Raw genomic sequence first — 57,671 nt, forward strand, 5'->3', positions numbered from 1 at the left:
GAACCTGTAAACCCAATGAAAAAGCCCTGGAAGAACTCAAAGGACGGGTGTTGAAACAACGCTCCGACGCCAAACTGAGCAAAGAGACGATCATGCAGGGGTTGATGCAATACGCGCAGTATGGCCCTCAAAATCCGTTCAACAACCAGTTGACCAACGACGAACTGCAAAAAGTGACGGCTGCGGACTTGGTTGCGTTCCTGCATAATCTGGTCAATTTGCCGCATCAGATCATCTACTACGGGCCGAAACCGCTGGCGGTTTTTGAAAAACAGATCGTAACCCTGCACAAACTGCCCGCGACGTTTGCCGCCGTTCCCACGAAGCGGGCTTTTAGGCAGGTTGCGCAGAATGAAAACCAGGTTTTGTTTGCGGATTACGATATGGTGCAGTCCGAAATCTCGTGGGTGCGCAACACCCGGGCCTATGATCCGGCCCAAACCCCGGTGGTCGAGTTTTTCAACAACTATTTTGGGGGCGGCATGGCCTCGGTGGTGTTCCAGACGCTCCGCGAATCGAAAGCGCTGGCCTATTCGACGTATGCGTATTATGACACACCCGCCAAGAAAGACGAGCAGTATACGCTCATCGGTTACATCGGTAGCCAGGCCGACAAACTGCCCGAAGCCGTTGCGGGGATGAATGAGTTGCTGAATGCCCTGCCCGAATCGCCGGTGGCGTTGGATGCGGCCCGGAAAGGGATGAAAAAAGGCTATGAAACCGAGCGGGTTTTGCAGGACGCCGTGATTTACAGTTATCTGGCCGCCGAAGAAAAAGGTCTGGACTATGACGAACGCCAGAAAATTTACGACGCCCTCGACCAGTTGAGCTATACTGATCTGAAGAAATTCAGTGATGAGCATTTAGCCAACAAACCGTATACCTATTGCATTGTGGCCTCGGAAAAACGGGTAAACGCCGATCAGTTGAGACAATATGGCAACGTAAAAAAGGTGTCGCTGGAGGAGATTTTCGGGTATTAAACCCCGCGTTGTTCATCTACCCCGGTTAATTGATTTAAACGAAATAAACGCCGGATTCATGTTTGGCTGATCAGCCCATAGCTTTAGCTGTGGGTATAGCGAAAATTCTGCCTGGTACCAAAACCGTTTTAACGGTTTTATCGGCCAGCAAACCGTTAAAACGGTTCCGTGACGATTCGGTTTCGTTTCAACTTCCCACAGCTAAAGCTGTGGGCTGATAAACATTCAATCCGGCGGTTATTTTGTTTAAATCAATCAACCAGGGGAAGGTTAAAGAACGTTTTTTTTTGAAACCGAATTAGGGAATTCAGGGCTATTTTGACTAACTTTATCAATGTGCGTATCTTTCTGGCAAAGAGCTGATCATGAAGCACAAAGGCCCCTATCGCTACCGGTTCACGAACCACTTTGAATACGCCGGGTTGAAAAACCGGATTCAGATGATGAACCAGGCCCGTTCGGATGAAGCCTGGTGGCGGTATATGCTCCTTTGGATCGCGACGGTTCTGATGGTGATGGCGTGTCAGAGCGAGCAGACCACCAGCGAAGTGAGCGTAACCCATCGCCCCGATTTTCCGTTGATCAACCCGACCCGCATTCTGGTGACCAAACTGGAAGACGGTCCGCTCTGGGGCCGGTCATTGACATACTACCAACGGAAAAACAAGCTCAAAACCGCAACTGTTCTCCAATTCAACGCCCCGTTTATTATCAACCTGAAAGACAGCGTTCTGACGCTGGCAGAAAACTACAAAGCCCAGGCGCTGGTATACATCAACGGCCAACCGGTATCGGCGGCCCTGCTGGCGAAGCTGAAAATTGACTACGTCGAGGAGCTTTTCGTTCTGCACCAGTTTGACGGCATCGACAATCCGGATCCCAATCCGTATCGTATATTGATTCAAATCAGCAAGCAATCCATTCCGATGGGGCCGGAGCGGCAGCAGTTGGTCGCGATGCTGAAGGCTGCGGGGATGTCGGATCATCCGCTGGGCGTTACGCACACGTATACGATGAATAAACTGCTGGAAGCCACCTTTTTTGGCTATAAAGACGTATTTGTGAAACGGACGAAAAACCAGCACCTGAAAATTCAGGAGGAGTTTATCAACGACATCGACGTCTTCATCAACGGCATTCCGGTTGATCCGAAAGAGGTGGAAACCGTGCATGTCCGCGAAGTAGACCGGCTTTATACCCACGAACGGCCCTTTACGAACTGGATGCGGACTGAAAAACGCCAAAGCCGGTATGCACTTCTTATCAAAACCGCGCCCAAACGGGCCAAACGCGACAGCAGTTATTACGTTTTCAGCCCGTTTTATTCTGGTGACTTTTAACGTTTTACGCTCCTGCGTGACGCTATTGTTTCTTTCTCTCCTTCTGGCCTGCGCCCAACCCGGTGCCGAAGACGACCTTATGACAACCAAGCCCGGCGCGTCGACTGACGCCAACTACCTCGCCCTCGGCGATTCCTACACCATTGGCGAGAGCGTTCCGGAAGCCGACCGCTGGAGCGTCTTGCTGGCCGGTTTGCTGCGAAGAGACGGTTTAACAATCACCGACCCCGACATCATCGCCCGGACGGGCTGGACTACCAGCGAATTGAGCGATGCGATCAGACAGAGCGGAAACCAGAAAACGTACCAACTGGTGTCGTTCCTGATTGGGGTCAACAACCAATACCGGGGGCAGGACGTCGAGCGATACCGCACGGAATTTCGGGCTTTGCTGCAAACCGCTACTCGCTTTGCCGGAGGAAAACCGGGGCGGGTTTTTGTGCTATCCATTCCTGATTGGGGCGTAACGCCCTATGCCGCCGGGTCGGGTCGGGACCGAATGCAGATTGCGAAAGAAATTGACGCCTTCAATGCCGTGGCGCTGGATGAATGCAAAAAAGCCGGTATCGTGTACGTCGATATTACACCAACGTCGCGCATGGCGGCCGGTGATTCGTCGCAAATTGCCGAAGACGGGTTGCATTTTTCGGGGAAACAATACCGCCAGTGGGCCGAAAAAGCCCTGTCGGTGGTGAAGAAATTGCTGTAAGTTTACTGATCGTCTTCCGCGACCTCTTTTTCTTTCGGACGTTCGTAGGTGACCTTCCCTTTGTCGTCCCACTCGCTGATGACGTACGGTTCGAATTCTTCGGTCCAGCGGTCGCGGCCGTATTGGGTGATTTTCTTGCGTTGCCGCCGGAACTGGTAGTATTCGATCCAGCGACCGACTTTCACGCCGTTGTCATACTTGCCTTCAGCCGCCAGTTGGCCCCCTTCGTAGAACGCCATATACTGCCCGTTGACTTTCCCAAACTCCTTCGGCAACACTTCCTTGACTTTCGTATGCGCGGAATCGTAATACGTAATCTCGGATTCGGCGGGAAAACCGCGATCCCATTTTTGCTTATCGAGGAGTTTATAATTGGCGTCGTATTTTTCCCAGCGGCCGTCTTTGGCACCCACGTAATAGTAGCCTTCTTCGAGCAGAATTCCGTTCTGATACCGCTTATACGGCCCGTGCATGATCATGACCTTTTCCTTGTCTTTGATCAGTGCCGACGAAATCCGCTGCGCTTTGGGGTCAAACCAGTAGGTTTCGCGGACGTAGGCATTCGGCTGGCGGTATTGCTTCAAAACCGTAAACTTCTCGATGATGGTGCGGTCGCCACTGCCAAACTTCGTGTATTGTTCAACAATCGGGATGCCTTCGTATTCCGTCCGGGCCAGCTTTTGCTTTTTCTTGCGTTCGGATTTATCCTTCTGGTCTTTCTTGAATTGCTTGACTTTTAGCCCCAGATCGGGCAGTGTTTCGCTCACCAGATTCTCTACACCCGTTGGCACCAGCGACAGGCCGGGTTTGTCGCCCTTGGCCGACTTCTCCGTAACCGGTGCCTGCGAGGTGGTGAAGGAGTTCTGAACGGGCGAAGTAGTCGTCTGGGCTGTTCCCACCAGCCCGCTACCCAGCAATAACCCAAGTATCGTAATTCGTTTCATGCAGCGTAAATCAGTCTCAGCGGCTGAGCCGGTTTAACCTTATCAATGCAACGTTTTTGATGTGGTTTTATTTTGTCAGAAACCGTGCCTAACTTTAGTACTAAAATACTGAATTGTGGAAAAAGACGCTAAAATATACGTAGCTGGTCACCGGGGCATGGTTGGATCGGCCATCGTTCGGAAATTACAGTCGGAAGGATTTGAAAATCTGCTGGTTCGCACCTCGTCGGAGCTGGATCTGCGCAATCAGGCCGCGGTCGAAGATTTCTTTCAAATCGAAAAGCCGGATTACGTGGTGCTGGCTGCGGCCAAAGTGGGCGGTATTGTCGCTAATAACACCTATCGGGCCGAATTTCTGTATGACAACCTGCTGATTGAAGCCAACATCATTCATTATTCCTACGTGGCTGGCGTCAAGAAACTGCTGTTTCTGGGTTCGTCCTGCATTTATCCAAAACTGGCTCCCCAGCCGTTGAAAGAGGAATATTTGCTGAGCGGTTTTCTGGAACCGACCAACGAGCCCTACGCCATCGCCAAAATAACCGGGATCAAGCTGTGTGAAGCCTACCGCAGTCAGTATGGTTGCAATTTCATTTCGGCCATGCCGACCAATCTCTACGGGCCAAACGACAATTACGATTTGCAGGGTTCGCACGTGTTGCCAGCTCTGATTCGCAAATTTCACGAAGCCAAGGTCAACGACCAGCCGTTTGTGGAAGTGTGGGGGACGGGCACACCGCGCCGGGAATTCCTGCACGCCGATGACCTGGCCGACGCGTGTTTTTTCCTGTTGCAGAACTACGACGAAGCGCTGTTTGTGAACGTTGGCACCGGCGAAGACGTCACGATCCGGGAGTTGGTGGAACAGGTGCAGCAGGTGGTGGGCTACGAAGGCGAAGTTCGCTGGAATACCGACAAACCCGATGGCACCCCCCGCAAACTGATGGACGTCTCACGTCTTCACGACATGGGCTGGAAACACACCACGGAATTGAAAGATGGTGTGGAACGGACGTACCAGGATTTCCTGGCGAACGTGGAGTTGTATGTGGAGTGATTTGGGTTATTACACAGAGTTGATCAGAGGAAATCAGGGTTGATCAGAGAAAAATAATTTAAACTCTGGTTAACTCTGATTTCCTCTGATCAACTCTGTGTAACAACACTCACACCCGCACTCTTCGATAGACCATCGGCGTATGCCGGTAATACCGTTTGAAGAGTTTATTCAGGTGGCAGATGTCGGTAAACCCGAACTCGTCGGCGATTTGCGAAACCGTCAGTGAACTCAACCGCAACCGTTTTTCAACCAGCTTCAGTTTATACTGGATGATGTAGTGCTGCAACGATTCGCCAACCTGCTGCTTGAACAGCGCACTCAGATGACCGGGCGAATAATGGAAAACATTCGCCAACTGCTCGATGCGCAGGGATTCGGGCTGCATGATGTGCTGACAGATGTAGGCTATAATTTTCGGGATCAGATCGGCAGAAGGCGTTGACGTCTGGATCGATTTGAGTTGTTGTTGCGAAATCTGGCGCTCAATCAGGCTCAGTATAACGCCCATCAGGGCATCGACGATCGGTGAAGAAAGCTGGCGGGGGCTTTTTTGTTCGCTCAATAGAATAGATAGCAAGGCATTCAGGTGCTGTTGATCCATCGCATTAGTAACCAGACTCCCCGTAAAACCGTGCGTGGTGTGCAGGCTGTAGGTTTTGATTCGCTTCCAGACGGTATTTTTGACGTTGACCAAACCGCTCAGGTACGCATCGGTGAACGTGAGAAAACAGAACTGGGTCTTTTCTGCCACGCTGAAGGAGTGATGGTCTGAAGGGCCGAGAAAATATACGTCGCCCGTCGTATACGGGAAGCGGTTATCATTGATAATGTGGTACCCACTGCCCTTGCCGATCAGAATGAGTTCATAGAAGTCGTGCGTATGAACCGGCAAAAGCCATTGACTGGTTTCAACTTGCTGAACGAGCAGCGGTTCTTGTTGGAGGTAGCGTTTCATGCAGAAGAACGTTTCAGGTTGTTAGGGATCGTTTTTTAAACTCTCTATACCAATGAAATGCCACCCCTTTTTTACAAATGGAAATAAACCGTATGGAATAGTTAATACTTTGATTATCAATTTTTTGCAGATTAGTTCTAGTCGGTTTGTGACTGAAACTGTCCTCCAACATATTGGAGTGCCTCCATTATAGTGGAGTTGGATTTTGGAGGTTACGCCCCTGTATTCTTGTTCGTATCTTTGAACACTCCGGACCGGAAACCGAATCCACAATCCAGAAAAAAATGCTGTCTCCGAACGAATTGGTCCCGTCGCCTACCTTGCTCATTGTCGAGGACGAATTTATGATTGCCAATGACCTTCGGCGCATCCTGGAAAAGGCGGGCTACCAGGTTATCGGGTTGGCCGGATCAGTTCCGGAAGCAATTACGGTGGTTGAAAAGCAGCGACCGGACATTGTCTTGCTGGACATTTTTCTGGACGGCGATCAGACCGGCATCGATCTGGCGCACTGGCTGCGTGAGGAAAATACGCCCTTCGTTTACCTGTCGGCCAACCTGACGAGCAGCGTGCTGGAATTGGCCAAAGAAACACACCCGTTCGGGTTTTTGAATAAGCCATTTCGCGAAAAAGATGTGCTGACGACGCTGGAAATCGCCCGGTATCGGCACGCCCACAGTGAAGAAGCCAAGCTAAGGCAGCAACAGGCGCTGCAAATGGCCGTGAACAATGCCATTGTAACCATTCAGGATCGCAGTCAACTTTGTCTGGCTATTGCCGATCAAATCGATCAAATTGTTCCGTTTTCGTTCTTTAACCTTCGCATCGGATTGTCCGACGAAGCCGCCAGTTACTGGCTGATGCTCCAGAAGATTGCTCCCGGAACCTTCGAGCGCATTCCATTTACTTCACTGGTGCAAAGTGACCGGCGCGACGTGATGATTGATGAAATGGTACGAGAATCAGTAGGCGATTCGGATAAACAGGGCGGTATTTTCACTGAAACCGCCTTTGATCAACTGTGCGAAAGGTACCCGGCCATTCGCTCTTGCCGGGACCGTTTTGGCGTTCGTTCGCTGGCGTTTTTTCCGATCCAATTGAAGCAGGAATCGTCTACTACCATCCTGTTGTCCAGCACGCTTGCCGACGGTTTTTCCCGGAAAGCGTATGATGTCATTAGTCTGATTATTCCCCAGATAGCCCTGGCTCTGAACAACCTGCTGGCGTACGAAGAAATCGAAGCCCACCGACAGACCAAAGCGACGGAACTGGCCATTGTGACGGCTTTTCGGAATGGAAAAGACCGGGCAGAGATCGTTCCGCTGGTGGCCAAAGCGCTCAATAACCTCCTGCCCATCGACGGGTTGGCAATTTTTCGGATTGACTCTACGACGGCATCATCCGCCACGACAACCGTGGTACAGAAAGCGGGCGGTTCGTTTACCTTGCTGCCCGGCCCGGACCCTCTGGTGACTCTGACAGGAATGACGCCCTGGTTTACGGAACCTGCGGGCCAACAATCGCCGGAAACGGAAAAGCAGCGGAGTTTGGCCCAGGCCGTGTATGGCAAAGGAGCCGACTGGAAATCGTTCCTCTACGTTCCGATCATGAACAACAGCGAGCCGATGGCATCACTGTTGCTGGCGAGCAAAGCCGCCTATGCATTTACCCGAAAAGACGTACTGGTTTTGCAGGAAATCAGCAGTCAGATCGCGCTGGCCTTGGAAAATCTGGTATCCTTTGAGCGAATCAGGGACCTGAGCGAGCAACTGGAGCGGGAGAAGACGTATTTGACGGAGGAAATTAAAACCGGCCATAATTTTGAGGAGATTATTGGAACCAGCTCAGCCCTGAAAACCGTGTTCGAAAGTGCGGAGCAGGTCGCTAAAACGGATTCTACCGTGCTGATTACGGGCGAAACCGGTACGGGAAAAGAGCTGATTGCCCGGGCGGTACACAACCAGTCGAACCGCAAAAACCGGTCGGTCGTGAAGGTAAACTGCGCGGCACTTCCCTCGCAACTCATTGAATCCGAACTGTTCGGCCACGAACGGGGGAGCTACACGGGAGCCATTGAAAAACGGATTGGAAAGTTTGAACTGGCCAATGGGAGCACTATTTTTCTGGACGAAATTGGGGAGCTTCCCCTGGAGTTGCAGGCCAAACTGCTCCGGGTGATTCAGGAAAAAGAGATTGAACGACTGGGCGGAAAGGGGCCGATCCGGGTGGATGTCCGAATCATTGCGGCTACAAATCGAGACCTGCAGCAGGAGGTGACGGCGGGCCGGTTTCGCTCGGATCTGTATTACCGACTGAATGTCTTTCCGATCCGTTTACCGCCCCTGCGCGAGCGATTGGAGGATTTGCTGCCGCTGACGACGCATTTCCTGCAAAAAATCGGCAAAAAACTGGGAAAACCGCTGACCGGAATTGCCAATTCGTCGTTGCAGCAGATGAGGCAGTATGCCTGGCCGGGCAACATTCGGGAACTGGAGCATGTACTGGAGCGGGCGGCCATTCTGTCGCGCACCAACACGCTGGAACTCGCCGAGCCGCTGCTGACGGGTTTGGCGGTTCCGTCGGTTGTTTCAACGTTTGAGGTGGAACCTTTGCAGGCCACGATGCGAACGGCGATTCTGGCGGCTCTGGCAAAATCCGGCAATCGCATCCGGGGCGAAGGTGGGGCCGCCGAACTCCTGAACATCAAACCGACGACGCTGGAAGCGCGCATGAAAAAGCTGAACATCACCGTTCGGCCCGTTTAATCCATCAAGTCGTCTGCAAAACCGCCCGCACCGGTTTTTTAGCCACGCTGAATAACAGGCTGATTTCCACCCCGTTTTCCTGTGTAATCTCCAATTGTCCCCTGATCTGTTTACTCAAACCGCGAATCATTGTCAGACCCAGCGAGTTGCTGCGGGCAACATCAAACCCGGCGGGCAATCCCACACCATCATCGCTGATCATCAGTCGGTAGGTCTGCTCTTCGACGCTCGTCAGGGTGACGATAACGGTGCCGGGACGGTTTTGGGGAAAAGCATATTTGAGCGAATTTGTGACGGCTTCGTTGATAATCAGGCCTAACGGCGTGGCCAGGGCTACATCGAATTGGACATCGACACTCATGACCTGGGGGTGAATGGTGTTGAACCGGTCGAAGGATTCGATGAGGTAATCCACAATTTCGTGGATGTATTCCCGCATGTTGATCTGGGCCAGATTGTCGGATTGATAGAGTTTCTGGTGAATCAGCGCCATGACCTGCACCCGGTTCTGGCTCTCGCGGATGGCCGCCAGAGCGGTCGGATCGTTGAGGAAATCAAACTGGGAGTTGAGCATGCTGGAAATGACCTGTAGGTTGTTCTTAACCCGGTGGTGAATCTCCCGCAGCATCCATTCGCGTTCTTCCAGCAGTTGTTCTTTTTCGCTCAACAACGTATTTTTTTCGATGAGCAGGTGTTGAAGCGACCGATTTTTCTGATCAATCAGCTGTTGTTTGGCTTCCAGTTGTTGGTTGGTACGCTGTTTCAGCCGGTAGCGGTTGTAGGTCAATCCCAGTAATAGCATTAATAAAACCGCTCCGCCAATCATGCTGTTCCGCTGAAGTTCCTTTTGTTCCAGGCTAACCTGTTGAGCCAGGTTCTTATTTTGAAGAAGTTGGATATTCTTTCCCTTGAGCAGGATTTCCTGGTCTTTTTTTTCCGTCTCAAAAGCTACCTGTAGATTGGCAATCTCCTTATTTTTTCGCTCATTCAATAAGGAGTCCTGCGTGGCTTTATACAACTTAAAATGATGGATTGCAGAACGCAAATCGCCCCGGGCCGAATCAACCTGAAAAGCTAACAAATGACCGTAGGCAATCTGATCTTTCTGAGTAGTTTGATTGGCCGCAATCTGATATTCGTCTATATACTGTTGAGCCCGCTTGATTTGATTGGTAAGGAGGAAAAACCGGATCGCATATTTACAGCCAACCAAAAATGATGAATTTGCCTTTGTGGGTAATTGCGAAAATTGAACGGTAAGTTGATCACAATACCGCCGGGCCTTCGGATAATTCCAGGTTTCCTGATAGTAATGGAGGTAATAACCAGTAATTCTGATTTTTTCTTCCAGCCCTTTCGCAGGATAATTCGTTGTTAAGTCCTTCAAAAGAAATAGACTTGACTTGCTGGCCCCTAGAAACTTATAGGTTTCCAACAAGTTTACACCTACATAATTAACCGAAAGTGTGTCATGATACTCTTTAGCGATACGAAGCGCGTTCTCGTACGAATTACGGGCCGATTGATAATCCTGTAATTTATAGTAAGTCATACCCAGTCGGTTATGGATGGTGCATAATTGAAGCGATGTGTCTTTACGCAGCACGGCGGTCTTCAACGCCAGCAGTCCATACTTAAGACCATTTTGAAAATCCCCCAGTTTATTACTGACGTCCCCTAGCAAGTCATACACACCCTGTAGGTCAGCATAATTAATTTGTTTGTATATCGCCAGTGCCCGCTTCAACTGTTTCAACGCTTCTACATTCTCATTCCTTATATTGTTTAAATCCCCTAAAACCTTCAGAGTGGTTGCCAGTCGTTCCCATTGCCTGGTTTTTTCAAAGAGAGGGAGGGCGGCTGCATACTGTTGAATTTTTTCGTTCAGTTCTTCCTGGGATATACCATACGTGTCGCCCATTTCCAGATACGCGGCTGCCAGGCCAGCCGCGTGATGATGTTTCATAAAGATATGAATGGCCATTTGATCGTAGGTACGGGCAAGTTGCCTTTTTCCTTTTTCCCGGTATGCCTGACCGCCGATCAGGTAAGCGGTACCTTGTCCTTTTGAATAGGCCAAAGAACGACTCAAATGGTAAGCTTGCCGCACCAGCAGCAGGGCCGTATCCAGATCGCTTGCCTGCTCGCCCGGTTTGAGGATGTAACTCCGGGCCAGTTCCAGCAGCAGATTTGCCCGATTGGTATCGGGACGGCTTTGCTTGAGAACAATCTTCAGGCTGTCGATGGAATGAGTGGGGGGCTGTGCCAATGTATCGGGTACCTGAATTAGCAGAGTGGCCCAAAAAAGAACGAAACGTAAAAAGTATCGCATGCCGAAAACCGGTTAATGAATGTCACTACAAAATTTTCAAGGGCGTCATACAATTTGCGGAGCGGTTTTGACCGGGTTTTTCACCCCGCTGAATTCCAGGCTGATCACGACGCCCTTGTGGCTGGCAATGTCGAGTTGAGCCTTGATCTGCTTGCTCAAACCCTGGATCATCGTTAACCCCAGCGATTTGCCGCGGGCAATGCCAACATCGGCGGGTAAGCCAATCCCATCGTCGCTCATGGTGAGTTGAAACACCTGATTAGCAAGGGCGATCAATTCGATTTTTATAGTCCCGGTGCGGTTTTCGGGAAACGCGTATTTCAACGAGTTAGTCACCGCTTCGTTGATAATCAGCCCCAGGGGCGTCGCCAGTGCGACATCCAATTTCACATCGGCGATGGTGAGTTGGGGATACACCGTGTTGTGCCGGTCGAAGGATTCCAGCAGATAATCGACAATAGCATGAATGTAATCCCGCATTCCGATTTGCCCCAGATTCTCCGATAGGTAGAGTTTCTGGTGGATCAGCGCCATGACCTGCACCCGATTCTGGCTTTCGCGGATGGCCGCCAGCGCCGTCGGATCGTGGAGAAAATCGAACTGGGAGTTGAGCATGCTGGAGATGACCTGCAGGTTGTTCTTGACCCGGTGGTGAATCTCTTTGAGCATCCACTCCCGTTCTTCCAGCAGTTGTTGCAGCGACTCGTTTTTCCGATCGATGAGCCGTTGTTTGGCTTCCAGTTGTCGATTGGTACGCTGTTTCAGGCGATAGCGGTTATACGTCAGCCCCAGCAAGAGCATTAGTAAAACGGCTCCACCAATGAGGCTGTTCTGCTTGTTTTGCTGCTTTTGCAAATTGGTTTGCTGAACCAGATTTTCCTTCTTTAGCAGATTGATATTGGCTTTGTTTAGTTTTAGCTCCTGCTCCTTTTTTTCCGTTTCGAACTCCACACTCAAGCGGGCCACCTCCTTATTTTTTCGTTCATTATTCAGCGAATCCTGAAGCTCTTTATAGAGGTTAAAATGTTTGATGGCGGACAGGTAATTACCCTGAGCCGAATCCAGCCGAAACTGGAGTCGTTGATTCGTAGACCGTTCCCGGATGATGCCAGACCGGTTGACATGCTCATCCAATCGCGTGAGGAGGGATTTGGCCAGACTAAACTGACGGTTGGTGATGTAAAAGTCAATTAATACCGGGTAGGTGAGTGCAACTACTTCATATTCGCGGTTTACTTTCCGTAATTGAGCCAATTGGTTCATCAACTGGTCACTATAGTGCTGAACCTGGCCCATCCCACCCTTCCTGTTCAATAATTGATAATTGTTGACGATTGACGACGTAATCATGGCTTTCAGTGCCAGGTCCATCGCTGGATACGTCTGTAATAGATTATTTTGCAATGCAATAGACCGCTTATATTGCCCTAATCGTTTATACGCATTCGCGGTATTATGACCTGTAAGGCCAATGAGTCCCATATCGTTATGGACTTTGGCGCGTTGAAAGGCGGTCTGGAAGTATCGAAGGGCCGATGGGTAATCCAAAAGATGATAGTACGTAAGACCAAGCCGGTTATAGATGGTGCATAATTGGGTCGAAGTATCCCGGCGGTTTTCAGCGGTTCTGAGCGCCAGCAGACCATATTCAAGCCCCTTTTTGAAATCTCCTGTGCTTAAACTCATGTTACCCAACAAATCATAAATCCCCTGCATATCCGGGTAGTTAATTTGCTGATAGATGGCCAGCGACTGCCTGGCCATCGTAATGGCTTTGAGATTGTTCTGTTGGATGTAGTAAAATTCAGCCAGCATCCGTAATGTTATCGCTTCGCGTTCCTGCTGACGAACTTGACGAAACAGGGGGAGTGCCCGTTCGTAGTAGTAAATCTTTTGCTTCAATTCCTCCACGCCATTGCTGTAGGAATTACCGAGTTCCATATGCGCTGCGGCCAATCCGGCGATGTCGTTGATTTTATCAAAACGATTGATGGCGGTTTGGCCGAATCGGCGGGCCAGCCGACTAGTTCCTTTCCATCGATGGGCTTGTGCTCCAATCAGATAAGCCTTTCCTTCTCCTTTAACAAAGTGAAAATGCCGACTGATGGAATACCCTTGCCGCACCAGCAACAGGGCCGTATCCAGATCCGAGGCTACATCACCTGGTTTAAATACATAACTCAGTGCCAGTTCCAGCAGCAAATTGGCGCAAGTGGTGTCGGGTCGACTTTGCCGGAGCAAAACTTTTAGGCTATCGATGGAATGCGCCTTCGGTTGAGCCTGCACGGTGGTCTGTTGAGCCAACAGGGCGATCATCAAGAGTCCGATAAATAGCGATTGTCTCATGTTGAAATCAGCAAAACAGTATCAAAAATAAATACCGCTCGTCTCACGCGGTTTTCGGTAGCAGGAAGGTATACAACACGTAAAGCAGTACCTGAAAAGGACTGCCTTACGAACATTGTGAACGGTGTGGATCTGCTTTTTTCAAAAATACGCCGACAAGTATCTTAAAATCAACTTGGTAGATTTTTTATTTCTGTTTCGTAATACCCCCGACAATGGATGTCCTTCGGCCAGATGCCAGGTACATTGAGCCGCAATCCGACTGATGTCGGGCTGTTGCAACCACGCTCTGATCACTTGGGCATTCCGGTCTTCCAGTTCCGGCAGACATCGCTCTGCCGGATGATCCGGGAGCGATACCGGACTGGAAATCAGTACCATGTTGTTCAAAACCGGGGGGACGATGTCGTCCGGCCGAAAACCGGCTACGCGATTTGTCAACTCATTGCGATTCATTTTCGTCAGGGTTTACGACCGGAATGACGGATCAAAATGGCCACCGGATGGAAAAACAAAGGTCTGGATCAGCGCAGAAACTTCTTCAATTCAGCCGCTGCGTGGGTGATGAGCGAGCGCGTACCCGGAACCTGACTCAACGGATTGAGCAACCCCCAGTCGTGGATCATACCCTGGTAGCGGATCAGCGTAACCGGCACGCCCGCTTCGTCCAGCTTGCGGGCATAGGCTTCGCCTTCGTCGCGCAGAACGTCGTTTTCGGCCACCTGCACCAGCGTTGGCGGCAATCCGTTCAATTGCTCGAGCGTGGCTTGCAGCGGGGCCGCGTAATACGAACGGCGGTCTTCCGGATTCGGGGCGTAACTGTCCCAGAACCAGATCATCATGTTGCGGGTCAGAAACCGGTCGGTCGCATATTGATGGTAAGAAACCGTGTCGAAATCGGCGTTGGTAACGGGCCACAGCAACACCTGCAACCGGATTTTGGGGCCGTTTTTGTCTTTGGCCATCAGCGCGACAGCGGCTGTCAGGTCGCCCCCGGCGCTGTTGCCGATGATGGCCAGCCGCGAACCGTCGACGTTCAGCTCCGACCCGTTTTCGGCCACCCATTGAAGGGCGGCATACGATTCGTGGAGCGCTACGGGAAACCGGGCTTCCGGCGAGCGGCTGTAATTGACAAAAACCGCTACGGCCCCCGACTCGACCACCAGATCGCGCACCAGCCGCTGGTGGGTCGGAAAGTCGCCCAGCACCCAGCCTCCGCCGTGGAAAAACAGAAAAACGGGAAGAATTCCGGCAACACCCGCCGGGCGAACGATGTCCAGATCCACGCTTAAACCGTCCTGCGAAATGGTCTGTTGCGAAACATAAACGCCGGACATATCGACCTCGACCGAGGTTTGGGCCGATTCCAGCACCGCCCGGGCCTCTGCCGGACTGAGTTGCTCCATTGGTGTGCCTCCACCGCTGTTCAGGGCGTTCAGAAAAGCTTTGGTATGGCTCTCGATGGCGGGGTCCGTTGCCGGATCGAGCGGTTCGATCACGGGCAGTATCTGTATTTCCATGTTTGTATAAAAAGAATTGTCTGAAAATGCGTTAATTAATCTCCTTCAAAATGCTCACCAGTTCGTCCGGTTTGGCCCAATAGGGGCTGTGGCTCGTATTCATCGTGTAAATTTTCGCGATTTTGCCCGGGTAACCGTCGATCATGCGTTGCTGTAACGTGGGCGTAACCCCCTCATCTTTCAGCGTTTTGATGTAGTATTTGGGGATTTTGCCGAAGTTGGCGTCTGTCAGGCTGGCCTTGCCCGCAAAAACCGCCAGCGGCTCCGGTCGGGTTTTTGCTACTTCTTTCTGAATGGCTTCCGGCGCATCCACGGCAAAAACCTGAACCAGCACATTCGGCGGCAGCGAAGCCGTCAGGCCATCTGCTTCCGGGTGCAGACTGCGTCCCAGCAAACTTTCGGTATCGGAACTGGCCAGTTCGTACAGCGTCTGGCCGTTTTTAGGCAGAAAAGCACACAGATACACCAGTTTCTCGATTTTGGCCGGAATCTGCTCCGCCACCTGGGTGACAACCATGCCGCCCATGCTGTGACCCAGCAGGACCACTTTTCCCGAAATGGCATTGATTTTCTGGACAACCGTGCTGACATACAGCTCAAAATTGGCTTTGCTCACGGGCGTCTGGTCGGTGCCGTGGGCGGGTAAATTGAACGCAACCACCGAATAACCAGCCTGTTCGAGCTTGGGTTTGATCAACTGCCAGGCTGACTCATCGGCGAACGTGCCGTGTACAAAGACAAAAGTCGGTTTGGGGGCCGCTTCCGTTTTGTCGTCGTCGCAGGACGTTGCCAGAAACGGACAGGCGAAGACAATAAGCATCAGGAGAAATTTCATGATTTCAGACGTGTTTATGAGATAAAAAGTGTGGTTTGAATCAAAAAAAATGGTGTGAAGAAAAAGAACGGTATTTTGTATACGCAGCGGTTTTGGCGGTTATACTGAAGCGGCTTTTTTCACCAGAACTTTCGTATCGATCCAGTCCAGAATAAAATCAGCGTCTTCCTGCCAGGTTGGGAGTCCCAGCACGTAGTGATTGCGGCCACTAAACAACTTGTAGTCAAGCACGGAACCATTGAATTCATAGGCTCTGAAATTGCGGATGTTCAGGTGAGCCGGGGCGATGTGGTCCAGATCGCCCGCCGTAAACAGCAGGGGCGCGTGTGGTTTGGCATAATCCACTTTGGAGACATTCGTCAGGGCACCCCGGGCAACGGTTTTCGATTCCGGAATGATGTATTTCTCGTACGAAGCCTGCTGTTCTTCGAGTGGCATGCCGTTGACAAAAGCATACTGCCAGTCTTCAAACGACATCAGATACGTTTCCTCCAGGTCGGTAAAGATGCCCAGCGATTTCCAGCCAGCTTTCAGAAACGAAAACTCGTAGGGAAATACACCCAGGGGCGGAATGGAGTGGATGGCGACACCAGCCGCAGCCAGATCCCGGTTCACCATAATCTGCGTCAGCATCCCGCCGTATGAATGCCCGATCACAATGGGTTTTTCGGGGAGTGCCTGGATGAAGTCCACGTAATGATCGACCAGTTCGCCCAGCGTTAGCAGCGCCAGTTGCTTGTCATTGGGCTGGCGGGCCCGGAGTTCAACGGCCGGGGCGTCTTTGTAAGGCCAGGGCGGTGCAAAGGTGGTGTAGCCTTTGCTTTCGAAATAGGTCCGCCATTCGTCCCAGCAGGTGTGGCTGACAAATGCGCCGGTGATGAACACGACGGTTTTGGAGTGAGAAGTTTTCATTTTTGTCTGGTTTTTAAGAAACGGTTGTTCAGAAGAGAACGGAACAAAGGTCGGCTCACCGTCCGGGAGATTACTGGTACGAATTGACGACAAAGCGGTAAGAATTGCGGAAAAAACTGGCAACAGGCGGTTTTTGCCGGTAATGATGCTAGGGGTGAATCAGAGACGTGATGACGTATTGGGTGGTCCAGGCTATCAAAAAAATCAGTAAGATCCACACCCAGCAGGGAACGTTTGACAGCGTTAGTTTTACCAAACGCCACAGGATAATGATGGCCAAAATCGTGATGAAAACGACTATGATCAGTGAAAACGCGATGGATTCGAGGACTCCCGGAAAGAGGAGTTCATCAAGGGGCTCCATAGTACCGGTACCGGCTGGATGCGGAAAAAGAAGGAGCGGAGAAGCGAAAGAAGGTTGTCATGATTCCGGGAACGTGTTGTCTGATAGTTCCGGGCAAAGGTCGGCTCCTTCTGCGGGAGAGGACCGGTAAAAATCAACGACAAAGCGGTAAGAATCACGGAAATGAACTTGGTTATTACACAGGGTTTATCAGAGAAAATCAGAGGTAATCAGAAAATTCTCTGATAAACCCTGCTTTCCTCTGATCAACTCTGTGTAATCATTTAAACTTTCTTCGCCGGATTACCGAACACCGTCGTCCCGGCTTCCACGTTTTCGATCACGACGGAACCGGCCCCGATCCGGGCGTTTTTGCCAATGGTGACGCCCGCAATAACCGTTACACCCGTACCAATGAAAGTACCTTCCTCAATGGTGACCGCCGAATTAATGGAACTGCCCGTTCCGATGTGGACAAAATCGCCAAGTTTGGCCTGCGACTCGATGACCGAACCCGACTGAATGATGCAATGCTGCCCTATTTCAGCAAACGGGTTGATGACGACCCGGGCCGCAATCAGATTCCCATGGCCGAGGGTGGCCGTAGCCGAGATGATGGCGGTATCGTGAATGGCATTGACGGGTTGAACGTGCCGCCGGTCGTTCAGCATTTTGACCAGTTTTTTCCGGACGCGGGTGTCGTCTACCGCCACAAACGCTTCACATTTATGGCCAATGAGCTTCAGAAAACCGTCGTCGTCGGTTTCGCCCAACACCGTCACATCCCCGAATTCTTTGCCGTGTAATTTTTTATCGTCATCCAGCAAACCGTAGACGACCACACCGTTGCGCTGAAAAATGTCCAACGCCGTGACGCCCAAACTGCCTGCTCCCAAAATGAGTACTGGATTTTCCATGTTGATCGAATTACATTAAGGTATTGTTAACAAACCGCATAACCGTCCGAAAAAGTTTGCAATCCGGTAAAATTGAGGAAATACCCGACTCATAATCAAACCGTATTTTCGGACATGAAACAAAACACTCATTTCCGAACGATCGTCATTTCGGATGTGCATTTGGGAACGAGCGGTTCGAAGGCAAAGGAAGTCACTGACTTTTTGAAGTACTACAGTTGTCAGAAATTAATTCTGAATGGCGACATCATCGACGGCTGGCAACTGCGCCGGGGGGGCGAGTGGAAAAAGAAACACACGGCGTTCTGGCGGGCCATTTTGAAGGCGATGGACCGGCACGACACCCGCGTGATCTACCTGCGCGGAAACCACGACGATTTTCTGGACCAGATCATGCCGTTACGGCTCGGCAAATTCTTTTCCATCCGGAAAGACTACGTCCTGAATTCCGGCGAAAAACGGTTTTACATTACCCACGGCGACGTTTTCGATACCATCACCACGCAGATGAAATGGCTGGCCTACCTGGGCGACATCGGCTACACGTTTCTGCTCTGGGTCAATAAATTTTACAACAATTACCGCGCCTGGCGGGGCCTTTCGTATTATTCGCTGTCGCAAAAGATCAAAAGCCGGGTGAAACAGGCGGTGAGTTACATCTCGGATTTCGAAGAAAAACTGACCGAACTAGCCAAAGCCCGAAATTGCGACGGCGTCATTTGCGGCCACATTCACCAACCGGCCATCCGCCAGTTCGACGACCTGATTTACATGAATTCCGGCGACTGGGTGGAATCGCTGAGCGCACTGGTCGAAGATCACGACGGCAACTGGAACCTCCTGTATTATAGCTCCGAACTCGAAAAAGCCGAGTCGCAACCCGCCCTGTACCAGGCCTGATTCATCATTTTCCGCATTTGATTTTCGCCAGCATCCGGTATTTTTCGCTAACTTCCGGTATTAGAAGCTCTGGCATATGAAAATTCTGCATACCGCAGACTGGCACTTAGGGAAACGACTGTATAAGCATGAACTCCGCGACGATCACGTCCGGTTTCTGGACTGGCTGGCCGAAACCGTCGAAAGTCGCGAGATCGATGTGTTGATCATTTCGGGGGATATTTTCGATACGACGAACCCCAACGACGGGTCGATGCAGTTGTATTACCAGTTTCTGACCCGGATGCTGCCGCTGGAACGCCGAATCATCATCACCGGCGGGAACCACGATTCTCCCAGTAAACTCAACGCCCCGCGCGAATTGCTCCGGCACCTCAATATTCACGTCATTGGCTGCACGACCGGCGATTGCATCGAAGAGGTAATTCGGCTAAAAACCGGCTCGACGGATTTGCTCGTGGCTGCCGTTCCCTATCTCCGCGACAGCGATTTGCGGCAATCCATTTCGGGGCAGACCTACGAAGAGCGCATCGACGCCGTGCGGATGGGCATCCGGAATCATTACGAACGTATTGTCGATCATTGCCAGACAGAATACCGCGATGTGCCGGTTCTGGCGATGGGCCATTTATACGTGAATGGTGCGACGGTTTCGCCCGAAAGCGAACGGGAGATTCATGCGGTGGGCGGGCAGGCGGCTTTTTCGTCCGAACATTTCCCGCCCGGTTTCGATTACGTGGCGCTGGGGCATATTCACGTTCCGCAGCAGATTGGCGGGATTGAAACCGTTCGCTACAGTGGCGCTCCGCTTCCACTGAGTTTTGCCGAACGCGATAACCGGCATCAGGTACTGGAATTGACCGTCGAAAACGGCAAAATCAAAACCATCGAATCCGTTCCGGTTCCGCATTTTCGCTCGTTGCGGCAGGTGGCCGGAGCCCTGGATGCGGTTCGGGAAACGCTGGAAAAACTGGAAGAAACCGACGCGCTGGCTACGATGGTGGAGATTCTGGTCGAGGAAGAAAACGAGAGCCTGACGGTTCGGCAGCATTTCGAGCAGTTGCAGCGCGATTACGCCGAAGCGCCGTTTCTGATTGCCAAATCCCGGTTGATTTTTCGCAATAAATTAAAAGGGTTAGACTCGCTTTACGTGGCCGACACGCAGTTGCAGGACCTTTCTTACCTCGATGTGTTTGGCCGTCGGCTGGATGCGTCGCAGGTGGAGGGCGACGAGCGGACGGCACTTCTGGAAGCGTATAAAGAATTGTATCGTTTGGTTACGGAACAAGCAGCCCATCCTGTACTCCTGCATGAAAATCCGACAAATTCGCTTTCGTAACATCAATTCCTTTTACGGCGAACACCCGCCGATTCAGTTTAACGAAGGGCTGCTGAACAGTACCGGCTTGTTCGTCATTGCCGGACCAACCGGAGCCGGAAAATCCACCTTGCTCGACGTCATCACGCTGGCGTTGTTTAACCGGGTGCCGCGGATTTCGGGCGGTATTTCCAACACCAGCATCATCGACGAAGGCATTCTGGTGAATCAGCAGGCGGCCCGGGAACCCGGAACGTTGGCTTATGCGGAGATTGAGTACGAAGTGGGCGGGAAAGCCTACCGTTCGCGCTGGTCGATCAAGAAAAACCGCAACGGCAACTGGAACAACTACGAAATGGAAATTGCCTTTCTCCCCGAAGGGCAAATGGAAGGTCAGTTGCTGCCAATCAAAGGCTTGAGTGAATTTCCGAAGAAGAACGAAGAACTCATTGGCCTGACCTACGACCAGTTTATCCGGTCTATCGTGCTGGCACAGGGCGCGTTCGACCAGTTTCTGAAGTCGCGGGCCGCTGAACGGAGCAAAATGCTGGAACGGATTACCGGCACCGAAATTTACCGGCAACTGGGCCAGCGCGCACACCAGGTCAATAGAACCTACGACGAACGAATCAGGGACAAACGGCAGGAAGTCGAGCTGATCAAAGTGCTGAACGACGAGCAGGTCGAGGAACTGAAAACCCGCCAGAAAGCGATCGGTAGTCGGCTGGATGACCTCGCCAAAGCGATTGTCTTTTACACGAACGAAGAAAAATTCCTGCGCCAGATTGCCGATGCCAACCAGCAGCTTGCGGTTTTGACCAGGCGGCAACAGGTGTCGGAAGAAAAGAAACAGGCCTTCGTGCCGGATGCCCTGCGGCTGCAACGCCACGAGCAGGTCGCCGATCTGGCCGCTCATTTCTCCGACATTACCAACGCCGAACGAAACCGAAAAACCGCCGAACAGGATCAGCAGGCGGCCCGGACGAATCTGCACGATCTGGAGAAACAGCAGACGGTTTTGATGGGTAAAGCGCAAACGCTGACGCAGAAAACCGGGCTGTCGGAACCGACCTTCGAACAAGCATTGAACGACTTTCGGGAAACCGTGCTGGATCTGACCAACCGGTACCAAACCGAACGCGATAAAGCCAAACCGGCGTTCAATTCGATTAAAAAAGAACTGGAAAGTACGAAACTGACATGGTTTAAGTCGCTCGATCTGCGGGATGTCGATCAGATGACAGAGTTAGTCAACGGGCGATTGCATGAGTTGAACGTTCAGTTGGTGCAGATTGAGCAGGATTATTCGTCTCTCACCCCGGCTTCGATTCAGGATGAATTAAATCGGCTGCTGGAACAGGACGGAAATCTGACCGAACTGCGGACGTTGCTCATTCAGCAACAGGAGCGGCTGCTCGACGGCACGACGCTGAACGGCAAAATCAATGACCACACCGCTTTTCTGAATGAACACCAAAAACCGTTGGGTCAGCTTTTGGCGGAGGTGGAAGTGCTTCAGCAGAAAATTGAGCAGTTGCAGAATACCAAACGACGCCTGGCCGAAGAAGCGGATCTGGAAGAACTTCGAAAAGCTTTGCAGGATGGCGAGCCCTGCCCGTTATGCGGTTCGGTAGATCATCCGTACACCCAGCATTACATCAACCAGACCGGCAAACTCGAGCTGGAATTGCGGCTGGCTACGAAGGATCTGGAGCATAAGAAAAAGGAATTTGATGCCTTACAGAGCAAATTGCTGAGAATACAGTCGGAACTGGAGCTGTATTCGGAACAGCGGAACGCACTGCGAAAAGCCTATTCTGAAAAACGGAACTTCATTTCAAACCGGTTGACTACGCTTGCGCTGGACCCCACGCTGTCGCCGGAACAGATCAAAGACGCCCAGCAGGAGATTCAGATTCAACGGAAAGAATTGAACCAGATTCAAACGCTCTGGGAGGAAGAAAGTCTGTTGCGACGGCTTTCAGACGACCTGGAAACCGTGCAGCAGAGTAAAACTCAGGCGGAATTGCTGAAAGCGCAAAAGGAACAGTTGTTTGTGGGCGATGATGTGCGGTTTCAGTGTGAACAGCTTGTCAATCAGTATTCGACTGTTCGGACGAAAATGAGTACGCAGCGGAGTCTGCTCGAAAAAGCCACCGCCACTTATGCCGATTCCGATAAAAACTACCAGACACTGACCACGGAATTACAGCCGGTTTTGGTGGAACGTGGTTTTGCCGACCTGACCGATGCCCGTGCCTGTTTGCTCGAAACGCCGAAAGTCCGGCAGTTGCAGGAACTGAAAACCGCGCTGGAAAAAGAAGCCGACGAGATTGTCCGGAAGCAACAGGAAGAAACCCTGAAACGCCGGGAAGCCGCCGAAGCCTGCCAAACCGACTTGCCACTGGATGAGGTGACGGCGAAACTACAGGCTACGAAGAAAGAAGAATCCGGCGAGCGGGAAAACATCGGGTATTACAAACGGCAACTGGAGGAAGACAAGGAGAAACGCCGGAAATTCAAGCAACTGACCAAAGACCTCGAAAAACTCGAAGCCGAAGCCCGGCCCTGGCGGGAGCTGGACCGACTGATTGGCAGTGCGAAAGGCGACGATTACAGCAAGTTTGCGCAGGGTCTGACGCTGGCGCAACTGATCGGTCTGGCAAATCGGCGTTTGAAAGAGCTGTCGGATCGGTATTTGTTGCTGAAACCGCGCGACGGGCAGGACGAACTCTACGTCGTGGATCTGTATCAGGGCAGCACCGAACGTTCGGTGTCCAGCCTGTCGGGGGGTGAAACGTTCACGCTCAGTCTGGCGCTGGCGTTGGGATTATCCGATCTGGCTTCCCAAAATGTTCAGATTGAAAGCTTATTTATCGATGAAGGCTTCGGAACGCTCGACCCGGATTCGCTCGACACCGCGGTGGCCATGCTGGAAAAACTGCAGCACGACAGCCAAAAAACCATCGGCATCATTTCCCACCGCCACGAGATCAAGGAGCGGATCAGTGTACAGATTCAGGTGGAAAAGGGAATGGATGGAAATAGTAAGATCAGTGTGATTGAACTTTGAAGGGTATGATTTTGCAGATTTAGGGGCAAAATTCTAGTCCTAACAAACTGTTTGAGTTGACCGGGGAGAGCCCTGGAAGGGCGGTCTGTCACTAGTCCACAGCTGATATCAACTCGTGGTAGCCCCGGAGGAGCGGCCTGAAGATGTTTTTAGACCGCTCCTCCGGAGCTACCACGAGTTGATATCAGCTGTGGACTAGTGACAGGACAGGCCTCCGGCCTTAATTCAAATAACTTCTAAGATTTTAGAAATCATACTCTTCAAAGTCTACTGTTGCTGCTGATGCACCTGCGTCAGTTTCACGGCCATATCTTCAGAGATACCGACGCTTGAGAAACCGCCATCGTGCAGCAGATTTTGCATGGTCACCATGCGGGTCAGGTCGCTGAAGAGCGTGATGACGTAGTTGGCACAATCTTCGGCGGTGGCGTTGCCCAGTGGTGACATGATCCCGGCATATTCGTAGAAAACGTCGAAACCGCCGACACCGGAACCGGCTGTAGTCATCGTCGGTGATTGCGAGACGGTATTGACCCGAACGTTTTTCAGTTTACCGTAGCGGTAGCCGTAACCCCGGGCAATGGATTCGAGCACGGCTTTGGCATCGGCCATGTCGGTATAGAACGGGAACGTCCGCTGGGCAGCAATGTAGCTCAGGGCGACAAAGGAACCCCACTCGTTGATGGCGTCCAGTTTTTCGGCGGTCTGCATCATTTTATGAAACGACAGGGCCGAAACGTCGAGGCTTTTCTGGTACCAGTCGTAGTTCAGATCGCCGTACGGTTTGTTCTTGCGGATGTTGGGGCTCATGCCGATGGAGTGCAGCACGAAGTCGATTTTGCCGCCCAACACGTCCATCGATTTGGTATACAGGTTTTCAATGTCCTCCAAAGACGTTGCGTCGGCGGGGATGATTTCGGCTTCACACTGGTCCGCCAATTGTTTGATCGCACCCATTCGCATGGCTATCGGTGCGTTGGAAAGCGTGAACGTTGCGCCTTCTTCTTTCGCTTTCAGTGCTACTTTCCAGGCAATGGATTTTTCATCCAATGCTCCGGTGATGATTCCTCGCTTGCCTTTCAATAATCCGTAAGCCATGAATTTGAGTTGCTTTGTTGGGTGATCGTGTCGATTCAGAAGGGGGCAAAGTAACTACTTTTTTTGCTGGAATGCCAACACCGGCGGTTGCACCGGGCCGGGGTTGCGGATCAATATTCCTTGATGTCCATGCGGATGCGCCATTCTTTGGGCAGGTAATTATTCACCCGGTTGCCCACGCCTTTCAGCCAGCCCAGATTCAATCCATTGTAGCGGGCCAGCAGCCAGCCCTTCACCGGTTCGCTCAGAACCAGGTTTTCTTTTTTGAAATACCGCAGTGCATCTTCCTTTGATAGTTCGATTCCAGGGAGGTTTTCGGCCAGGGCGGTACTGAGCGCGAGCGCGTGCGACGGAATGAAATCATCGCCTTTGAACGTGCCCATTTCCAGGCCAAATCCTTTGTTGTGGAGGGCCGCATCCAGCACGCGGAGGTCGGCCGAGAGGGTTTCCGGGATCGCAAAAACGTCCTCATTCGGTTTTACATAAAACGAAAACGCGTCGGGATTTTTCAGAAAGGTTTTCAAAATTTTCTCCTGCCAGTTGCGAACCGGTTTGAGCGACCGAAACGACCGCGGAACGTTCATTTCCGGGCTGGACCGTTGTTTCTTTTTAAACACACTCAGGAAAAACCCTTCGCCGGTCACCCGGTGCGGATAACATTGGTACCCGGCGGTTTGGTCCAGCGTTTTCTCGGCAATTCCCCAGGATTCGGGCAACTGGAGCGGTATGTTTTCAAAACCGTGCTGGCTGAGCCAGGCGGCATTTTGCCCGTTTTCTTCGTCATTATACGTACACGTACTATAAAGAAGCAGTCCGTCGTCGCACAGCAGGGGCGTGGCCGCCGTCAGAATCCGCTGCTGGCGGGCGGCACAGAACACAACGCTGTCGGGCGACCATTCGAGCATGGCTTCCGGGTCTTTCCGAAACAATCCTTCGCCCGAACAGGGCGCATCGACCAGCACGACATCGAAAAAACCGTTCAGCGACTTGAAATCTTCCGGATCGTGGTTGCTAATGACCACATTCGGGAAACCCCACTTTTCCAGATTTTCTTTCAAAACCGGTATCCGGCTGCGAATGACTTCATTACAGACCAGCAAACTGTCGGCGTTTAGCAGGGATGCGAGCAGGGTACTCTTGCCACCGGGCGCGGCACACAGATCCAGCACCCGCAGCGGGCGTTTCAACCGGGCCGTCTGGCGCAGGGCTTCCGCCACCAGCATCGACGACGCTTCCTGGACGTAAAACGCACCGGCCTGAAACAAGGGGTCGAGCGTAAAAACCGGTCGCTCCGGCAAGTAGAAGCCTTCGGAACACCACAAAACCGGTTGCAGATCGGCCGTTGTCAACGCCATCTTCTGTGGATTTACCCGGATGCTGATGGGGGGCGATTGTTGCAGAGACGCCAGAAAAGCCGGGTAATCGGTACCCAATTGTTGCTCCATTTGGTGCCGGAATTGGGCGGGTAAAGGGATGTCACTCATCGGACAAATATATAATTTTTCTGAGTTGTTCGATTACAACAGAACGGCCATTGAATAGGAATTCAGTTTGGTGTAAAGGTAATGTTACCAATATTAATTATTTGGTTAACAATTAGTTAACTTCTGATCGGTATGCTTTTCTATGGGTATTAATTCATTTTGCAAAATATTTTGGCTTGGATTAGTGCCTTATTACTTGTTGACAAAACAAAATTTTGTAGTAATTTCACTTTACGAAATTAGTAATTAGCTAATTAGTGCATTGCTTCATTAACCTAACTAAGAACATGTTGAAACGTTTACTCATTGCCTCATTGTGCCTATTGGGTACAGTGGGCATCTCCTTTGCGCAAACCCGTACGGTTTCGGGCAAAGTGACCTCCGCCGAAGACACTTCTCCACTTCCCGGCGTAAACATTGTCGTCAAAGGCACCTCCCGCGGAGCTACTTCCAATGCCAACGGCGAATACACCCTCAGCGTGCCTGACAATGCCGGAACCTTAACGTTTTCGTTTATTGGATTTAAAACGACGGACGTTTCCATTGGAAATCGCTCGACGGTCGATCTGGCGTTGCAACCCGATGCGTCGACGCTCCAGGAAATTGTGGTGACGGCCCTCGGTATTTCGCGGGACAAAAAAGCCCTCAATTATGCCGTTCAGGAACTGAAACAGGAAAAACTGAACATTGCCCGCGACCAGAACGTGGCCAACGCCCTGGCCGGCAAAATTGCGGGTGTACAGGTGTTGGGCCAGTCGGCGGCTAAGTTTGGCAGCCCCAGCATCCGGGTTCGGGGGGTCAACTCGCTGACGGGCGGTGATCCGCTGTATGTGGTAGATGGAACGCCCACCGATGTGAGCCAGGTCAACATGGACGATGTCGAAACGCTGTCGGTGCTGAAAGGTCCTTCCGCAACGGCTTTGTACGGAAACCGGGCTTCGGCCGGGGTTATCGTCATTACGACCAAACGCGCCAAAGCGGGCGAAACCCGGCTGGACATCAACCACAGCACCACCATCGATATGGTGGGTCTGCTGCCCAAATACCAGAACGAATACGGTGGCGGTTATTCGCAGGACTGGGAAACGTTTGAATATGATCCGGCCTTGCATCCGGCTGCCTGGTCAGCGTTCAACGGGCAGAGAATCCTGGATTATTCGGCCGATGAAAGCTGGGGGCCACGCATCGACAACTCTCCGCACCGCTCGGCGGCATCCTGGCAGCAGGGACCCGGTTTCGGACAGTTGACGCCGTATTCAGCGAACCCCAACAACGTGCGCGATTTCTTCGCCAAACCGATCAGCAACAACACCAACATCGCCTTTTCGCGCGGAACGGAAGCGTTCCAAAGCCGGATTTCGTACACGCACATCATCAACAACGGGATTGTTCCGAATTCGTCGCAAACCCGCGATTTTGTCAGTGCCAAAAACACGATCAAATTTGGCAGCAAACTGTCGGCCAACCTGAATGTCAATTATACGGCGTTCAAAACGAATAACTTACCGGCTGACCGTTATGGATCTTCGGGCGGTACGACACCGTCGAACAGCCCAATCGGTATTTCGAACGCTACCCTGAACGGGTATAACCAGACGATCGGTTCATTTAACCAGTGGTTTCAGCGCCAACTCAGCATCGACGACCTCAGAAACTACAAGAATCCGGATGGTACGTTCCGGAGCTGGAACATTGGCAGCCCCACCGACCCACGTCCGAAATACTGGGATAGTCCGTATACGCAGGTGTATGAAAATACGAACACCAACCGGAGCGACAGGCTGTTCGGAGACATTGGGTTGACGTATGAATTTACGCCTTTCCTGAAAGCATCGGCCACCGTCCGGCGCGACCAGAACTACTTTACGCAGGAATCGCGCGTGGCGCAGGGAACGCTGAACGCCGGTGGTTTGGGTGCCTACTCGACCCTGGGTGCCAGTGCCCGCGAAAACAACTACGAATTTCTGGCCAGTTACAACCAGGAATTTGCCAACCTGTCGGTGGTCGCCAATGCCGGGGGAAACATCCGCTACAACCGCATCGATGGCCAGTTCCAGGCCACGGTAGGGGGGCTTTCGGCACCGAATTTCTACAACATTGCCGCTTCCATCGACCGGCCTTTGTCAAACAACTACCTGTACGAACGGCAGGTCAACAGTGTGTTTGGAAACGTGAGCATCGGTTACAAAGATTTTGTTTTTGTAGAAGCTTCGATCCGGAACGACTGGTCGTCGACCCTGCCGAAAGCCAACAACTCGTATCTGTATCCGTCGGTGTCGGCCGGTTTGGTGTTCTCGGAGTTGCTTCCGCAGAACAGCATTCTGTCGTACGGTAAAATCCGGGCCGGTTATGCCCAGGTTGGTACGGACGTTGGGCCTTACCAGACGGCTCTGGCGTATAATTCCGGTGTGCCGTATTCGAGTAATGCAACCCTGTTTTTGCCATCGCTTTTGCCAAATTCCAACCTGCAACCGGGTCTGTCGTCGTCCTATGAAGGCGGTATCGACCTGCGTTTCCTGAACAACCGGCTGGGTTTTGAATTTACGGCTTATCGCAACGATAACAAAAACCAGATTATTCCGGTACCGGTTACGCCGACCAGCGGGTATACCAATGCCGTTATCAACGCCGGTCTGATTCAAACCAGCGGTCTGGAGTTGCACATCAACGCGACGCCGGTCCGGTCGGCGTCCGGGTTCACCTGGGAGTTTGACATCAACCTGGACCGCAACCGCTCGAAGGTCGTTGAACTGCGGGAAGGTTTGACCAACTACCAGATCGACGGCCCCCAATGGCGGACGTTGACCCTCAACGCCCGCGAAGGCGAAGACTGGGGTCTGCTGGTAGGACAGGGGATCAAGAAGGATGCCAACGGCAACAAGCTGGTCTACGGCAGTGGTGCCAACGCCGGTTTATACATCAAGGAAGAGAACGTGCCGCTGGGTTCCGTTCTGCCGAAGTTCAAAGGTGGATTCCTGAATACCTTTACGTATAAAGGGCTGTCGTTGCGGGTCAATGCCGACTTCATTGCCGGGGGTAAATTCTTCTCGACCACGAAAATGTTCAACAACTATTCGGGTCTGGGTGCCGAAACCGCTGGTCTGAACGAGTTGGGCAAACCCATTCGTGATGCGGTAGCGGATGGCGGTGGTGTGCTGCTGGAAGGTGTAACGGAAGATGGTCAGCCGAACACAACGCGGGTCGATGCCCAGAACCTGTATGAAAACTGGCTGTTTGCGCTGAACGAATACTGGATTTACGATAAATCCTACATCAAACTGCGCGAGGTCGCCGTAGGGTACAATTTCCCGAAAAGCATGCTGGGTAAATTTATCAAATCGGCCAACATTTCGCTGATTGCCCGCAATCCCTTGCTGATTTACAGCGCGATTGGTGGCGGCATCGATATTTCTGAATCGGAGACCCTGTGGTATGAAGGCGGTCAGTTGCCGCCCGTTCGCTCGTTCGGTGTTAACCTGCGCCTGGGTCTTTAATCAACACTTCAAAAACAGACATCATGAAACTTTATAAATCCATTCTTTTTGCCGGGTTGATGCTGACGACAGTCGCCTGCAGCGATTTCGAAGAAATGAACGTCAACCCCAACAGTCCGCTGTTGCCCAACACCTCCAGTTTGTTTACGGGGGCCATTCGAACCGTCGGAACGATGAACAGCCAGGTGGGGCCGGCGGGGTTCAACATCACGCCGGCTCTGTATGTGCAGCAGTTTGGCGATGTAACGTACATCGAGGATTCCCGGTATAAGACGATCAACTTCAGCTACAACGGGTTGTATGCCGGGCCGCTGGTCAACCTGCAGGCCATCATCGACCAGAACACCAACGAGGCTACCCGCGCCAGCGTGGCGACGTACGGGTCGAACAACAACCAGATTGCCATTGCCCGGATTCTGAAGGCGTATATCTATCAGTGGATGACTGATCGCTGGGGCGACATTCCGTATTCACAGGCGTTGAAAGGCGATCAGAATTTCTCACCGGCTTTCGACAAGCAGCAGGATATTTACACCGATCTGTTTAAGGAATACAAGGAAGCTGCGGCCCAGTTTGACGCAGGAACAACTGTAAAGGGTGATATTTTGCTCAGTGGAAATGCCACCCGCTGGAAAAAGTTTGCCGCGACACAACGGATGCTGGCTGCGCTGCAGTTGTCAAAAGTGGACCCCACGAAAGGGAAAGCCGAATTTACGGCTGCTGTGGCTGATGGTGTTCTGGCGTCGAATGCGGATAACGTCCGGTATACGTTCCTGTCAGATGCTAACAACGAGAATCCGTTGTATACCAACTATGTCCGGAGCAACCGGAAAGATTTCGCGGTGAGCAACACGTTTGTGGATTATCTGAAGAAAGTGAGCGATCCGCGTCTGCCTTATCTGGCGGCTCCCAACCAGCGGGGTGAATACGTAGGGGTTCCCTATGCGGTTTTCCCGGCTACCGGCCCGGCACAGAACTTCTCACTGGCGGGAACGGCGGTTGCTGGAAATACCGCACCGGCCAACATCATGACCTATGCTGAGGTTCTGTTTGCGCAGGCCGAAGCGGCCAAGTTGGGCTGGACCACGGGCAACGCCAAAACCCTTTATGAATCGGCCATCAAGGCTTCGCTGCAACAATGGATGGGCACTGCCTATACGGATGCTGCTTATACGACCTACATCGCTCAGCCGGATGTGGCTTATACGGACGCAAAAGGCATTGAGCAAATTGCTACCCAGCGCTGGATTGCGTTGTTCAACCAGGGTACATCGGCCTGGAACTCCTGGCGCCGGACGGGCTTCCCGGTGCTGAAACCGGCGGCTTCACCCCTCAATGGCGGCACGGCCATTCCCCGTCGCCTGGCCTATCCGGTTTCGACCGAAGGAACGCTGAACACGGCCAACTACAATGCCGTGATCGCCAGCCAGGGCGCCGACGATCCGTATACGCGTATCTGGTGGGACAAGCCTTGAGCCAACGGATGTAGGTCGGATTCGTACCTTCTTAAAACCTCCTCTTTGCTACGGCAGGGAGGAGGTTTTTGTTTATAAAAGGAAAGCGGGGCAACGCCTGGAGCGTGTAAAGATTAAAACCGCATTAAATTTTACAATAAAGTCATATGGAGGAACAAAATATGGGAATGTGGCAGTATTGAAGATAGTATATTTTGTATATTGGCCGTTATTATTCATTAACCTACGCTAAAAACATGAAGAAAAGTTTACTACTTGATCCGCCGTATCCCTCCGGTACGGTGGCCGAATCTCCTCCACAACAGAAATCCCGGCCGGAAGAAATGATTTCCGGAGAAGCGGGTTCACTACGTTTCGATCCTGCCATCGGGCCATTCCACTCACCGTTTGCCAGCAGTGCTGGTCAGCAGCGTAGTTAAAAATTTACACCCCTTATCTCAGCGTATCGTACAGTACCGGTAGTTGCGTAAATCCTGAAAACCAGGTCGTCAGATGTATGGATCTCTTGTAGATCCGGTGCGATTCAATACCCGATCCGCCCTGACTATACGGTTTTTGGATGTAGCAACAAGTGTTTGTGCTGCCCGCGTCCTGCGGGAGACTTTTCTAAAACAGGATGACGTAAACGGGCCGTGTTGACACTGTCACCGTGACCGTCTGTTTCGTTGAATTAACCAAACAAACTACAATTTCATTATGAAAAAACATTTACTCAGTAGCTTGCTGCTGTCACTGGTGTTCTGCCTGCCTTTGTGGGCGCAGGACCTTACCGTATCGGGCCGGATCACGGCCGTTGAAGATGGTTCTCCGCTTCCCGGTGTGAATGTGATTGTGAAAGGAACCACGAAAGGAACCACGAGCAGTGCCGATGGTACGTACCAGATCACGGTTGGAAAAGGAACGGTATTGCAATTCAGTTTCATCGGTTTTCTGAACCAAAGTGTTACGATAGACACGAAAACCAGGGTCGATGTTGCCATGAAGTCCGATGTTTCCCAGTTGCAGGAGATCGTGGTAACGGCCCAGGGCATTCGGAAAAACCAGCGGGAAATCGGGTATGCGTATTCCAATGTAACAACCGATGACGTAACCGTGGGCCGTTCACCCCAATTGGCGCAGGCCCTTTCGGGAAAAGTAACCGGTTTAGCGGTTTATAACGTCAACAACAGCGTGGACCCAGCCGTCAAGGTGGTCCTGCGGGGCTATCGCTCTTTAACGGGGAACAACGAAGCCCTTGTGGTGCTGGACGGGATGCAAACCACCTCGACCGTGCTGGCCATCATCAACCCAAACGATATTGAAAGTGTATCGATTCTGAAAGGGGGCCAGGCGGCTACGTTGTATGGATCGGCCGGGATCAACGGTGCGCTGATCATTACCACCAAACGGGGGGCCAAAGGAAAGCTGAAAGTATCATATTCAAACAGTACGAACTTTGAACAGATCAGCTTTATGCCCAAACTACAGGACAAGTATGGCTCCGGATCGCACTATGCCACTTCTTTTGGAGGAGCGGGTTATAAAACCGACTACCTGGAACGGATGAAGGACAACTGGCGCTCGTATGAAAACCAGCAGTATGGTGACGCCTTCGATGGCTCCATGCGGATGCAGGGCCGGACAACAGAAAGCGGTGGTCAATATATGCTGCCCTACTCCGCTATTAAAGATGCCCGCCGGAAAGCCTTCGATACCGGAATCTCCATGAACAACCAGGTTAACTTCTCGGGGGGGGACGAAACCAGTTCGTTCTATATGTCGATTGAAAACCAAACCGTACACGGGATTGTACCGCATGATAAAAGCAGTCGGACCGGTGCCCGTTTGTCGGCAACGAAAGAATACGGCAAACTGACGACCAGCTTCAATGCCGCTTATACCCAGGCGGCTTATGACCGAACCTCGGCAGACTTCTACAACGACATCCTCAATCAGCCCGCCAACCTGCCTTTGAAAGACCTGCGCGACTGGCAGACGAATCAGTTTGCAAACCCGAACGGTTTTTATAACGATTATTATAATAACCCGTATTTCAACGCTGACAACCAACGGATGCGGTACAAGGATTCTAACCTGAATGGCAATGTGAGCCTGGTTTTCAAGCCGACTTCCTGGTTGATGTTCACCGAACGGTTGGGGGCTATGAATAACTCACGGACCGGCAAAAACACCACCGGTAAGTTTTTGTATACCGACTGGGCTAAAACCAAAGCTTTTATTCCGGCTCCCTTCTATCGGGATGGCGATGGCACGGGCGTCTACCGGGCCATTACGGACCAACTCGGCTCGGTATTGGATTATGCAGGTACGGAAAATGTCATCAACAACGAATTCCTGATTCAGTTGTCGAAAGATTTTGGTCCGCTGTCGAACAAACTGATTCTGGGAAACAGTGTATACCAGCGCACGACCAAAGCCATCGGGGTTGGTTCCAGCTCCATCGTGGTGCCCGATGTGTATAACGTAGCCAACCGCCAGGGCGAATTGACGGGCGGTGAGATCAGCTCGCAGGAACGCCGGTTTGGTTACTACGCGGATTTGACCATGAATTATAAAAACTGGCTGATCCTGAACGGTACGTTCCGTTTCGATGCAACGTCGCGGTTCTACAAACCCGATCGTCCGGCCAACACCTGGTCGTATCCCTACTACGGTGCCGCCCTTTCGTTCATTGCGACTGACGCCTTTCCTTCGCTCAAAAGCAATATCCTGAACTACGCCAAGCTCCGGTTGAACGCCAACAAAAACGCCAACGACAACATTCCGTTATACGGCCTTGACCTGGCCTATAACAATGGTGCGAACTTTCCGTATGGCAACGTGGTCGGTCTGTCGGTCGGGAACGTATTGCCCGATGGCAACCTGAAGCCCGAAATTGTCTACTCGTCCGAAATCGGTGGTGAATTCCAGTTGCTGAATAACCGCATCAACGTGGATTTGTCGGCTTACTCACAACGTTCTAAAGGACAGGTTATTACGGTTAAGGTTCCGAATTCGACCGGTTTTAATAACCTGCTGATCAATGTAGGAGAAACCAAAAACTGGGGCTACGAAGCTGAATTAAAATACCTGATTGCGCGGGGTGGTAAGTTCTCCTGGGATGCCAGCGTTCGGTACTCCTTCAACGATAATATGGTGAACGATCTATATCCGGGCGTGAATGAATTCCAGCTTAACAACACGTTTGCCTACGCCAATACCAACGTAATCAAAGGATCACGTTTCCCGATGCTGAAAACCGACGGGTATCAGTATGCTGCGGATGGATCGGGTCGGGTGCTGGTGAACTCTACCACGGGTTATCCTTTGCGTAACGCGGCTTTGTCGACCCGGGGGGGCGTATTACCCAAGCACATTGCCGGGCTGGGTTCCAAAATGGAGTATGGCAACTTTGCCTTCACCTTTAACTTCGAATACCGGGGTGGCAACGTTATGTTCAGTGACCTGGGCCGCCAGATGACCTTTACCGGAACCGGTAAATGGACTGAAAACCGCGCTCCACACATCTTCCCGAATTCGGCTTATCTGGATACGGACGGAAAAACCGTGGTGAACAACACAACGGTTAACGTGCGTGAAGCGGAATATGGCCTTTGGGTTGACAACTACCGGCTGATCTCCGAAAACTTCGTGGCACCAGCCTGGTTCATCAAACTCCGGGACATCAACCTCTCGTATCGTCTGCCGTCCGATCTGCTTACGAAAACGAAGTTTTTGTCGGGCGCAAGCATTTCCATTTACGGACGGAATGTATTTACGATCGTGGATAAACTCAATTATTACACAGATCCTGAATTCAGTAACATAGGTAATCAAGCACCGGGTGCTACGGCCATTCCGGGTATGACCACTGCCAATAGTGTGGGGATCAACACGACCGGCCAGACTCCGCCGATTCGTCAATATGGTGTAAACATCAACCTTACATTTTAGTAACCACCGAAATTACTTCGACATGAAATTAAAATCACTCTTCATAGTTGCCGTCGTGACCTTCCTTGGTACGTCCTGTAAAGAATCCTTTCTGGACATCAATACCAACCCGAACGTACTGCCAACGGCATCGCCGAGCTTTGTATTGACGAATGCACTGAATACTACGGCTACGAATCTGATCGGTAACAGCGCGACCGGCAACCAGCCTAACGAAGTCGGGTATTATTGGGCCGGCCAGTGGTCGCAGGGAAACGGGTACATTATCAACACGACCATTTTTGCCTACAACTTTACCAATGGTGATTTCACCTACTGGGATGCTTACTACGACAACCTGCAGGATTACCAGTTTGTGATCAACAATGCCGATGCCAATAACCAAAAATACCTGAAAGGCCCGGCGAAGGTGATGAAAGCCATGTTGTTTCAGCAACTGGTCGATATGTACGGCAACGTGCCGTATACGGAAGCCCTGAAAGGGGGCGAAGTACTGGCTCCGAAATTCGATGACCAGAAGGTCATTTATGAATCGCTGATTACGCTCCTGGATGAGGCCATTGCCGATCTAAAGGCCAATCCATTCGCCAGCGCTTTCACGGGTTCCGATATTGTCTTTCGGGGTAATGTTACCAAGTGGGCGCAGTTTGCTAACTCACTGAAGATGAAAATTCTGATTCGTCAGTCTAAAGTGGCCGGAAGAGAGACCTACATCAAGACGGAGATCAATAAGATTGTGGCAGAGGGCTCGGGCTTCATCACAGGCGAAGAGGTTGGCGTTGGTGGTGCATCCTTCTTTCTGGCAACCGCTGGCAAGCTAAACGGTGTTTATGACCGCTGGGGCTACGATGCCAACGGGGCCAAACGGGCGTTGAACAACTTTCCCCGTCCTACCAAGTTTTTGATCGATGGCTTGAAAGCCGCAGGAGACACCTTGCGCATGAAGCGAATTGCCTATGCGAATGGTGGAGAAAACGGAAGTGTACCAGGCACCAGTGTTCAGAAAGAAGTCTCGGCCAACTATTCCGGAACACCGTTTGGCGTTAGTTCCGGCTATCTGCCAGCCAATACCACTTCGCTGGGACCCAGTCTGATCGTAAAAGGGGAATACAACCGACCAGCCATCCTGATGACGGCGTCGGAAGTCCAATTCCTGCTGGCTGAAGCTAAACAACGGTTTTCGGATGTAACGCTGCCATTGACTGCCAAAGCGTATTTTGAAGCGGGCATCACGCAGTCATTCCGCGTGCTGGGCGCGAATGTCGCCGGAGCAGAGGCTTTCAAGGGAAGCAAAATTGAAAATTACGACTGGGATGCATCGACGAATAAACTGACGGCCATCGCCATTCAGAAATGGATTGCGCTGACGAACTTCAGTGGTCTGGAAGCCTGGACGGAATACCGCCGTACGAACCTGCCGGTTCTGCCCCAAAGTATCCAGGTGGCAGATGCAAAACGTCCCGTACGGTTTTATTACCCCAATACCGAGTCGGGTTCAAATGGTGCCAACGTAACTGCCCAGGGGACCATCGATGCCTTCAGCACCAAACTGTTCTGGGATGTCGATTAAAATAAACTTTACCAGTTAGGTTATTGGAAGGAGGTCATCGTATCGGTGACCTTTCTTTTTTAGGAATCATAAATGCAAAATGATGAATGCCAAATGTAAAAGTTCCGGATCTGAACACTTTTACATTTGGCATTCATCATTTTGCATTTAACATTAACTTAAAGCGATCACAAAACCGTCACGGTTGCCGGAACGGCGGGTTCGCTTTCTTTTTCTTTATCCTTCGGGAACACAAATTTCATCGGTTTGGACACCTGCTGGGGCAAAAGGGCCGTTTCCAGCACCTGATCGACTGTATCGACGTAGTGAATGGTCAGATCCTTGATGTAATTCTGGTTGATTTCCTCCACATCCTTCCGGTTTTTAGAGCAAAGCAGAATTTCGCGGACACCCGCCCGGTTGGCCGCCAGAATCTTTTCTTTGATACCGCCCACCGGCAATACTTTTCCGCGCAACGTAATTTCACCCGTCATCGCCAGGTAAGGCCGTACTTTCCGTTGGGTGAAAATCGATGCCATCGACGTCAGCATCGTAATCCCCGCCGAAGGGCCGTCTTTCGGCACCGCACCGGCCGGCACGTGAACGTGCAGATCGTAGTGGTTGAAAACGTTGTAGTCGAGACCAATCTGGTCAGAATGGGCTTTCAGATAGGACAAGGCCGTCACCGCCGATTCTTTCATGACGTCGCCCAACTGGCCCGAAAGCGTCAGGTTGCCTTTGCCACGGCTCAGGCTCGATTCGATGAACAGAATTTCACCGCCAACCTGCGTCCAGGCCAAACCGGTCACAATACCGGCAATATCGTCGTCGGAATACAGATCGCGGTCAAAGATTTCGGCCCCCAGCATTTTCAGCACATCGGCCGGTTTGATGGTTTTCGGATAGTCTTCTTCCAACGCAATCGACTTGGCGATTTTGCGAACCAGCGCACCGATTTTCTGCTCCAGATTCCGAACGCCGGACTCGCGGGTGTAGCTTTCGATAATCCGCTGGATGGCTTTGTCGTCTACCATCAGATCTTTCGGCTTCAAACCGTGTTCTTTCCGTTGCTTCGGAATCAGGTATTTCTTGGCAATCTGGATTTTCTCTTCTACCGTGTAGCCCGTCAGCTCGATGATTTCCATCCGGTCGCGCAGGGCCGGGTGAATGGTGTCGAGCGAGTTGGCGGTGGCAATGAACAACACTTTCGACAAATCGTATTCCACCTCGAGGTAGTTGTCGATAAACGTCGAGTTCTGTTCCGGGTCGAGCACTTCGAGCAGCGCCGACGATGGATCACCCCGGAAATCGGAGCTTACTTTATCGATTTCGTCCAGAATAAAAACCGGGTTCGACGAATCGGATTTTTTAATGTTCTGAATAATTTTGCCCGGCATCGCGCCGATGTACGTTTTCCGGTGACCCCGGATTTCGGCTTCGTCGTGAACGCCACCCAGGGCCATCCGGATGTATTTCCGGCCCAACGCTTTGGCAACCGAGCGGCCGAGTGAGGTTTTTCCGACGCCCGGAGGGCCGTATAAACACAGAATCGGGGCTTTCATGCCTTCGGAGGCCCGGTCGTTTTTTAGTTTCAAAACCGCCAGGTATTCGATCATCCGTTCCTTCACTTTCTCCAGCCCGAAGTGGTCGCTGTCGAGGACTTTCTGCGCCCGGCGGAGGTCGAAATTGTCTTTTGAATACTCGTTCCAGGGCAGATCGACCATCAACTCGATGTAATTCATCGTCACCGGATACTCGGGTGCCATCGGGTTGATCCGTTGCAGTTTGTTCAGTTCCTTGTCAAAATGGGCCTGAACCGCCGGGGTCCACTTTTTGCGGGCCGCCCGCATCCGGACTTCCTCCAGGTCGCGGTCGGGGCTGTCCATACCGAGTTCGTCCTGCAACACCTTGATCTGTTGGCGCAAGAAATAGTCGCGCTGCTGTTGGTCGATGTCCGAACTGGCCTTGGTCTGAATTTCGCGTTTGAGCTCCAGCAACTGAATTTGCCGCAGCATGAATTCGAGCAGGAGCGTGGCCTGTTGCGCGCCTTCGGTCGTTTCCAGTAATTTTTGTTTATCGGCAACTTCCCCTTCGATGTTCGACGACAGAAAATGCATCAGAAACATCGGGCTTTCGATGTTGTCGAGGGCAATCCGGGCTTCCTGCGGAATCTCCGGATTCAGACGCAGGATTTTATAGGCTGATTCTTTCAGCGATTGAATCAGGGCTTTCGACTCCTTCCGGTTTGGACTCGGAAAATGGTCGTCGATCTGGCGGACGTTGGCCGTCAGATACGGTTCTTCCTGGAGGTAATTGACAATTTCAAACCGTTTTTTGCCCTGAATGATGATGGTGATGTTGCCATCGGGCAGCGTAATCATCTTGATGATATACGCGACCGTTCCCAGGCGGTAGAGGTCGTCGGCGGTCGGCTCGTCTTTTTGCTGGTTCGACTGCGCTACGACGCCAATAATGCGGTTTCCCTTGTACGCTTTCTTTACTAACTTGATCGATTTCTGCCGCCCCACCGTCACCGGAATAACCATGCCCGGAAAAAGCACCGTATTCCGTACGGGCAGGATCGACAGGTCACTGGGGACAATATAGTCGTCGTCGGCATCATCGGCTGATCCCAACGGAACAATTTCGAGGTTGTCCAGATCCGACTCAGCTAACCACAATTGGGTATCGTATTTACTGTTTACACTCATAATTAGGTGCCTGCCAAACTGACAGTCTTAGCGTATCATACAGGCTTAATAGGTATTGAGAAACAAAGATTGATAACTAGCGCAAGGGGTATGCCAAAGATTTTGTGTGAAAAAACAGGCAGAATTGTCTGTATCGATACAAGTAACAAAAAAGGAAATGAAACTCAAAGCATCCGCAGAATCAATGCATTTCCTCCGGGTAAGTACGCCTACCAGCTCAGGACCTGCTGCGTATTGCTTTTTCGGAACAGGACGGTTTTTTTCTCGGCCAGATAGCTGACGTTCACCAGATTCATCTGGTCATCGAATACATCCGTCAGCATGGATTGCTGGAGCAGACTGCCCTGAACCGGTTCGGTATACGGTATTTCGATGTAAATCCAGGTGGCATCCACTTCCTGTTCCTTGCCCAGATACCGATACGGTTTGCGCTGGCGGCTGGCGCTGGTCAGGCCGAAGTGCTTCCGGACGTAGCGCTCCACCAAGGGGCCGTTGGCATCTTTGTCGCTGAGCCGCACGCGCTGGTTGTTGTTCTCTTTTGTCAGGGCTTCTTCCAGATCGTCGGTAAACACCCGAAGGCTGACTTCAAACGTTTTTTCAGCCGCATTGTACTGCATTTGCGTAATGCTGGTATGCACCGGATGCACCGGTCGGCTGGCGGTCAGTAATAAAAAAGTTATTACACAGAGTTTATCAGAGAAAATCAGAGTTAAAAAAGATTTTTCTCTGATAAGCCCTGTTTTTCTCTGATAAACTCTGTGTACTAACTTAAAAAACCGCTTTGAATACATCATTGAAGATTGCAAACGCCATCAAACTCAGCAGAATCACCATGCCAACCCGTTGGGCTCCTTCCAAAAACCGGTCCGACGGTTTCCGTCCCGACACCATTTCGTAGAGCAACAGCGTCGAGTGACCGCCGTCGAGGGCCGGAATCGGCAGAATGTTGAAGAAAGCGAGTGCCATCGATAGCAGACCCGTTACGAACCAGAAACGTTCCCACATCCAGACACCGCCAAAAAGATTCTGGGCAATGCCAATCGGGCCGCTCAAGGCTTTGGAAGCGGACACATCGCCCCGGAAAATTTTACCGAATCCTTTGATGTTGTCGTAAACCACGCCGAAAGCCTGTTCCGTTCCTTTCACCAGCGCCTGGCCAAACGTGTAGTCGATATGGGTTTTCTTCAGCAGCGTTTCGGCGCCAAAACCAATCTGACCTTTGTCGGTCACCGTCGTTTTGAGTGAAACCGGCTGGGGTACGTTCGGACGTTGTACGGTCAACGTAATCGGTTTGTTGACGTTCGCCTTGACAATATCCTGAAACTCGTGGTAGAACCGTGTGGGCTGACCGTTGACGGCCGTGATAACGTCGCCTTTCTTCAAACCGGACTTTTCGGCGGGCATTCCCGGTACCAGTTCACCCACCCGAAAGGGCTGAATGGCTTCAACAAACATCCCGGCATTCTTCTTGTCGGATAACTTGTTGATAAAGTCGTTGGGAATGTCGATGGTCACTTCCTCCACTTTCCCATCAGCACCGGTCCGTTCAACGATGTAGTAGCTGTCGGATCCCAGAAAGACCTCCGAACTCCGGATGTCGCTGAAATCCTCGAAGGGTTTACCATTGATGCGAACGATCTTATCACCGGTTTTCAGGCCGATTTCTTTGCCCAATTCGTAGGCAACAATACCGTATTTGGCATCGCGGGCCGAAAGATACGTTTCTCCGTTTTTGTAGGTGAGGGCGACAAAGATGACAATCCCGGTGATGACGTTGATGATGATGCCGCCCAACATGACGATCAGCCGCTGCCAGGCGGGTTTGGAGCGGAATTCCCAGGGTTGCGGTTCCTGCTGCATCGCTTTCGTATCGAGCGATTCGTCGATCATCCCGGTGATTTTAACAAAACCGCCGAGCGGGATAGCACCGAGACCATACTCCGTTCCTCCGCGCTTGATGCTCCAGACTTTTGGCGGGAAACCGATGAAATACTGCTCCACGCGCATCCCGAACGCTTTGGCGGCCAGCAGGTGTCCCAACTCGTGCAAACCCACTAATATTGACAGGCCCAAAATGAGCTGTCCTGCCATGATTACTATTTCCATTCGTTCAAACTTTGATTATTGCAGCGAACCGCCTGCTTGTTAATTGATTAGTTTTTATTGTATTGTTGCTTCTGTTTTCTGAATTTCAGGAAGTACACGATGCCGAAAATGATGGAACAGACCACAAGAGCCTCGATAAACCCGTTCCAAAATTCCTGATTGATCAGCAGCATACTTCCTTATTTTTAAGGCCGGCCTTTGTTTTCTCTTCGAAATACCTTGAGCAGAACGAAGCCAATCACCAACCCAATGATAAACCAGACCCAAAAATCCATACGTAGATAACGTTGCGTGGTTAAAAAATTCCCGAAAAGCCACGAATTAATTCGCTTTTATCGGGAAACAATTAAACGAAACTTTTAATTCGGGCGGTGGCAATGCGCCGGGTTTCTTCATCCGTCCGAACGTAGTCTTCGTAGGTTGGCTGGGCCACGTAAGCCACTTTCTGCATGCCTTCTTCGATGATTTCGGAGATTTCCAGAAACCCGATTTCGTCGTGCAAAAAAGCTTCCACGGCTACCTCATTGGCCGCGTTGACGATGCAGGGAACGTTGCCGCCCCGCCCGAGCGCGTCGAAAGCGAGTTGCAAGTTACGAAATGTTTCAAGATCAGCCTGTTCGAATGTGAGGGACGGATACTGGAGGAAGTCGAAGCGCGGAAAATCGGAAGGTAAACGGTAGGGGTACGCCAGCGCGCATTGAATCGGCAGTCGCATATCGGGCAAACCCATCTGCGCCTTGATGCTGCCATCCTGAAACTGCACCATTGAATGGATGATGCTCTGGGGGTGAACGATTACCTCGATCTGCGACGGTTCCAGCCCAAACAGCCACCGGGCTTCGATGACCTCCAGCCCCTTGTTCATGAGCGTGGCCGAGTCGATGGTGATTTTGGCGCCCATCGTCCAGTTCGGGTGTTTCAGCGCCTGGGCTTTGGTCACGGTTTTCAGAAATTCCCGCGTTTTTCCCCGGAACGGTCCGCCAGAAGCCGTCAGAATGATCTTCTCGATCGGATTATGCAGTTCCCCGGCCAGGCACTGAAAAATGGCCGAATGCTCCGAATCGACGGGGAGAATGTTGACGCCTTTTTCCTGCGCGAGTTTGGTAATCAATTCGCCCGCTACTACGAGGGTTTCCTTGTTGGCCAGGGCGATGTGCTTCCCGGCTTCGATGGCCTTGATGGTGGGTAGCAAACCCGCGTAGCCGACCATGGCCGTCAGCACGATGTCGATGCGTTCCATCTGCACCACCGACGAAACCGCTGCCGCACCGGCATAGACCTTGATGCCCAGCGGATCGAGGGCCGAAAACACCTGATCGTAGCGGTCTTCGTTGCAGATCACCACCACATTGGGGCGCACCAGCGCAGCCTGTTCGATCAGCAGTTCGGCATTGTTGTTGGCCACGAGCACTTCGACTTCGAATGCATCGGGATGGGCGCGAATCACGTCGATCGTTTGCGTGCCGATGGAGCCGGTAGAGCCGAGAATGGCGATATGGCGTTTTTGGGGGTTAGTCATCCAGTAAATCTTGTAATCGTAGATATTCTCTAACTTTATTGACAAAAAAAGTGGCATTCTGAAAGCCAACGGAGGCTTCTTCGTGCGTTATGGTCTCGTCAAAATCATAATCAGCTTCTATCCGCAAATCTTCGGTAGCAGTCAATAACGTCGCCATTTCCTTAGGAAGTATATTTGATTGTATATAAAGCTCTCCAAACTTTACATGCATTCCTTTGTGAGTTTTAACGTGCAAACCATGAATCAGGAGCAAGGCTTGAGTAGCGCAAAACATAGCGTAATAAGCTCGATTGACAGCGACTCCAAAGAACCTATCCTCAAGATTTGATTTTGTAGCGGCCAAATTTTCATCCGCTTTCTTAATTCGTAACCGGATGGCATCTTTCATAATACAATGCCCTCACGTCTGATAAAATAATAGATCGCGTTTGGTCTATTTTTATAATCGCTTTCGGTAACGGCTTTGGTCGACAACAAGATGTTGTTGCTGATCATCAAATCATATTTTAAGGCAACAAGGTCGTTGATCTCTTGTAATCTTGATACGTTTTTGTCTTTCAGAATGATAAGTAGATCAATGTCAGATTCTTCATGGTAATCGCCACGCGCATAAGAACCATATAAAATAATTCGGTCAAGCCGGTTTTTATACCAGGCTTCCAATCTTGCCTTTACTGTATAAAGTAAAGATTGAATAGTAGCTGGAATATGTTCCAAACGGTCAGCAGTATTGGTGTACGTTTCCATCGTCTATACCGTTTGCATCGTCTGTAACAACCCTTCCCCAATCACCCGGTCGTTCGACAACCGGGGTACTTTGTTCTGACCGCCCAGCTTGCCCTGCGACTTCATGTAATTCCGGAACGTTTCGCGGGGCAAAACCGTCAGCTTGAGCGGACGCAGGATGCTGCCCGAAATTAGATCGTCATAATAGGTATTTAGCTTGGTCAACCGCTGGTCGAGGTCGCGGGTAAATGCATCCAGGTCGTTCGGGGGCGTCGCAAATTCGACAAACCACTCGTGATAGGGCAGTCCTTCGAGGGGCGAAACCATCGGGGCCACAGTGAACTCGACCACTTCCGTTTCGGGGTGTTGCTCCATCGCGTAGTGCAAGGCTTTCTCGACTTCCTCGCCGATGACGTGTTCGCCAAAGGCCGAAATAAAGTGCTTGATACGCCCGGTTACCAGCAGCCGATACGGATCGTTCGAGACAAACTTAACGGTATCGCCCAGCGAATAGCCCCACAAACCGGCGTTGTTGTGAATGACCACGGCGTAATTCTTGCCCAGTTCGACCTGATCGATGGTGAGTCGGCGTGGGTTTTTGGAGAAATAGTCTTCCGCCGGAATGAATTCGAAGAAAATACCGCTGTTCAGCATCATCAGCAGGCCTTCTTCGGTCTGCGTATCCTGGTAGGCAATGAAGCCCTCCGAAGCCGGGTAGGTTTCGATGCTGTCGATTTTCTTGCCAATGGATTCGTACAATTTCGCCCGGTAGGGTTCAAAGTTGACACCCCCGTAGACAAACAGCGAAAAGTCGGGAAATACGTCCTTGATCTTCTTTCCGGTTCGCGCCTGAATCCGGTCGAAATACATCTGCACCCAGGGCGGAATGCCCGAAATCAGCGACATCGGCTGCGTCAGCGTTTCGTCGATGATCTTCTCCAGTTTGGTCTCCCAATCCTCGATGGTATTAGTTTCGAAAGACGGCAACTGGTTGGTGCGCAGATAGGCCGGGACGTGGTGGTTCGAAATACCGGAAAGCCGCCCGATGTTGATGCCGTTTTTGACGACCAGCTCCGGGCTGCCCGACAGAAAAATTAGCTTCTTGTCCAGAAAAGCCGCCTTTCCGGTTTCGTGGATGTAGTTCAGCAGCGCGTCGCGGGCCGAGTTGATGTGGTTGGGAATCGACTCTCTGGTGATCGGAATGTACTTTGTGCCGGAGGTGGTTCCGGACGTTTTGGCCATATAAACCGGCTTCCCTTTCCACAACACATCCGACTCACCGGCCAGAATCCGCTCGATATACGGTTTAAGGTCTTCGTAGTCGCGGATGGGAACGGCTTGCCGAAATTCGGGGTAGGAGTTAATGTCTTTAAACCGGTGATCGCGGCCAAAAGCGGTATTTTTGGCCCCCTCGAGCAGGGCCTGAAACCACCGTTGCTGCGTCTCGCCCGGTCGGTGCATCCACTCCTGTTGCCGCTGTACGACATACTGCGCCAGTGGCTTGCTCAATACTGATCGGATTCCCATAGCCCCGCAAAGGTAACAGTTTTACGCTAATGTATCCCGGCGGAATGATATTCTGAACCGCCCCGCCCGGCGTTCCGAACCGCTGTTTTTTTAGTAAACAATCCTCATGGATAAAAAATAATAAAAATCCAATTATTTAGCGATAGTTGTCTCGAATTATCTATATTTTTGCACCTCCAAAAACAGGAGCTACACCGTGCTTGCACGAAAATAACGAATGGCACTATTTAACTTTCTTTCAAGCGATATTGCGATTGACCTCGGTACCGCCAATACGCTGATTATTCACAAAGACCGGATTGTGGTGGATGAGCCTTCGATCATCGCTATGGACAAAATTAATGGGAAAGTCCTGGCGATTGGTCACAAGGCGATGCAAATGCACGAAAAGACGAACGAGAATATCAAAACAATCCGCCCGCTTAAAGATGGTGTCATTGCCGACTTTACGGCCGCTGAGCTGATGATTCGCGGGTTGATTAAGATGATCGATACGGGCAACCGGCTGTTTTCACCTTCCCACCGGATGGTGATCTGCATTCCGTCTGGTATCACAGAAGTGGAAAAGCGGGCCGTCAAGGACTCTGCCGAACACGCCGGCGCCAAAGAAGTATACATGGTTCACGAACCGATTGCGGCTGCCATCGGAATCGGAATCGATATTACCCAGCCGAACGGAACGATGATTGTCGACATCGGCGGAGGTACCACGGAAATTGCGGTTATTGCCCTGTCGGGAATCGTCTGCGAACAGTCGATCCGGATTGCCGGTGACGTGTTTACACGCGACATTGTCGATTACATGCGTCGGGAACACAACCTGCTGATCGGCGAACGCTCGGCGGAACAAATCAAGATGGAGGTGGGTTCGGCTCTGCCCGAACTCGACAACCCACCGGCCGACTACGAAATCCGGGGCCGTGACCTGATGACCGGGATTCCAAAAGAAATCAAGGTGACCTACAGCGAAATCGCTTACGCCCTCGATAAATCGATTTCGAAGATCGAAGAAGCCGTGATGAAGGCACTGGAAATTTCGCCACCGGAATTGTCCGCCGATATTTATACGAACGGGATTCACCTGACGGGTGGTGGTGCGTTGCTCCACGGCCTCGACAAACGGATTGGTGCCAAAACCAAGCTGCCGATCCACGTGGCCGACGATCCGCTGAAAGCCGTCGTGAAAGGAACCGGCGAGGTCATCAAAAACCTCGACATGTACAAGTCCGTCCTAATTAGCTAATAGAAATGATGAATGATGAACGATGAAGGATGTCTATTATAATCGTTCATCATTCATCGTTCATCATTCATCATTTTTAGCTCATGTTTGAGTTATTCCAGTTCATCGTCCGAAGCCGGAACTTCATTCTGTTTGTTCTGCTCGAGGTGCTGAGCTTTTATTTTATTATCAATACCAATAACTACTGGAGCGTTCGTTTTTTTAACACTTCCAATTATTACGCGGCCAAAATTCTGGACTGGTCGAACAAGGCCCAGGAATATGCCCGGCTGCGGCAGGTCAACACCGATCTGGCCGAGGAAAACCGGCGGCTCAATACGCTGGTCACCCAGCTCCAGCAGCAAAAACCGCAGGCTCCCACCAGCTACCAGACGGATTCGATTTTCGCGACCCGGTTTCAGTACCGGGTGGCCCGGGTGATTAACAACACCACGCAGCACCCCAACAATTACATTACGCTGGACAAAGGCTCAGCCGATGGCATCAAACCCGGCATGGGAGTGATTTCGCCCACCGGCGTCGTTGGCAAAGTCAAGATTTGTTCCGAACACCTTTCAATTGTGACTTCCATCCTGCATTCGGACTATATGGTTTCTTCCAAACTGGTGAAAGCCGGCGTCATCGGGACCGTTAAATGGGATGGTATCAATCCGACCCGGATGAAAATGCTGGACATCTCGCGCAATACAAAAATGTACCGGGGCGATTCGGTGGTCACGTCGGAATACAACGCCATTTTCCCGTCGGGGCTTCTGGTAGGCCGCGTCATCCGGGTTGGCGAAATGCCCAATCAAACTTTCCACGATGTCACCCTGTCCGTGGGGACGGATTTTAATAACCTGTCTTTCGTTTACGTTGTCGAGAACAAATTGCAGGGCGAGCAGGAAAAACTGGAAGAAACCACCGAACCGGAACGGAGATAAAGTCAACACAAACCCATGACGTTACGCGAAATCCTGAACATCGTTTTCCTGTTTGTGTTGTACCTGGCTCTCCAGATTCTAATTGTGCGGAATCTGGTGCTGTTCGATGTGGCGTTTTGCTTTGTTTACGTGGCCTGCATTTTGTTACTGCCTTCCGAAATGAGTCTGTCGGCTACGTTGCTGACGGCTTTTGGGGTCGGAATCATCGTCGATACGTTTTACAACACGTTGGGGATGCACGCGGCCGCAACCGTATTGATGGCTTATGTTCGACCGGCGGTAGTGCGGTTTCAGGCGGCCCAGCGAGGCTTTGATAGCCGGATTGTCTTTTCGATTCACGAAATGGGTTCGCGCAATTTCTTTTATTACGTCCTGATGCTGACGTTCATCCACCACTTCGCGCTCTTCCTGATCGAAGCTAATAACGTCCTCCTTTTTCTGCCAGCTATGGTGAAAATTGTCGCCAGTACGGTATTTACCTCCGTCACCATCATGCTGGTGCAGTATTTTTCGCGAAATTAATTCTCGGGCTTCTGGGTCATTATAGTATGGTCTGTCTGCAAAAATTAAGACAATGATTCAAAGTTATTGGATAACCGAGCTACATTTTGCCCCGGTAGGGGCTCAACAGCGCAGCGTCGGTAGTTCAAGAATTCCGACCTGCTCCCGCGTGCCGTGAGGTACGCGACCCTTGGATTGCTGCGATCGTTGCTTGCCTGACGGCACGCGAAAGAATAGAATACCCTATCTACTACCGACGCTACGCTGTTCAATCCCTACGGGATAAATAACTCCGATAGTTCTATTCTTCATTCGGCTTTTCATGGAGATGGACCGAAATCCTATTCGATAGCGATAAATTCCTATATTACGGCTTTTTTTCAGCATCACTCCTAAAATCAGCCGAATTTCAGCCCCTTATGCCCACTTACATAGCCGCCATCGACCAGGGTACCACCAGCACCCGTTGCATCGTTTTTGATCGCCAGGGCAACATCGTCTCCATCGGACAGAAGGAACATTCCCAGATTTATCCGCAACCCGGCTGGGTAGAACACGATCCGGAAGAAATCTGGCGCAACACGCAGGAGGTCATCGCACGGGCCCGCATCAATGCCCAGATTCAGGCCAGCGACATTGCCGCCGTCGGCATCACCAACCAACGCGAAACCACCGTGGTCTGGAACCGGAAAACCGGGAAACCGTATTACAACGCCCTCGTCTGGCAGGACACCCGCACTGGCGATCTGGTGGCCAAATACGCTGAGGAAGCCGGACAGGATCGGTTTCGGGCAGCCACCGGATTACCGATGGCTACCTATTTCAGTAGCCTGAAAATCAAGTGGATATTGGACAATGTGCCGGGTGTGCGTGACGATGCGGAGCGCGGTCTGGCGTTGTTTGGCAACATGGATACGTTCCTGATCTGGCACCTGACGGGCGGGATCTACAACGGCCAGCACATCACCGACGTGACCAACGCCAGCCGGACCCAGTTGATGAACCTGGAAACACTGGAGTGGGACGATGCCTTGCTGGAAGCCTTCGACATTCCGCGGGCGATGCTGCCGCAAATCCGGTCGAGCAGCGAGGTCTACGGCACCGTAACCTCGGAAGTGTTGCCGGGCGTTCCCATCGCCGGGATTCTGGGCGACCAGCAGGCGGCTTTGGTCGGGCAGACGTGCTTTGAACCCGGGCAGGCTAAAAATACCTACGGAACCGGCTGTTTTCTGCTCATGAACACCGGCACCGAACTGCGCCATTCTACCTGTGGTTTGCTCACGACGGTGGCCTACCGGTTTGGCGATCAGCCCGTTCACTACGCACTGGAAGGCAGCGTAGCCATTGCCGGGGCGCTGGTTCAGTGGCTGCGCGATAACCTCGGCCTGATTTCGACCAGCGCCGAGGTGGATACGCTGGCGCGAACCGTCGCCGACAACGGCGGGGCGTATTTCGTTCCGGCTTTTTCGGGCTTGTACGCACCGTACTGGAAGGCCGACGCCCGGGGTGTCATCGCCGGTTTGACGCGGTTTGTTACCAAAGCCCACCTCGCGCGGGCGGTTCTGGAAGCCACGGCTTATCAGACGCTCGATGTGGTGAAGGCGATGGAAAAAGATGCCAGTATCGAACTGAGTTCGTTGCGGGTCGATGGGGGCATGACGGTCAATGAGTTACTGATGCAGTTTCAGGCCGATATGCTTGGGGTGCCGGTAATTCGACCGAAAATGACCGAAACCACGGCCTTGGGCGCGGCCTATGCCGCCGGTCTGGCCGTGGGCTACTGGAGCAGTTTCGACGACCTGCGCCAGAACTGGGGCGTCGACCGAACCTTCGAGCCCCAGATGGACGAAGCCGATCAGCAACGGTTTTATCGCGGTTGGCAAAAAGCCGTTGAACGCTCGTTTGGCTGGGAAAATTAACCGGTCTTCCTGTAGTCGCTGAATTAATTCGGTGACTACAGGAGGGCGGAGACCATACTCCTGCGTATTTTTGCAGCCGTACACTCCGTACACGTACGTAAACCGGCTATGACGCATACGCTCATTCTTAAAAAACCACTGGCTTTCTTCGATCTGGAAACCACGGGCATCGACCCGATGAAAGACCGGATTGTTGAAATCAGTATTGCCAAGGCACTTCCCAACGGCGAAGTGGTCATCAAAACTCAACGCATCAATCCCACGATTCCTATCCCGCTCGAAACCAGTCTGATTCACGGTATTTACGACGAGGATATAAAAGACGAACCGACCTTCAAAACCGTGGCCCGCTCCATGGCCCAGTTTCTGGACGGCTGCGATTTGGGTGGTTATAACTGCAACCGCTTTGATATTCCGCTGCTAGTGGAAGAATTTTTGCGCGCCAATGTCGATTTTGACCTCAAAAACCGACGTCTGATCGACGTCCAGCGGATTTTCCACATGATGGAACCGCGCACGCTGAAAGCCGCCTACAAGTTTTATTGTGGCAAAGACCTGATCAACGCCCACAGCGCGGAAGCCGATACCATTGCTACTTTTGAAGTGCTGGAGTCGATGGTGGTTCGCTACGACGGCGCGATTGTCAACGACGAAAAAGGCAATGAAATCATCATTGGCAACGATGTAGATGTTCTTAACAAGCTGATGCTGAACAACAACGTCGATTTGCGGGGGCACATGGTCTACAACAAAGAAGGAAAGGAAGTGGTCAATTTTGGCAAGCACAAAGGCACGCTGGTGGTGGATGTGCTGCAGAAAGAACCGTCTTTCTACGACTGGATTCTGAAGAGTGAATTTCCGCTCGATACCAAACGGAAACTGACGGAGATCAAACTGCGGATGTTCAACAAACGATGACCGCGGCAGAAAACCGTCCGGTAACCTGTACTCATTCCAAATTCCCAAACCATTTGAGTAAGCGGGAATATTACTTAACTTTGCCGGGTCTTCTCCGCTGCTCACCGAGAACCGGAACAAGGCCTTAACCAGTAGTAATCGAACTTCAGAGTCGTATGCAGCCAACCCAAGTGCCGATTCAAGTACCCGAAGTGATCCAACTGATCGACTTGAAATACTACCTCATCATTAGCACGGCGCTGTTTGTCATCGGCATTATCGGTGTATTGACCCGGCGAAATGCCATCATCATTTTTATGTCGATTGAGCTGATGCTCAACTCCGTCAATCTGATGCTCATTGCTTTCTCATCCTACCGGGCCGATCCTACCGGTCAGGTTTTTGTCTTTTTCATCATGGCAGTTGCTGCGGCCGAAGTAGCCATTGGGCTCGCCATCATCGTGATGATTTACCGCAATACCCGTTCAATTGACGTCGGCTTGCTCAATAAACTCAAGTGGTAATTACCACAATGATGAATGATGAACGATGAATTTTATTCATCACTACGGGACACTCCTGTACATTCATAACTCATAATTCATAATTCCAACAACGCTATAGCTCTAAGAAATGCAGACGGATTTACTGATACTCTTGATTCCGCTGTTGCCTTTAATCGGATTCATTATTAATGGAATTGGTTTTCGGAAGGTGCCCACCAGCCTGGTCGGAATCATCGGCGCTTTAGGTCCCCTGGCCGCTTTTGCCTGTGTTCTGCTGGTGTTCGACGGTTTTACCACCATTTCTGAACTCGGGAATGCCGCCCCCATCCGAACGGTTTTGTTCGACTGGATCACGGTCGGCCACTTCAACATCCCGTTTTCGTTCCAGATCGACCAGCTTTCGCTGATTATGCTGCTGATTGTGACCGGTGTCGGATCGTTGATCCACATTTATTCCATCGGTTATATGAAACACGACGACGGTTACGGAAAGTTTATGGCTTTCCTGAACCTGTTTTTGTTTTTCATGCTCCTGCTGGTGATGGGGTCCAACTACGTCGTCATGTTCATTGGCTGGGAAGGCGTCGGGCTTTGCTCGTACCTGCTCATCGGTTTCTGGAATAAGAATACGAGTTACAACAACGCGGCCCGGAAAGCTTTCGTCATGAACCGCATCGGTGACCTCGGTTTCCTGCTCGGTATTTTCATGATTATGGGCGCGTTCGGCACCGTCGAATACCTCGAAGTGTTCGAACAGGCGGCCGGTTTTCCCGTCAGCGATCCCACGGTTGTGGCCATCACGATGCTGCTGTTTGTCGGAGCGATGGGGAAATCAGCTCAGATTCCGCTCTATACCTGGCTTCCGGACGCTATGGCCGGGCCAACTCCGGTTTCGGCCCTGATCCACGCAGCCACGATGGTAACGGCGGGCATCTACATGGTCGTTCGCTCCAACGTTCTTTACACGTTATCGCCGATTACGCTCGAAATTATGGGCGGCATTGCCATCGCCACGGCTCTGCTGGCTGCTTCGATTGGTCTGGTTCAAAACGACATCAAGAAAGTGCTGGCTTACTCCACAGTGAGTCAGTTGGGTTATATGTTCCTGGGATTGAGCGTGATGGGGTACACCTCCGGCATGTTCCACGTCATGACCCACGCCTTCTTCAAAGCCTTGCTGTTCCTCGGTGCCGGTAGCGTGATCCACGCGATGGCCGATGAACAGGACATCCGGAAAATGGGCGGTTTGCGCAAATACCTGCCGGTTACTTACTGGACCTTCCTGATTGCCACCATTGCCATTTCCGGTATTCCGCCATTCGCCGGTTTCTTCTCGAAAGACGAAATTCTGATGCACGTCTACGAGCACAACAAATTCCTCTGGATTCTCGGCGTGATCGGCTCGGCCATGACGTCCTTCTACATGTTCCGACTGCTGTTCCTGACGTTTTTCGGACGGTTCCGCGGCACAGAACACACCCGCGAACATTTGCATGAATCTCCCGCCACCATGACGGTTCCGTTGCTGGTGCTGGCGGTTTTGTCGGTCATCGGCGGTTTTTTCAACGTGCCGGAAGCCCTGGGCGGCAGTGCCCATCTGGCCGAATTCCTGAACCCTATTTTTGAATTGTCGCACAAAGTCCGGCCCGAAGCATTTAACGAAACCCTGCTGACCCACAGCGAAGAATACATGCTGATGGGTATTTCGTCGGGCGTCGCCATTTTGTCGCTGGTGGTTGCTTACGTTCTGTATATACAGCGGGTTACGATGCCCGAGCCGGATACGGTCGACCGCCCGGTGGTCGAAAAAGTGCTGTATAACAAATATTACATCGACGAACTCTACGAAACCATCATTGTGAAGCCGACCCGTGGGTTGTCGGATGCCTTCTACAGTTTCGGTGAGTTTATCATCGACGGCGTCGTGAACGGCATCGGCTGGGGCGTCAAACAAACGTCGGGGCAGTTGCGGAAAATGCAGACCGGTTCAATCGGTTTCTACCTTTTCGCGATGGTCGTCAGCATTGCCACCATCCTGTGGCTGCGGTTTTTTATCAAGTTTTAGTGCATGGGCGGATTGGTCAACAGTCACTTATCATACAACTAGTAGATGCTTACACTTTCTATTCTGCTCTTTCCGATTCTGGCGGCCCTGCTGGTGCTGGCTGTTGGGGGGAAACAGGCCAAACAAATCGCTTTTCTGGGCGCTCTGGTCGAACTGGGTTTATCGGGTTACGCTTTTTTCAGCTTTGTTCCTGATGCTACGTCGCAATTCGCCTTCGATTATCCGTGGATTGCCGCGGGCAGCATTCGCTTCAGTGCCGGAATCGACGGTGTCAGTCTGTTGCTGGTGGTGCTGACCGGCCTTTTGACTCCCCTGATCATTCTATCGGCTTTTCGCCATGCCTACGAGCGTCCGGCGGTTTTTTACGCGCTGATTCTGTTCATGCAAGCCGCCCTGATGGGGGTTTTCACGGCGCGGGATGCGTTTTTGTTCTACCTGTATTTTGAAGCGGCTCTGATTCCAATTTATTTCCTGGCCGCTTCCTGGGGGGGCGAAAACCGGATCGCGGTCACGTTCAAGTTTTTCGTGTACACCATTTTCGGGAGTCTCTTCATGCTGGTGGCGCTGGTTTATCTGTACTTCAAAACGTCGACTGCAGCCGGTCTGCATTCCTCAGCGATTACGGACCTGTATAACCTGTCGTTGAGCGCAACCGAGCAAACCTGGATTTTCTGGGCCTTCTTCATTGCTTTTGCCATTAAAATGCCGGTGTTCCCTTTTCATACCTGGCAACCCGATACCTACGTCGAATCACCGACACCCGCCACCATGTTGCTGGCCGGTATTATGCTGAAAATGGGCGTTTATGGCGTTATTCGCCTGCTGTTACCCATCGTTCCGGAAGGCGTTAACCTCTGGGGAACCACAGCCATCGTTCTTTCCGTGATCGGCATTGTCTACGGCGCGATCATCGCCATTCGTCAGCGCGACATTAAGCGCCTGATTGCCTATTCATCCTTTTCGCACGTCGGTTTAATGGCCGCCGGGGTTTTCTCGCAGACCTCCTACGGGATTCAGGGCGCGCTGGTGCAGATGCTGGCGCACGGAATCAACGTCGTCGGCATGTTCTTTGTCGCTGATATCATCGCGTCGCGCACCAACACCCGGCTGCTCGATCAGATGGGCGGCATTACCCGATACACGCCGAAACTGACGGTGTATTTCATGATTTTGCTGCTGGGCAGTGTAGCCCTGCCACTGACGAACGGTTTTGTCGGTGAGTTTCTGCTGCTGGCCGGCGTGTTCGAATACAACAATATTCTGGGTGCCATAGCCGGTCTGACCATCATTTTCGGGGCGGTTTACATGCTGCGGTTGTTTCAAAAGGCCATGTTTGGCAAAACCACGGATATAACGACCGGTTTCAAAGACGTTTCCGGAAGCGAAAGCTGGGTGTTCATTCCGCTTTGCATTATGGTTTTCTGGATTGGTCTGGTTCCCAACTCGTTTTTGAAACTGACCGAACCGGCCGTCGCGAATCTGTTACAGTTTATAAAATAAGTACAAGCCGGGCCGCTGGTGCGGTTTGACTTCAAACGATAAAAGATATGCTTTCGATTATACTGCTGTCTGTATTTGGAATCGTACTCTTGTACCTGGGCTTCCTGAAGTCCCGGGCGGTTCTGTTACCGGCGACTTTATTTTTTATCCTGATTGCCCTGGGAGCCGGGTTTCTGGAGTGGAATAAATCGTACCTCTATTTCGGCGATATGCTGCTGGTTAGCAACACGGCGATTTTATTCACGGGCATCGTGCTGGTTTCGGCCTTTATGGTCGTTGCCCTTTCCGGCGATTTTCTGGATGATGAAGCTGCTCAACCCGCTGAATATTACGCTATTCTGTTGTTTTCCATCGTCGGGGCCATCATGATGATCGCCTACGAGAACCTGATTATGCTCTTCGTCGGCGTCGAAATTCTGTCGGTTTCCATGTACGTCCTGACGGGGAGTGACAAAAAGAATCTGCGTTCCAACGAAGCGGCACTGAAGTATTTTCTGATGGGCGCTTTTGCCACCGGCATCATGCTGTTCGGCATGGCGCTGTTGTATGGCGCGTCTGGTTCCTTTACGCTGACGGACATCAAAGGCTACATCGCGCTGGCGCAGGGCCGTCCGTCTTTGTTGCTCTACCTGGGCGTGTTGATGATCTTGATCGGTATGCTGTTCAAAGTTTCGGCGGCTCCGTTTCACTTCTGGACGCCCGACGTGTACGAAGGCGCACCGACTTTGTTTACGGCTTTTATGTCGACGGTCGTCAAAACCGCCGGTTTTGCGGCTTTGCTCCAGTTGCTGTCGGTTGCTTTCGGCGCCATTTACGGTTTCTGGTGGATCACGCTGGCGGCCATTACGGGGCTGACCCTGCTGGTCGGGAACCTGACGGCGGCTTACCAGGACAGCTTTAAACGGATGATGGCCTATTCGAGTATTTCCCACGCGGGTTATCTGCTGATCGGTTTGGCGGCTCTGGGTCAACAATCGAAGCAGGCACTGGTCTTCTATTCATTGGCCTACTCTGTCGCTACCATTGCGGCCTTTGGCATTCTGCTGGTGGTGGCCAAACAGCGCGCTTCCGACGGACGCCCCGACGATACGTACTCGGCTTTCAACGGACTATCACGTCAGAATCCCTTGCTGGCGTTCATTCTGGCCGTTTCCATGTTATCATTGGCCGGTATTCCGCTGACGGCCGGATTCTGGGGCAAATTCATGGTTTTCTCGGCGGCAATCGACAAAGGCATGGTCTGGATTCTGGTGCTGGCGGTTTTGATGTCGGCGGTGGGAATTTATTATTACTTCCGGGTGGTGATCGCCATGTATTTCCGCGAGGGTTCATCAACCTACATTCAGGTGGCTCCGTTCTACCGGTTTGTGTTGATTGCGGCCACGGCCATCACGATCATTCTGGGGCTGGTACCCGGTTTATTTCAGAATATGATGTAGAGTCTGCCAACCGTTGGCTCATAAACTCCTCACCGATACAGGTGTAATTCGGGTAGTTTTTTACCTTTGAGTTCTCAAACAACTAAATCTGCACCAGGTGATCAGTGTGAATAGCAGCCAACCTAAAATCCAGGAAGTAAAAGGGAAAAGCTTTTTTACATTCTTTTTAACGGCGCTTCTAGGAGCAACGGTCAACTTCGTTTCCCAGATCTTCTATCGAAAATTCTTCAATTTCGACACCAGCGTTTTATTGGGCTATCTGACAGCCACGGTGGTCAGTTTTCTCCCCACCAAACACTATGCTTTTTCGGCGCGGGAAACTGGCAACACGGGTCGTGAAGTTGTCAAGTTTCTGGTGATTGCGCTGGTTGCCTGGGGTGTGCAGGTGGGCATGGCGGTCGCAACGCTGAAATGGGTGGCCAATCCGCACTTCCCGACGGTATCGTTATTCTGGCGCGAAAAAAGCTCGCACGTCGTCGGAATGGGATTCAGCTTTCTGGCCAATTATTTCGGGCATAAGCTGTTGACTTTTCGCAGCACCGGCATGTATGACCGATTCAAAGCCCGATCCCGTCGCAGTACAGAATAAATACCATATGTAATGTGATATTTAGAAGCCTATCCTATATTTTACCAGTTGAAAGGCAGGATGTTATTGTATTTTTTGATTTTATGTTAAATTTGGGTCTCAAACCTTAAACGCTCCGAGACGCAATGAAAAAAGTATTCGCACTTCTGTTCGTAGGCAGCATGCTGACCTTCGCAGCCTGCCAAAGCAAACCTAAAACGGAAGAAACGACAACAACAGACAGCACGGCTACAATGTCATCAGACAGCAGCATGATGTCGACCGACAGCGCAACGGCTGCTCCGGCTGACAGCGCGGCTGCCGATACGACGAAGTAATCCGACGATCTGAAAACGAACTGACGGAAAAAGCCTTATCTTTATGATAGGGCTTTTTGTTTTTAGTGGGAATGGAAGTACTTCGTCTATTTGAAAAACACCTGCCGGGTCATGCCGTCACCTATTGCTACGATTTGTGGAAAAACCATCCCTTCACATTTGTTGCGTCGCGTCCCCGGCGTACGAAGCTGGGTGATTTTCGGGCCGAGCCCGGAAAAGGATTGACCATTACCGTCAACAGCGACCTGAATCCCTACGCTTTTCTGATTACTTACCTGCACGAAGTAGCTCATTTGCTGGTCTACCAACGCTACCGCCGGTTTGGGCAGCCGCACGGACCGATCTGGAAAAAAACCTTCCGGGAAGTCATGCAGCCCGTATTGCACGAGTCGGTTTTCCCCAAAACCGTATTGCTTCCGTTGAAACAGTACCTGAGTAATCCGGCGGCTTCGACGGGCGCTCATCCCACGCTCACCCGTTCATTGCGGGAAATGGACGAACAACCCGCCGGAAAACAGTTGCTGGTGGAAATGCCGGAAGGGGAGACGTTTCGTTTTTTGCAGAAAGAATACATCCGGGGCATGAAACGACGAACCCGTGTCGTTTGTACGGAGAAGACTACAGGATTAAGAGTATCGATTTGGGCGCATGTTTGGGTGGAAAAAACGGATTAGATGCGGTTTGGCAGGTTGGCTGCTTGGAATCGGATGGGCTCTGGCTACCCAGGCACAGCCGGTACCGTCCGTGTTGGCAGAGGGGGCGTGGCTGAAAATGGGGATTACCAAAACCGGTATCTACAAACTCGATGCGGCTTTCCTGACGAAATCGGGCATTCCGGTTTCGACCGTCGACCCGCGCACGATCCGGCTTTTTGGCAACGGAGGAGCCGCCTTACCGC

At 51.6% G+C, this 57,671-nt stretch carries 44 protein-coding genes (2 of these 44 cut by a window edge); 26 read left to right on the plus strand and 18 right to left on the minus strand.

Annotated features, from left to right (window positions below):
- From ACO064_RS16715 to ACO064_RS16725, 3 genes are all read left to right on the plus strand, one after another.
- Positions 1–983, plus strand: the end of a protein-coding gene (locus ACO064_RS16715; RefSeq protein ID WP_421828398.1) for a M16 family metallopeptidase. The gene continues 1,963 nt to the left of window position 1, outside the view; 983 of the gene's 2,946 nt are visible here — the last part of the coding sequence; its start codon lies off the left edge, out of view; it ends in the stop codon at positions 981–983.
- Positions 984–1,348: 365 nt separating this feature from the next.
- Positions 1,349–2,323, plus strand: coding sequence for a hypothetical protein (locus ACO064_RS16720; protein WP_421828399.1), 975 nt, complete (start codon positions 1,349–1,351; stop codon positions 2,321–2,323).
- 79 nt (positions 2,324–2,402) lie between these two features.
- Entirely contained in the window at positions 2,403–3,032 is a 630-nt protein-coding gene (locus ACO064_RS16725) for an SGNH/GDSL hydrolase family protein (protein WP_421831033.1), read from the plus strand.
- Between the two features lie 2 nt (positions 3,033–3,034).
- Here ACO064_RS16725 and ACO064_RS16730 read toward each other — a convergent pair whose 3' ends face one another.
- Positions 3,035–3,976 carry a toxin-antitoxin system YwqK family antitoxin gene (locus ACO064_RS16730; RefSeq protein ID WP_421828400.1) on the minus strand — a complete coding sequence of 314 codons (942 nt, stop codon included), beginning with the start codon at positions 3,974–3,976 and terminating at the stop codon, positions 3,035–3,037.
- Between the two features lie 115 nt (positions 3,977–4,091).
- On the opposite strand from ACO064_RS16730, the gene fcl reads away from it, so the two are divergent.
- On the plus strand, positions 4,092–5,033 hold the full coding sequence (gene fcl, locus ACO064_RS16735) for a GDP-L-fucose synthase (protein WP_421828401.1): 942 nt from the start codon (positions 4,092–4,094) through the stop codon (positions 5,031–5,033).
- A 109-nt stretch (positions 5,034–5,142) separates the two neighbouring features.
- Here fcl and ACO064_RS16740 read toward each other — a convergent pair whose 3' ends face one another.
- On the minus strand, positions 5,143–5,991 hold the full coding sequence (locus ACO064_RS16740; RefSeq protein WP_421828402.1) for an AraC family transcriptional regulator: 849 nt from the start codon (positions 5,989–5,991) through the stop codon (positions 5,143–5,145).
- Positions 5,992–6,275: 284 nt separating this feature from the next.
- Between ACO064_RS16740 and ACO064_RS16745 the strand changes: the two genes are divergently transcribed.
- On the plus strand, positions 6,276–8,756 hold the full coding sequence (locus ACO064_RS16745; protein ID WP_421828403.1) for a sigma 54-interacting transcriptional regulator: 2,481 nt from the start codon (positions 6,276–6,278) through the stop codon (positions 8,754–8,756).
- A 4-nt stretch (positions 8,757–8,760) separates the two neighbouring features.
- On the opposite strand, the gene ACO064_RS16750 is transcribed toward ACO064_RS16745, so the two are convergent.
- The 7 genes from ACO064_RS16750 to ACO064_RS16780 form a co-directional block, all read right to left on the minus strand.
- Positions 8,761–11,088 (minus strand): histidine kinase dimerization/phosphoacceptor domain -containing protein, encoded by a 2,328-nt coding sequence (locus tag ACO064_RS16750; RefSeq protein ID WP_421828404.1) that lies wholly within the window; start codon positions 11,086–11,088, stop codon positions 8,761–8,763.
- Between the two features lie 45 nt (positions 11,089–11,133).
- Entirely contained in the window at positions 11,134–13,434 is a 2,301-nt protein-coding gene (locus tag ACO064_RS16755; protein WP_421828405.1) for a tetratricopeptide repeat-containing sensor histidine kinase, read from the minus strand.
- 141 nt (positions 13,435–13,575) lie between these two features.
- On the minus strand, positions 13,576–13,890 hold the full coding sequence (locus ACO064_RS16760) for a hypothetical protein (protein ID WP_421828406.1): 315 nt from the start codon (positions 13,888–13,890) through the stop codon (positions 13,576–13,578).
- A 68-nt stretch (positions 13,891–13,958) separates the two neighbouring features.
- Positions 13,959–14,954, minus strand: a complete 996-nt coding sequence (locus ACO064_RS16765) for an alpha/beta hydrolase (protein WP_421828407.1) — start codon at positions 14,952–14,954, stop codon at positions 13,959–13,961.
- Positions 14,955–14,985: 31 nt separating this feature from the next.
- On the minus strand, positions 14,986–15,789 hold the full coding sequence (locus ACO064_RS16770) for an alpha/beta fold hydrolase (RefSeq protein WP_421828408.1): 804 nt from the start codon (positions 15,787–15,789) through the stop codon (positions 14,986–14,988).
- A 99-nt stretch (positions 15,790–15,888) separates the two neighbouring features.
- Positions 15,889–16,701: an alpha/beta hydrolase gene (locus ACO064_RS16775; protein WP_421828409.1), complete on the minus strand. Its 813-nt coding sequence runs from the start codon at positions 16,699–16,701 to the stop codon at positions 15,889–15,891.
- 627 nt (positions 16,702–17,328) lie between these two features.
- Positions 17,329–17,961: an acetyltransferase gene (locus tag ACO064_RS16780; protein WP_421828410.1), complete on the minus strand. Its 633-nt coding sequence runs from the start codon at positions 17,959–17,961 to the stop codon at positions 17,329–17,331.
- Between the two features lie 114 nt (positions 17,962–18,075).
- Here ACO064_RS16780 and ACO064_RS16785 point away from each other — a divergent pair, with 114 nt between their 5' ends.
- The 3 genes from ACO064_RS16785 to ACO064_RS16795 all read left to right on the plus strand — a co-directional run bounded on the left by ACO064_RS16785 (position 18,076) and on the right by ACO064_RS16795 (position 23,252).
- Complete coding sequence (locus tag ACO064_RS16785) at positions 18,076–18,861, plus strand: UDP-2,3-diacylglucosamine diphosphatase (protein WP_114404556.1); 786 nt, start codon at positions 18,076–18,078, stop codon at positions 18,859–18,861.
- Positions 18,862–18,937: 76 nt separating this feature from the next.
- Positions 18,938–20,200: an exonuclease subunit SbcD gene (gene sbcD, locus ACO064_RS16790; protein WP_421828411.1), complete on the plus strand. Its 1,263-nt coding sequence runs from the start codon at positions 18,938–18,940 to the stop codon at positions 20,198–20,200.
- The gene (locus ACO064_RS16795; protein WP_421828412.1) at positions 20,172–23,252 is read left to right on the plus strand and encodes an AAA family ATPase; all 3,081 of its coding nucleotides are present in this window, start codon (positions 20,172–20,174) and stop codon (positions 23,250–23,252) included. The genes sbcD and ACO064_RS16795 overlap by 29 nt, the downstream gene beginning before the upstream one ends.
- Positions 23,253–23,519: 267 nt before the next feature.
- Here ACO064_RS16795 and ACO064_RS16800 read toward each other — a convergent pair whose 3' ends face one another.
- Complete coding sequence (locus ACO064_RS16800; RefSeq protein ID WP_421828413.1) at positions 23,520–24,350, minus strand: enoyl-ACP reductase FabI; 831 nt, start codon at positions 24,348–24,350, stop codon at positions 23,520–23,522.
- A 110-nt stretch (positions 24,351–24,460) separates the two neighbouring features.
- Positions 24,461–25,834, minus strand: a complete 1,374-nt coding sequence (locus ACO064_RS16805) for a methyltransferase RsmF C-terminal domain-like protein (protein ID WP_421828414.1) — start codon at positions 25,832–25,834, stop codon at positions 24,461–24,463.
- A 287-nt stretch (positions 25,835–26,121) separates the two neighbouring features.
- On the opposite strand from ACO064_RS16805, the gene ACO064_RS16810 reads away from it, so the two are divergent.
- The 5 genes from ACO064_RS16810 (at position 26,122) to ACO064_RS16830 (ending at position 36,306) form a co-directional block, all read left to right on the plus strand.
- On the plus strand, positions 26,122–29,328 hold the full coding sequence (locus tag ACO064_RS16810) for a SusC/RagA family TonB-linked outer membrane protein (RefSeq protein ID WP_421828415.1): 3,207 nt from the start codon (positions 26,122–26,124) through the stop codon (positions 29,326–29,328).
- A gap of 23 nt (positions 29,329–29,351) precedes the next feature.
- Positions 29,352–30,803, plus strand: coding sequence for a SusD/RagB family nutrient-binding outer membrane lipoprotein (locus tag ACO064_RS16815; RefSeq protein WP_421828416.1), 1,452 nt, complete (start codon positions 29,352–29,354; stop codon positions 30,801–30,803).
- Between the two features lie 236 nt (positions 30,804–31,039).
- On the plus strand, positions 31,040–31,222 hold the full coding sequence (locus ACO064_RS16820; protein ID WP_421828417.1) for a hypothetical protein: 183 nt from the start codon (positions 31,040–31,042) through the stop codon (positions 31,220–31,222).
- A gap of 277 nt (positions 31,223–31,499) precedes the next feature.
- The gene (locus ACO064_RS16825) at positions 31,500–34,736 is read left to right on the plus strand and encodes a SusC/RagA family TonB-linked outer membrane protein (protein ID WP_421828418.1); all 3,237 of its coding nucleotides are present in this window, start codon (positions 31,500–31,502) and stop codon (positions 34,734–34,736) included.
- 22 nt (positions 34,737–34,758) lie between these two features.
- Positions 34,759–36,306: a SusD/RagB family nutrient-binding outer membrane lipoprotein gene (locus ACO064_RS16830; protein WP_421828419.1), complete on the plus strand. Its 1,548-nt coding sequence runs from the start codon at positions 34,759–34,761 to the stop codon at positions 36,304–36,306.
- 167 nt (positions 36,307–36,473) lie between these two features.
- On the opposite strand, the gene lon is transcribed toward ACO064_RS16830, so the two are convergent.
- From lon to ACO064_RS16865, 7 genes are all read right to left on the minus strand, one after another.
- The gene (lon, locus tag ACO064_RS16835) at positions 36,474–38,996 is read right to left on the minus strand and encodes an endopeptidase La (RefSeq protein WP_421828420.1); all 2,523 of its coding nucleotides are present in this window, start codon (positions 38,994–38,996) and stop codon (positions 36,474–36,476) included.
- A gap of 209 nt (positions 38,997–39,205) precedes the next feature.
- The gene (locus ACO064_RS16840; RefSeq protein ID WP_421828421.1) at positions 39,206–39,634 is read right to left on the minus strand and encodes a DUF6702 family protein; all 429 of its coding nucleotides are present in this window, start codon (positions 39,632–39,634) and stop codon (positions 39,206–39,208) included.
- A 130-nt stretch (positions 39,635–39,764) separates the two neighbouring features.
- Positions 39,765–41,102 (minus strand): RIP metalloprotease RseP, encoded by a 1,338-nt coding sequence (gene rseP / locus ACO064_RS16845; protein WP_114404546.1) that lies wholly within the window; start codon positions 41,100–41,102, stop codon positions 39,765–39,767.
- 346 nt (positions 41,103–41,448) lie between these two features.
- Positions 41,449–42,621, minus strand: coding sequence for a 1-deoxy-D-xylulose-5-phosphate reductoisomerase (locus tag ACO064_RS16850; RefSeq protein ID WP_421828422.1), 1,173 nt, complete (start codon positions 42,619–42,621; stop codon positions 41,449–41,451).
- Positions 42,614–43,009 carry a HEPN domain-containing protein gene (locus ACO064_RS16855; RefSeq protein WP_421828423.1) on the minus strand — a complete coding sequence of 132 codons (396 nt, stop codon included), beginning with the start codon at positions 43,007–43,009 and terminating at the stop codon, positions 42,614–42,616. Before ACO064_RS16855 ends, ACO064_RS16850 begins: the two co-directional genes overlap by 8 nt.
- Positions 43,006–43,368 carry a nucleotidyltransferase domain-containing protein gene (locus ACO064_RS16860; RefSeq protein WP_421828424.1) on the minus strand — a complete coding sequence of 121 codons (363 nt, stop codon included), beginning with the start codon at positions 43,366–43,368 and terminating at the stop codon, positions 43,006–43,008. The genes ACO064_RS16855 and ACO064_RS16860 overlap by 4 nt, the downstream gene beginning before the upstream one ends.
- Positions 43,369–43,371: 3 nt before the next feature.
- Positions 43,372–44,874 (minus strand): GH3 auxin-responsive promoter family protein, encoded by a 1,503-nt coding sequence (locus ACO064_RS16865; protein WP_421828425.1) that lies wholly within the window; start codon positions 44,872–44,874, stop codon positions 43,372–43,374.
- A gap of 217 nt (positions 44,875–45,091) precedes the next feature.
- Here ACO064_RS16865 and ACO064_RS16870 point away from each other — a divergent pair, with 217 nt between their 5' ends.
- The 13 genes from ACO064_RS16870 to porU form a co-directional block, all read left to right on the plus strand.
- Positions 45,092–46,117, plus strand: a complete 1,026-nt coding sequence (locus ACO064_RS16870; RefSeq protein WP_114404541.1) for a rod shape-determining protein — start codon at positions 45,092–45,094, stop codon at positions 46,115–46,117.
- A gap of 83 nt (positions 46,118–46,200) precedes the next feature.
- Positions 46,201–47,040 (plus strand): rod shape-determining protein MreC, encoded by an 840-nt coding sequence (gene mreC, locus ACO064_RS16875; RefSeq protein WP_114404540.1) that lies wholly within the window; start codon positions 46,201–46,203, stop codon positions 47,038–47,040.
- Between the two features lie 15 nt (positions 47,041–47,055).
- Positions 47,056–47,562, plus strand: coding sequence for a hypothetical protein (locus ACO064_RS16880; protein ID WP_421828426.1), 507 nt, complete (start codon positions 47,056–47,058; stop codon positions 47,560–47,562).
- 398 nt (positions 47,563–47,960) lie between these two features.
- Positions 47,961–49,460, plus strand: coding sequence for a glycerol kinase GlpK (glpK, locus tag ACO064_RS16885; protein WP_421828427.1), 1,500 nt, complete (start codon positions 47,961–47,963; stop codon positions 49,458–49,460).
- Positions 49,461–49,568: 108 nt separating this feature from the next.
- The gene (locus tag ACO064_RS16890) at positions 49,569–50,378 is read left to right on the plus strand and encodes an exonuclease domain-containing protein (protein WP_421828428.1); all 810 of its coding nucleotides are present in this window, start codon (positions 49,569–49,571) and stop codon (positions 50,376–50,378) included.
- A 155-nt stretch (positions 50,379–50,533) separates the two neighbouring features.
- Entirely contained in the window at positions 50,534–50,881 is a 348-nt protein-coding gene (nuoK, locus tag ACO064_RS16895; protein WP_114404536.1) for an NADH-quinone oxidoreductase subunit NuoK, read from the plus strand.
- A gap of 109 nt (positions 50,882–50,990) precedes the next feature.
- A complete protein-coding gene (nuoL, locus tag ACO064_RS16900; RefSeq protein ID WP_114404534.1) occupies positions 50,991–52,928 on the plus strand; it encodes an NADH-quinone oxidoreductase subunit L in 1,938 nt (645 codons plus the stop codon).
- A 45-nt stretch (positions 52,929–52,973) separates the two neighbouring features.
- Positions 52,974–54,428, plus strand: a complete 1,455-nt coding sequence (locus ACO064_RS16905) for a complex I subunit 4 family protein (protein WP_421828429.1) — start codon at positions 52,974–52,976, stop codon at positions 54,426–54,428.
- A 47-nt stretch (positions 54,429–54,475) separates the two neighbouring features.
- Positions 54,476–55,867: an NADH-quinone oxidoreductase subunit N gene (locus ACO064_RS16910; protein WP_421828430.1), complete on the plus strand. Its 1,392-nt coding sequence runs from the start codon at positions 54,476–54,478 to the stop codon at positions 55,865–55,867.
- 97 nt (positions 55,868–55,964) lie between these two features.
- Positions 55,965–56,456 (plus strand): GtrA family protein, encoded by a 492-nt coding sequence (locus ACO064_RS16915; protein WP_421828431.1) that lies wholly within the window; start codon positions 55,965–55,967, stop codon positions 56,454–56,456.
- Between the two features lie 125 nt (positions 56,457–56,581).
- On the plus strand, positions 56,582–56,773 hold the full coding sequence (locus ACO064_RS16920) for a hypothetical protein (protein ID WP_114404530.1): 192 nt from the start codon (positions 56,582–56,584) through the stop codon (positions 56,771–56,773).
- Positions 56,774–56,844: 71 nt separating this feature from the next.
- Entirely contained in the window at positions 56,845–57,447 is a 603-nt protein-coding gene (locus ACO064_RS16925) for a SprT-like domain-containing protein (protein WP_421828432.1), read from the plus strand.
- Positions 57,448–57,454: 7 nt separating this feature from the next.
- Positions 57,455–57,671 carry the 5' end (the start) of a type IX secretion system sortase PorU gene (porU, locus tag ACO064_RS16930; protein ID WP_421828433.1) on the plus strand. It continues 3,179 nt past the right edge of the window, so only the first 217 of its 3,396 coding nucleotides appear in the window; its start codon is at positions 57,455–57,457; its stop codon lies off the right edge, out of view.

The sequence above is a fragment of the Larkinella sp. genome (assembly GCF_965227735.1).
GTDB lineage: Bacteria > Bacteroidota > Bacteroidia > Cytophagales > Spirosomataceae > Larkinella.

Bases quoted from the DNA above. Each gene is read 5' to 3' on its own strand.
- ACO064_RS16720 (WP_421828399.1), top strand. From the start codon at position 1,349: ATGAAGCACAAAGGCCCCTATCGCTACCGGTTCACGAACCACTTTGAA.
- ACO064_RS16725 (WP_421831033.1), top strand. From the start codon at position 2,403: ATGACAACCAAGCCCGGCGCGTCGACTGACGCCAACTACCTCGCCCTC.
- ACO064_RS16730 (WP_421828400.1), bottom strand. From the start codon at position 3,976: ATGAAACGAATTACGATACTTGGGTTATTGCTGGGTAGCGGGCTGGTG.
- ACO064_RS16740 (WP_421828402.1), bottom strand. From the start codon at position 5,991: ATGAAACGCTACCTCCAACAAGAACCGCTGCTCGTTCAGCAAGTTGAA.
- ACO064_RS16745 (WP_421828403.1), top strand. From the start codon at position 6,276: ATGCTGTCTCCGAACGAATTGGTCCCGTCGCCTACCTTGCTCATTGTC.
- ACO064_RS16750 (WP_421828404.1), bottom strand. From the start codon at position 11,088: ATGCGATACTTTTTACGTTTCGTTCTTTTTTGGGCCACTCTGCTAATT.
- ACO064_RS16755 (WP_421828405.1), bottom strand. From the start codon at position 13,434: ATGAGACAATCGCTATTTATCGGACTCTTGATGATCGCCCTGTTGGCT.
- ACO064_RS16760 (WP_421828406.1), bottom strand. From the start codon at position 13,890: ATGAATCGCAATGAGTTGACAAATCGCGTAGCCGGTTTTCGGCCGGAC.
- ACO064_RS16765 (WP_421828407.1), bottom strand. From the start codon at position 14,954: ATGGAAATACAGATACTGCCCGTGATCGAACCGCTCGATCCGGCAACG.
- ACO064_RS16770 (WP_421828408.1), bottom strand. From the start codon at position 15,789: ATGAAATTTCTCCTGATGCTTATTGTCTTCGCCTGTCCGTTTCTGGCA.
- ACO064_RS16775 (WP_421828409.1), bottom strand. From the start codon at position 16,701: ATGAAAACTTCTCACTCCAAAACCGTCGTGTTCATCACCGGCGCATTT.
- ACO064_RS16780 (WP_421828410.1), bottom strand. From the start codon at position 17,961: ATGGAAAATCCAGTACTCATTTTGGGAGCAGGCAGTTTGGGCGTCACG.
- ACO064_RS16785 (WP_114404556.1), top strand. From the start codon at position 18,076: ATGAAACAAAACACTCATTTCCGAACGATCGTCATTTCGGATGTGCAT.
- sbcD (WP_421828411.1), top strand. From the start codon at position 18,938: ATGAAAATTCTGCATACCGCAGACTGGCACTTAGGGAAACGACTGTAT.
- ACO064_RS16795 (WP_421828412.1), top strand. From the start codon at position 20,172: ATGAAAATCCGACAAATTCGCTTTCGTAACATCAATTCCTTTTACGGC.
- ACO064_RS16800 (WP_421828413.1), bottom strand. From the start codon at position 24,350: ATGGCTTACGGATTATTGAAAGGCAAGCGAGGAATCATCACCGGAGCA.
- ACO064_RS16805 (WP_421828414.1), bottom strand. From the start codon at position 25,834: ATGAGTGACATCCCTTTACCCGCCCAATTCCGGCACCAAATGGAGCAA.
- ACO064_RS16810 (WP_421828415.1), top strand. From the start codon at position 26,122: ATGTTGAAACGTTTACTCATTGCCTCATTGTGCCTATTGGGTACAGTG.
- ACO064_RS16815 (WP_421828416.1), top strand. From the start codon at position 29,352: ATGAAACTTTATAAATCCATTCTTTTTGCCGGGTTGATGCTGACGACA.
- ACO064_RS16820 (WP_421828417.1), top strand. From the start codon at position 31,040: ATGAAGAAAAGTTTACTACTTGATCCGCCGTATCCCTCCGGTACGGTG.
- ACO064_RS16825 (WP_421828418.1), top strand. From the start codon at position 31,500: ATGAAAAAACATTTACTCAGTAGCTTGCTGCTGTCACTGGTGTTCTGC.
- ACO064_RS16830 (WP_421828419.1), top strand. From the start codon at position 34,759: ATGAAATTAAAATCACTCTTCATAGTTGCCGTCGTGACCTTCCTTGGT.
- lon (WP_421828420.1), bottom strand. From the start codon at position 38,996: ATGAGTGTAAACAGTAAATACGATACCCAATTGTGGTTAGCTGAGTCG.
- rseP (WP_114404546.1), bottom strand. From the start codon at position 41,102: ATGGAAATAGTAATCATGGCAGGACAGCTCATTTTGGGCCTGTCAATA.
- ACO064_RS16850 (WP_421828422.1), bottom strand. From the start codon at position 42,621: ATGACTAACCCCCAAAAACGCCATATCGCCATTCTCGGCTCTACCGGC.
- ACO064_RS16855 (WP_421828423.1), bottom strand. From the start codon at position 43,009: ATGAAAGATGCCATCCGGTTACGAATTAAGAAAGCGGATGAAAATTTG.
- ACO064_RS16860 (WP_421828424.1), bottom strand. From the start codon at position 43,368: ATGGAAACGTACACCAATACTGCTGACCGTTTGGAACATATTCCAGCT.
- ACO064_RS16865 (WP_421828425.1), bottom strand. From the start codon at position 44,874: ATGGGAATCCGATCAGTATTGAGCAAGCCACTGGCGCAGTATGTCGTA.
- ACO064_RS16870 (WP_114404541.1), top strand. From the start codon at position 45,092: ATGGCACTATTTAACTTTCTTTCAAGCGATATTGCGATTGACCTCGGT.
- mreC (WP_114404540.1), top strand. From the start codon at position 46,201: ATGTTTGAGTTATTCCAGTTCATCGTCCGAAGCCGGAACTTCATTCTG.
- ACO064_RS16880 (WP_421828426.1), top strand. From the start codon at position 47,056: ATGACGTTACGCGAAATCCTGAACATCGTTTTCCTGTTTGTGTTGTAC.
- glpK (WP_421828427.1), top strand. From the start codon at position 47,961: ATGCCCACTTACATAGCCGCCATCGACCAGGGTACCACCAGCACCCGT.
- ACO064_RS16890 (WP_421828428.1), top strand. From the start codon at position 49,569: ATGACGCATACGCTCATTCTTAAAAAACCACTGGCTTTCTTCGATCTG.
- nuoK (WP_114404536.1), top strand. From the start codon at position 50,534: ATGCAGCCAACCCAAGTGCCGATTCAAGTACCCGAAGTGATCCAACTG.
- nuoL (WP_114404534.1), top strand. From the start codon at position 50,991: ATGCAGACGGATTTACTGATACTCTTGATTCCGCTGTTGCCTTTAATC.
- ACO064_RS16905 (WP_421828429.1), top strand. From the start codon at position 52,974: ATGCTTACACTTTCTATTCTGCTCTTTCCGATTCTGGCGGCCCTGCTG.
- ACO064_RS16910 (WP_421828430.1), top strand. From the start codon at position 54,476: ATGCTTTCGATTATACTGCTGTCTGTATTTGGAATCGTACTCTTGTAC.
- ACO064_RS16920 (WP_114404530.1), top strand. From the start codon at position 56,582: ATGAAAAAAGTATTCGCACTTCTGTTCGTAGGCAGCATGCTGACCTTC.
- ACO064_RS16925 (WP_421828432.1), top strand. From the start codon at position 56,845: ATGGAAGTACTTCGTCTATTTGAAAAACACCTGCCGGGTCATGCCGTC.